Source organism: Pedococcus sp. P2_E4 (genome assembly GCF_056403935.1).
Window position 1 is genome coordinate 1 of the sequence record NZ_JBFUEO010000019.1, and the last position, 57,076, is coordinate 57,076.

A 57,076-nucleotide genomic window follows, 5' to 3' on the forward strand; every position below is an offset into this window, starting at 1 on the left:
GGCACCGGCCGAGCCCGAGCCCGCGCCGGCACCGACGGAGCCCGAGCCCGCCCCAGCGACCGAGCCTGAGCCTGCGCCGACCCCGGCCCCCAACCCGGCGCCGTCCACCAACGACCCCCAGGAGCCCGGTGGCGGTGACGGACCACTGACGCCGGGCGAACCGCAGCGGCCTGGATCGCCCGGTGGGCCGCTGGACCCCTCTCAGCGCCCCGAGGACACGGACACGACGCCCCAGGTGCCGTCCGACCCGACGGCGGAGGACGGCGGCTCCGACGGGCCGGCGGCTCCGCCGGAGGTCGACGTGCCGCCCGACTTCGACGATCCGACCGCTGGTGACCACCCCACGGAGGAGCAGGACACCGCCTCTGGAGCCGACACGGTGGCCACCGCCGAGGGCGACACGGCTGCCGGCGGTCCGACCGAGGAGCGTGAGTCTTCCGGAAACCAGGCTGACGGAGGGCTGAGCGAGGGAGGGCCGACCCAGCAGGGCGAGCCGCAGTCGGACACTCCCACCCCGGGCGGGGACCAGCCGGATGACGGCGGCCCCGCGCAGGTCCCGACCGACGAGCCGGGGAGCACGAGCACGCCGGAGCCGGGCCCCGACGCCGAGACCGACCTCGGCGACACCGCGCCCAAGGAGCTGCCGCCCTTCGGGCGCAGCTGACCCCACCGCATACGCCTGGCTGGGTCGTCTCCACACGACGAAGGGCGCCTCCCGGCGGGAGGCGCCCTTCGTCGTCTGGTCAGTCCTTGATCTCGGCGATCACCGCGCCGTTGGTCACCGTCTGGCCGACCTCGGCAGCGAGACCGGTGATGGTGCCGGCCTTGTGGGCGTTGATCGGCTGCTCCATCTTCATCGCCTCGAGGACCACCACGAGCTCGCCCTCGGCGACCTGCTGGCCCTCCTCGACGGCGATCTTGACGATGGTGCCCTGCATGGGCGCGGTGAGCGAGTCGCCCGAGGCGGCCGCCCCCGACTTGGACCCACCAGAGCGTCTCGGCGCCTTCTTCTTCGCGGCGCCGCCGCCCCCGCCGAGCGCGAGCCCGCCGGGCAGGACGACCTCGAGCCGCTTGCCGCCGACCTCGACGACCACGGTCTGGCGTTCGCCGGACTGCTCCGGCGCGTCAGGGGTGGAGCCGTTGTAGGCCGGGATCTGGTTGTCGAACTCGGTCTCGATCCAGCGGGTGTGCACCGAGAACGGTTTGTCGCCCTCGGGTGCGAAGGCGGGGTCGGCCACGACCACGCGGTGGAACGGCAGCACGGTCGGCATGCCGTCGACCGTGAACTCGGCCAGCGCGCGCCGGGACCTCTCGAGGGCCTGGTGGCGGTCGCGGCCGGTCACGATGAGCTTGGCCAGCATCGAGTCGAAGGCTCCGCCGATCACGTCCCCGGCGACCACGCCCGAGTCGAGCCGGACGCCCGGGCCCGACGGCGGCTCGAAGACCGCGACGACACCCGGAGCCGGCAGGAACCCGCGCCCGGCATCCTCGCCGTTGATGCGGAACTCGAACGAGTGGCCGACGGGAGCGGGGTCGTCGTAGCCGAGGGGCTCGCCGTTCGCGATGCGGAACTGCTCGCGGACCAGGTCGATGCCGGTGACCTCCTCGGTCACGGGGTGCTCGACCTGCAGGCGGGTGTTGACCTCGAGGAACGAGATCGTGCCGTCCTGCCCGACGAGGAACTCGCACGTGCCGGCGCCGGTGTACTTCGCCTCGGTGAGGATCGCCTTCGAGGCGCGGACCAGCTCGGCATTCTGCTCGTCGCTGAGGAACGGCGCGGGCGCCTCCTCGACGAGCTTCTGGTGGCGGCGCTGGAGCGAGCAGTCACGGGTGGAGACGACGACGACGTTGCCGTGCTGGTCGGCCAGGCACTGGGTCTCGACGTGCCGCGGCTTGTCGAGGTAGCGCTCGACGAAGCACTCGCCGCGGCCGAAGGCAGCCACGGCCTCGCGGGTGGCCGAGTCGAACAGCTCGGGGATCTCCTCCAGGGTGCGCGCGACCTTGAGGCCGCGACCGCCGCCACCGTAGGCGGCCTTGATGGCCACCGGGAGACCGTGCTCCTTGGCGAAGGCGATGATCTCGTCGGCGTCGTCGACCGGGTCGGGGGTCCCGGGGACGAGGGGCGCGTTGGCGCGGGCGGCGATGTGGCGGGCCTTGACCTTGTCGCCGAGCGAGTCGATCGCCTCGGGCGACGGGCCGATCCAGGTCAACCCGGCGTCGATGACGGCCTGGGCGAAGGAGGCGTTCTCGGCGAGGAAACCGTAGCCGGGGTGGACGGCGTCGGCGCCGGACTTCCTCGCGACGTCCAGCAGCTTCTCCTGGACGAGGTAGGAGTCGCCCGGGGTCGCGCCGCCCAGGGCGTAGGCCTCGTCTGCCACCTTGACGTGCAGGCCGTCCCGGTCCGGGTCGGCATAGACCGCGACCGAGCCGATGCCGCTGTCCGCACAGGCACGGGCGATGCGTACGGCGATCTCGCCGCGGTTGGCAATGAGGACCTTGGTGATCGGACCGGAAGATGGCGCCATGCGCCGGAGCCTAGCCCGTTTCCGTGACGTCACAGGCACCCGTCGGGTGTGGCCTCGCCAACACTGCGGCGCCTGTCCGAGTGCCCCGCCGACCTGGTCCAGCGGTCCCTGGTGTCGCGCCCGTCGTACGCGTGGAGCACCCGTCCGTCCCGGGGCGGGCGGGACGGCCCGGGCTGGCGAATAGGGTGTGCGGCATGAGCGGTGCGGATGGTGCGCAGTCGATGCGCGAGATCGAGGACGGCGTCAAGCGGGACTTCTCGGCGGCGATGTCCTACGGCGACTACCTGGGGCTCGACACGCTGCTGTCGGCCCAGTTCCCGCGCAGTGAGCCACCCCAGCACGACGAGCTGCTGTTCATCATCCAGCACCAGACGTCCGAGCTCTGGCTCAAGCTGTTGCTGCACGAGCTGCGGTCGGCCCGCGGGCTGCTGGCCGCCGACGAGCTCGCCCCCGCCCTCAAGCGGCTGGCTCGGGTCAAGCGGATCCAGGAGGTGCTGACCCACCAGTGGTCGGTCCTGGCGACCCTCACCCCGAGCGAGTACGCCGAGATCCGGCCCTTCCTGGCCACCAGCTCGGGGTTCCAGTCGTGGCAGTACCGCGCCGTGGAGTTCCTGCTGGGCAACAAGAACGCCGACATGGTCGCCGTCTTCGACCACGACGAGACCGCCCGGGGCATGCTGGCCCAGCTGCTCGTCGAGCCGAGCCTGTACGACGAGTTCCTGCGCTACCTGTCCCGGCACGGCTACGCCGTCCCGGCCGAGCTGCTCGACCGCGACTTCTCCCAGCCGTACCAGCTCCACGAGTCACTCGTGGACACGTTCGCCGGGGTCTACGCCGCGCCGGCCCAGCACTGGGGCGTCTACGAGACCTGCGAGGAGCTCGTCGACGTGGAGGACAACTTCCAGCACTGGAGGTTCCGGCACCTCCAGGTGGTGACGCGGACCATCGGCCACAAGCGGGGCACCGGCGGCTCGTCCGGCGTCGACTTCCTGCGCCGCGCCCTCGACCTCACCTTCTTTCCCGAGCTGTACGCCGTCCGCACGCGCGTCTGACGGCATACTCGCGCCATGGCTCGGGTGATCCACACGGCGCAGGCGCTGGTCGACGAGGTGGTTGAGGTCGCCGCCCTGCCCGTGCGCGGCGGCAACGCCGTGGCCCAGACCTACGAGCGGTATGCCGGGGGCGCGGTGAACATCCTCGTGGCCGCCGCGCGGTCCGGGGCCGAGGCCGTGCTGGCCGGGTCCGTGGGGACGGGGTCCAACGGCGACCTCGTGCGCGCGGCGCTCGCGGCCGAGGGGGTGCTCGTGAGCAGCCCCGCCGTGGAGGGGCTCGACACCGGCATCTGCTTCGTCATGATCGAGCCGACCGCGGAGCGGACCTTCGTCACGACGCAGGGCGCCGAGCGGCGGATCAGCGTCGAGAGCCTGTCGACCGCCGCCCCCGCACCGGGCGACCTGGTGTGCCTGAGCGGCTTCTCGCTCGTCGGCCTGACCCGTGACCCGTTGCTGGCGTGGCTCGACGGTCTCGACCCCGAGGTGGTCGTCGTCCTCGACCCCGGCGCCGCGTTCGCCGAGCTCGAGCCGGGTCTGAAGCAGCGCGTGCTTCGCCGCACCAGCGTCTGGTCGAGCAACGCCGAGGAGGCCACGGCGCTCACCGGGGTCGACGACCCTGCGCAGTCGGTGGCCGAGGCCGCGACCAGGCTGCCGCCCGGATCCGTGTGCATCGTGCGAGACGGGCCGCAGGGCTGCTGGGTGCTCGACACCGCCGGTGGGTCCGCCCCGACGCACCTGCCCGGCTACCCGCAGGAGCCGGTCGACACCAACGGCGCCGGTGACACGCACACCGGCGTCCTCGTGGCCTGCCGGGCCGCCGGAGCGTCCTGGACCACCGCGGCGACGCGGGCCAACGCGGCAGGTGCGATCAAGGTGACCCGCAGGGGCCCGGCGACCGCCCCGACCGCCGAGGAGATCGACGCGTTCCTCGCCAGGGTGGGTGACGGCACCTGACCGGGAAAGGTTCGCGAGCCCTCGTGATCTCAGCCCCGGCTCAGGCCCAGGCGGCAGCCACCTCGGACGCAGCCAGGGCGCTCGCGGCGGCGCAGACGACCACGTAGGAGCCGATCCACAGGACCCTCGGGACCCGCGTCAGGGCGGCGAGCACGGCAGGGTCACTCGCCCGGTCGCGGGACCGCGCCGCGGCGCCGAGGTGCCGCCACGCCCCGACCAGCAGCACGATGCCGCAGCCGACGAGCACCTGGGCCTGCAGCGCGTCGTCGCGCCACCACCACAGGGCTCCCGTGGTGGCGAGGGCCACCAGCATGACCACGGCGGTGAGCAGCGAGCGCACTCGGACGAGGGCGAGGAGCAGGACGACGAGCGTCAGGCCGATGACCGGCGCGGCCCACCCGGAACCCGCGGTCCACACCATCGCCGCCCCGACGACGGCCGGCGCCGGGTAGCCCGCCCACGTCGACAGCACCCTGCCGACGCCTCGGGTCGGTCCCACCGTGACCGCGTGGCCGGACATGTCCCCCCGCAGCACGAACCCCGTGAACCGCCGCCCGACGGCCATGCCCACGAGGGCGTGCCCGAGCTCGTGGACCAGCGTCACCGCGAGTCGCAGCACCTGCCAGACGGGCGGCACGGCCACCACGAGCAGGGCGGCGACCAGCGCGACGGTCACCGCCGGGGCGCCCATCGCGACCTCGGCGGTCGCGGGCACCGTCCGTGATCGCAGGAGCTCCCAGTCCACGGCGGCGAACCTAGCCGACGTCGCTGGGCGCCCGCTGTGGTGGGCCCCTGACGCCGGCGTGCAGCCGTCCTAGCCGCCGCGGACGTCGTGGGTGGCGACCAGCTCGTCGTAGATCGCGTCGAGGCGCGCGTCGACGGTGCGCCGGCCGGGGTCGGCGTCGTGCCACTCGACGATCTCCTGGGCTCCCTGCCGGAACGGCACGCGCGCAGACCAGCCGGGGACGAGGGACCTCACCTTGCTGTTGTCGAACACCATCGAGTGCGCCTTGTCGCCCAGCAGGCTGGCGCCGAAGTCCTCGTCGAGGGCTGCGACCGCATCCGAGGGCACGTGCACCAGGTGGGGCTCGACGCCCGCCGCCTCGGCCATGTCCAGGTAGATCCGGTTCCAGGTGGGTGCTTCGTCGCCGGTGATGTGGAACGCCTCACCGAGGGCTTCGCGCCTGCCGAGCAAGCCCGTGAACGCCCGCGCGAAGTCCGTGTGGTGCGTGATCGTCCACAGCGAGGTGCCGTCCCCGTGCACCATGACCGGCTTGCCCTGCCGCATCCGCTCCACCACGGTCCAGCCACCGCTGAACGGGGGCAGCGTGTGGTCGTAGGTGTGCGACGGGCGCACGATGGTCATGGGCAGCCCGCGTTCGCGGTACACCGAGACGAGCAGGTCCTCGCAGGCGATCTTGTTGCGGGAGTAAGCCCAGAACGGGTTGCGCAGGGGAGTGGACTCGGTCACCGGCAGGCGCGCCGGAGGCGTCTGGTAGGCCGACGCCGAGCTGATGAAGACGTACTGGCCCGTGCGTTCGCCGAACTGGTCGAGCTGCTGCTGGACGTGGTCGGGGGTGAACGACAGGAAGTCCACGACGACGTCGAACGTGCGGTCACCCACGACCTCGCGTACGGCGGCGGAGTCCCTGACGTCTGCGGTCAGGGACTCGGCCCCGGGGTGCGCCGGGTGGGTCGTGGACGTGCCGCGGTTGAGGATGCTGACCTCCCAGCCGTCAGCGAGGGCCTCGGCGACGCACGCCGAGCTGATCACGCCGGTGCCACCGACGAACAGGACTGTGCGAGCGGCCATGTCCCGAGCCTAGGACCAGGAAGGCGGACGCGCCGCCCGCGTGAGGGCGACCGCGCGGTGCCCCGGCCCGGGTCAGCCCAGCCGGTCGAGGTCCGCCCGGCAGCGGCGCTCGAACTCGCCCAGCTCGGTGAGCGCGTCCTCGAGGTCGCGGCGCCTCTGCTCGAGGTCGGCCCGTCGCTCGTCGATCTGGCTCAGGACGTACTCCAGCTGGCTCGCCTTGCCGCGCGGCCGGTCGTAGAGGTCGATGATCGTGCGGATCTCCTCGAGGGGGAACCCCAGTCGCTTGCCCCGCAGGATCAGGCCGAGCCGGGTGCGGTCGCGCCGGTGGTAGACCCGGGTGGTGCCGCGTCGTTCGGGGGTGACCAGCCCGAGGTCCTCGTAGTGCCGCACGGTGCGGTGGGTGACCCCGAACTCGTCCGCGATCTGCCGGATCGTCCAGGACTGCTGGAGGTCGGTGGGGGCGTGGGCTGGCATACCCGTGAGTATTGCTTTACGTTTACGTCAACGTCAAGCAACACACCACACCCACGGTATGCCGCGTGGCCGGGAGCACGTCTGTGATCGACGTGGTCTCGGTGCGCACCACGAAGGAGAACCGATGTTCGAGCTGAGCAAGGAGCACGAGGACTTCCGCAAGGTCGTCCGGGAGTTCGCCGAGGCCGAGGTCGAGCCGCACATCGCCAAGTGGGACAAGGACCACCACTTCCCGAGCGACCTCGTGCCCAAGATGGGCGAGCTGGGGCTCTTCGGCCTCGTCGTCCCCGAGGAGTTCGGCGGCATGGGCGACGACGGCGACTTCACGTCGCTCTGCGTGGCGATCGAGGAGCTCGGCCGGATCGACCAGTCGATCGGGATCACGCTGTCGGCCGGTGTCGGCCTGGGCATCAACCCGATCCTCACCTACGGCACGCAGGAGCAGAAGGAGCAGTTTCTCCCCGACCTCGTCGCGGGTCGCGCGCTCGCCGGGTTCGGGCTGACCGAGCCCGACGCGGGCTCCGATGCCGGCGCCACCCGCACCAAGGCCGTCCGCGACGGCGACCACTGGGTCGTCAACGGGTCCAAGGCCTTCATCACCAACTCCGGCACCGACATCACGTCGGTGGTCACCGTCACCGCCCGCACGGGCACGAACGACGACGGCTCCGCCCAGCTGAGCGCGATCATGATCCCTTCCGGCACACCGGGGTTCACGGTCGAGCCGGCCTACGACAAGCTCGGCTGGCACGCCTCCGACACCCACGGCCTGACCTTCGAGGACTGCCGGGTGCCTGCGGGCAACCTGCTCGGCAACGAGGGCGAGGGCTTCAAGCAGTTCCTCAAGACCCTCGACGACGGCCGCATCGCCATCTCCGCGCTCGCCGTCGGCATGAGCCAGCGCATGCTCGAGGAGACCACCGAGTACGCCAAGACCCGCAAGGCGTTCGGCAAGCCGATCGGCGTCAACCAGGGTGTGTCGTTCCAGATCGCCGACCTCGCCGTGATGGTCGAGGCCTCCCGCCAGCTGACCTATAAGGCTGCCTGGCTCAAGGACGAGCTGGAGCACGGCCGCCGCTCGGTCAAGGAGGTCAAGCAGGCCGCCGCGATCTGCAAGCTCTACTCGACCGAGGCCGCCGTCACGGCGACCCGCATCGCCACCCAGGTCTTCGGCGGCAACGGCTTCATGGAGGAGTACCCCGTCGCGCGCTTCTACCGCGATGCCAAGATCCTCGAGATCGGCGAGGGCACCTCCGAGGTGCAGCGCATGGTCATCGCCCGCCACCTCGGCCTGCCGACCGCCTGATCCCGTGGCAGCCGTCCCAGACGCAGCAACCCGACAGACAGTGCGAGAGGGTATGCCGGTGACCTCCACCTCCTCGTCAGGCACCCCGGTATCAGGCACCCCGGTGTCAGGCACCCCGGTGTCAGGCACCTCAGCGTCCACGCCCGCCCCGCCGTTCGCCGTCGGAGCGGACTCGGGCACTGACCCGAAGGTGACCGACGTCCGCGAGCGGCTCGCCGCGGCATACGAGGCGTCGGCGACGGCGCCGCACAAGGCGCAGGCCAAGCTCGACTCGCAGGGCAAGCTCTATGTCCGCGACCGGATCGCGATGCTCTTCGACGAGGGCAGCTTCGTCGAGGACGCACGCTATGCGAACGCGACGGCCACCGGGCTGCCCGCCGACGGCGTGGTGACCGGACGCGGCACCGTCGACGGCCGGCCGGCGATCGTCATCGCCAACGACCCGACCGTCAAGGCCGGGTCGTGGGGTGCGCGCACCGTCGAGAAGATCGTGCGCGCCACCGAGATGGCGCTGCGCGAGGAGCTGCCGGTCTTCTGGTTCGTCGACTCCGCCGGGGCGCGCATCACCGACCAGGTCGAGATGTTCCCCGGCCGGCGCGGCGCGGGGCGCATCTTCCACAATCAGGTCGCGCTGTCCGGCAAGGTGCCCCAGATCTGCTGCCTGTTCGGGCCGAGTGCTGCGGGGGGCGCCTACATCCCGTCGTTCACCGACCTCATCATCATGGTCGAGGGCAACGCCTCGATGTACCTCGGCAGTCCGCGCATGGCGGAGATGGTTGTGGGAGAGAAGGTTTCGCTCGAGGACATGGGCGGGGCCCGCATGCACTGCACCGTCTCGGGGGTCGGTGACCTGCTGGTGTCCGACGACGCCGAGGCGATCGAGATGGCGCGGCTCTACTTCTCCTACCTGCCGGCCAACTGGCGCTCGGACCTGCCGTCCTACGCGCCCGAGGAGCCCTCGGCGCCCCTGACCCGGCACACGGTGCCCGAGCGTGAGAGCCAGCCATTCGACATCCACGAGGTGATCGACGGCCTGGTCGACGACGAGTCCTTCTTCGAGGTCAAGCCGCTGTTCGCACCCGAGCTGGTCGTCGGGTTCGGGCGGATGGCCGGCGAGACCGTGGGCATCGTCGCGAACAACTCGATGGTCAAGGGTGGCGTGCTGTTCACCGACAGCGCCGACAAGGCAGCGCGGTTCATCTGGCTCTGCGACGCGTACTCCATCCCGCTCGTCTACCTCGCCGACGTCCCCGGCTTCATGATCGGCTCCGAGGTGGAGCGCGGCGGCATCATCCGGCACGGCGCCAAGATGGTGCACGCCGTGTCCTCGGCCACCGTCCCGCAGTTCTGCGTCATCGTCCGCAAGGCGTATGGCGCCGGCCTCTACGCGATGGGCGGTCCCGGTTTCGGACCCGACGCGACCATCGCGCTGCCGACGGCGCGGATCGCGGTCATGGGTCCCGAGGCGGCCGTCAACGCCGTCTACGCCAACAAGATCGCGGCGATCGAGGACCCGGCCGAGCGCGAGCAGTTCGTCCAGGACATGCGTCGCGAGTACGAGGAGGACGTCGACCTCGAACGACTCGCGGCCGACCTGGTGCTCGACCAGATCATCGAGGCCGACGCACTGCGCGGCGAGCTGCTGCTGCGGCTGCGCTACGCCAAGGCCAGGGACCGCCACTTCGCGACCAAGCGCCGCGACATCCCCCCGGTCTGAGCTGCCCGGTCCTTCCGGTCGGTATGGCGTGGTCAGGCTTCGCGGCGGCCCTGGGCGCCCTGGTGGGCCGGGTTGCGCAGCTCGCGCCACGGCAGGCCCACGTCGCCGAGCAGCTCACGCAGCAGCGGTAGCGACAGGCCGACGACGTTGCTCGGGTCTCCCTCGATGCCGGCCACGTAGGGAGCGCCCAGCCCGTCGAGCGTGAAGGCACCGGCGACCCGCAGCGGCTCGCCCGTGCCGACGTAGGCCGCGATCTCGTCCGCGTCCAGCCGTGCGAAGTGGACCGTGGTGGACGCCGTCGCGCCGAGGGTGGCGCCCGTGCCTCCCTCGGACTCCTCGCGGGTGTCGACGACCCAGTGCCCGGTGTGGAGCACGCCGGAGCGTCCGCTCATCAGACCCCAGCGGGCGATGGCCTCCTCGGGGGACGACGGCTTGCCGTGGACCTCGCCGTCGAGCTCGAGCACCGAGTCGCAGCCGACGACGACCGCGCCGTCGATCTGGCTGGCGACGTCCTCCGCCTTGGCCCGGGCCAGGACGAGCGCCAAGTCCTCGGCGGCGAGCTCGCCGTACCGCTCGCGGGCCTCGGCCGTGACCGCGGGCTCGTCGACCGCGCTGACGACCACGCTCACGTCGACACCTGCCGCGGTGAGCAGCTTCTTGCGGGCGGGGGAGGCGGAGGCGAGGACGAGGTGCGTGGTCACGCGCCCCAAACTACTGGCTCAACCGAGGCGGTCGTCCACGAAGCACCAGCGCCACGACTCACCCGGCTCGAAGCTGCGCATCACCGGGTGGTCGCTCTCGCGGAAGTGGGCCGAGGCGTGCTTCTGCGGGGACGAGTCGCAGCAGCCGACGTGGCCGCAGTCGAGGCACAGCCGCAGGTGCACCCAGGTCGTGCCGTCGCGCAGGCACTCCTCGCACCCGTGTGGGCTGGTGGGCGCCACGAACCGGTCGTGGTGGGCAGCCAGGTGCTCGCACTCGTCCTCGGAGCGCTCGGGCGGCAGCAACGGGTCCTCGCGCAGCTCGTCGGAGCGCTCCTCGATCCGGTCCAGCATCGACTCCTCGATGTCGAGCTGGGCGAAGACGTGGCCCAGGACCTCCTGGTCGACGGTGCCGGCGTCGCGGATCCGCAGGAGCTCCTCGCGCTCGGCCCCCAGCATGACGAGCCGCACCCGGCGGTAGGTCGCGCTCGGCGTCTCGACCGCGTCGGCCCGGCCCTGGCCGAGCCGCTCCCAGACGATGTTGGTGCGGTTCTCGGCCCGTTGGCGCAGCGTCTCGATGATGTCGTCGTCGGCGTCGTCGCAGTCCTCGAGCGCCTTGAGCCCGGCCGCGACGGACGCCTGGAGGATGGTCGCCTCCTGGAGGGCGTCCTCGCGCGGGTCCGGCCCGCGCACCCCGAGGCTGCGGGCCAGCCACGGCAGGGACAGGCCCTGCAGCAGCAGGGTCCCGACCGTCACCGTCATGGCCGCCAGCACCAGGGTGGAGCGCTCGGGGGTGTCCTCGGGCAGGGTGAAGGCCGCCGCGAGCGTGACCACGCCGCGCATCCCCGCCCACGAGATCACTGCGGCGGCCCTCGGGTGGAACTTGCCCTCACGGCTGACCTTGGCGCCGAGCCACTTGAACGGGAAGACGTACACGGGCCGGAGGACGATCACGGTGACGAGCACGGCGGCACAGAAGCCGACCAGCCGACCCCAGCCCAGGCCCGAGGCGTTGGCGTCCTCGACCAGCCGGCGCATCTGCATGCCGAGCATGAGGAACACGACGTTCTCGAGGATGAACTGGATCGTCGTCCAGTTGATCCGCTCGCTGAGGCGCGACGACGCGTTCTGCACGATCGGTGACTTGTGGCCGAGGATGAGCCCGGCGACCACGACCGCCAGCACCCCGGACCCGTGCAGCTGCTCCGCCGGCAGGTAGGCCAGGTAGGGGACGATGAACGAGATCGAGGTGTCCAGGGCCGAGTCGGTGACCTTGCGCCGGACGAACGCGACGCCGACCCCCACCAGGACGCCGAAGCCCACGCCGAGGACCACCGCCCGGGCGAAGTCGAACGCCACGCTGCCCGTGGTCACCTTGTCGGCGTGGTCCCCGGCGGCGACTGCGGCAGCGGCAACCGGAAAGGCCGCCACCGCAGTGCGCAGCGACACCAGGGCCGTCGCGTCGTTGACCAGCGACTCACCCTCGAGGATCGTCACGATCCGCCGAGGCAGCCCTATCCGGCGGGCGACCGACGTCGCGGCGACGGCATCCGGCGGTGCGACCACCGCACCGAGCGCGAACGCGACCGCGAAGGGCACCCCGAGCATCCACCACGCCACCAGCCCGACCCCGCCGGCCGTGAACAGCACGAGCCCGACGGACAGCCCCAGGATCGGGTTCCAGTTGGCACGGAAGTCCACGAGCGACGTGCGGATCGCGGCGGCATACAGCAGCGGCGGCAGCAGCCCGACGAGGACCACCTCGGAGCTCAGCTCCGGCTCGGGGATGAACGGGACGTAGCTGACCACCACGCCGACGACGAGCAGCACCAGGGGCGCCGCGATCCTCACCCTCTGGGCGAGTCCCGACACGAGGATGACGGTGCCGATGATGGCGACGATGGAGCCTGCGGTTTCCACCGGCACATCCTCGCAGGCGCGTGGCCGGACAGGCGCACGGGCTGGCGCCGTCAGGCAGCGTCAGTCGAGCTCGCCCAGCACCGCCTCTCGGAGGGTGTCGAGGCCGACGCCGCCGATGTCGAGGGCGCGCCGGTGGAAGTCCTTGAGGGAGAACGCATCTCCCTCGCGCTCCGCGACCTGGTCGCGCAGCTGCATCCAGAGGCGCTCGCCGATCTTGTAGGACGGGGCCTGACCCGGCCAGCCGAGGTAGCGGTCGAGCTCGAAGCGCAGCCACGCCTCGCCCTGGTTGGCGTGGGCGTTGAGGTAGTCCCAGGCCTTGTCGTACGTCCACTCGCCGCCCCCGACCTCGGCCGGCGCCTCGAACCCGCAGTGGACGCCGATGTCGATGACGACGCGGGCGGCGCGCAGGGACTGGCTGTCGAGCAGGCCCATCTTGTTGCCGGGGTCGTCCATGTAGCCGAGCTCGTCCATGAGCCGCTCGGCGTACAGCGCCCAGCCCTCGCCGTGGCCCGAGGTCCACGCGGCGATGCGACGCCACTTGTTGAGCAGCTCGGACCGGAAGACCGTCTGGGCGACCTGCAGGTGGTGCCCCGGGACGCCCTCGTGGTAGACGGTCGTGAGCTCTTTCCACGTGCCGAACTCGGTCACGCCCTTGGGCACCGACCACCACATCCGGCCGGGCCGGGTGAAGTCCTCCGACGGTCCCGTGTAGTAGATCCCGCCGGTCTGCGTCGGGGCGATGAGGCACTCGATGGTGCGCACGGGGTCGGGGATGTCGAAGTGCGTGCCGGCCAGGTTGGCGATGACCTCGTCGGCCCGCTCCTGCATCCACGCCTTGAGGGCGTCCGTGCCGTGCAGCTGGTATGCCGGGTCGGCGTCGAGGGCGGCGATGGCCTCCTTGACGGTGCTGCCGGGCTTGACCTGCTCGGCGACCTGCTCCATCTCGGCCGTGATCCGGGCGACCTCCTGCTGACCCCAGGCATACGTCTCGGCCAGGTCGACCCTGGCACCCAGGAACGCCCTCGACAGCAGGGCGTACCGCTCCTGCCCGCAGGCGTCAGCCTCGGGGGCCTGGTCGAGCAGGGTGTCGCGCAGCCACGTGCCCAGCTCGGCATACGACTGGGCTGCTCGGCCTGCCGAGGCCGTGAGGGCCTCGACGGTGGCGTCCGCGAGAGCGCCGCCCCCGTCGGCGAGGGCCGCGCCCCTGACGAGGGTCGCGAAGTAGCCGTCCTCGGCGACGAGGTCCTCGCACTGCTTGATGCACGCCGCGACCTGGCGGCGGGGCGAGACGTTCCCCTTGGCCGCGGCCGCCAGCAGGCTCTCCTGCCATCCCTCGAGGGCCGCCGGGACCTTGTCGAGCCGTCGGCTGATGACGCCCCAGTCCTCGTCCGTCGCGGTCGGCATGAGGTCGAGGCAGCCGCGCACCTCCTGCAGCGGCGAGGCGATGACGTTGAGCGCCATCTCGTCGAGGCCGGCGCGGTAGGTCTCGTCGGCCAGACCGAGGCGCTCGCGCAGGGCAGCCGCCGTCACCCTGTCGATGTCGTCGACGGGGGTGGCCCGGTCGAGCTCGGCGAGGGTCGCCGCCCGCAGGTCCGCGTGCGCTCGGTGACCCGCGGGTGAGAAGTCGTCGAGCTCCTCGTCGTGGCCGGGGATGCCGAAGTACGTGGCGGCGATCGGGCTCAGGGCGACGAGCTTCGCGAGGTGGTCGTCCGCGATCTGGTCGATCTGCGTGACGGGACGGGCGGCAGGGGTGGTGTCGGTGCTCACGGCAGCGAAGGTACCCCAGCGCGGCCGGAGGGGCCGCGAACCACCGGTCTCCTAGGCTGGCTCCGTGAGCGCACACCTGCTGTCCCTCAACATCGGCACGTCGGAGCCGAGCACCGCCAAGAACGTGGGGGTCACCGGCATCGGCAAGCGCCCGGTCGAGTCCGCCCAGCTGCGCGCCCCGGGGCCCAAGCACGGCGGGCTCGGCAGCGGCGTGGTGGGCGACTTCCTCGGCGACACCCGGCACCACGGTGGCGACAGGCAGGCGGTCTACGCGTTCGCGCGCGAGGAGCTGGACTGGTGGGCGGGCGAGCTGGGCCGCGACCTCCCGAACGGCATGTTCGGCGAGAACCTCACGACCCAGGGCCTCGACGTCGACGGCGCGGTCGTCGGGGAGCACTGGGCCGTGGGCGACGAGGTGGTGCTCGAGGTGACCGCGCCCCGCATCCCGTGTGCGACGTTCGCCGCGCGGATGGGCGAGCGCGGTTGGGTCAGGCGGTTCAGCGAGGTGGGCCGCACCGGCGCCTACCTCGCGGTCGTCACGCCCGGGGAGATCCGGGCCGGCGACCCGGTGAGGGTGGTCGGCAGGCCCGACCACGGCATCACGGTCCCCGTGGTGTTCCGGGCGTTCATGGGCGATCTCGACGCCGCCGAGCGGGTGCTGGCCGCCGGGTGCCTGGTCGAGCAGGAGGCCGCCGAGCTGCGCGAGACCGTGGAGAAGCGTCGGGCGGCCGGCACCGAGCTCGAGGACTAGCGGGGCCAGGCGGACGCTTGCCAGGCGCCCGCGCGCGGGGTGATGGGGCGGCGCACCGCCCGGGCAGGGGAGGACCACTGCGAGGTGTGCCGGGGGGCGGGCTCGGGCTCGCCCGCGGACGCCGCCGACAGCACCGCGAGGAGAGCCGCGACCTCCTCCGGCGAGGCGTCGCCGCGCACCAGCCGCAGCGGGGCGCCTTCGGTGGGGGGCTCGCTGCTCTCGGGCGTCACGGGACCGGCCATCAGAGGGGGATGTTCCCGTGCTTCTTCGGCGGCAGGGTCTCGCGCTTGGTGCGCAGCGCCCGCAGGGCCTTGGTGACGTTCATCCTGGTGTTGCTGGGGGTGATGACCGTGTCGATGTAGCCGCGCTCCGCGGCGATGTACGGGTTGGCGAGGGTGTCCTCGTACTCGGCGATGAACCGGGCCCGCGCCTCGTCGACGTTCTCGCCGGCCTCGGCCGCCGCGGCGAGCTGGCGCCGGTAGAGGATGTTGACAGCGCCTTGGGCGCCCATGACCGCGATCTGCGCCGTCGGCCAGGCGAGGTTGATGTCGGCCCCGAGGTGCTTGGAGCCCATCACGTCGTACGCGCCGCCGTAGGCCTTTCGAGTGATCACCGTGACGAGGGGGACGGTCGCCTCGGCATACGCGTAGATGAGCTTGGCGCCGCGGCGGATGATGCCGTCCCACTCCTGGTCCGTGCCGGGCAGGAAGCCGGGCACGTCCACGAAGGTGAGGACCGGCACGTTGAACGCGTCGCAGGTCCGCACGAAGCGGGCGGCCTTCTCGGAGGCGTCGATGTCGAGCGTGCCGGCGAACTGCATCGGCTGGTTGGCCACCACGCCCACCGACCGGCCCTCGACCCGGCCGAAGCCGACGATGAGGTTGGGCGCGAACAGCGGCTGCACCTCGAGGAAGTCCCCGTCGTCGAGGACGTGCTCGATCACGGTCTTCATGTCGTACGGCTGGTTGGCGCTGTCGGGGATGAGGGTGTCGAGCTCACGGTCGTGGTCGGTGACCTCCAACGAATCGGGCTCGCCGGCCTCCTCGTAGCTGGGGGGCTCCTCGAGGTTGTTCGAGGGCAGGTAGGACAGCAGCGCCTTGACGTACTCGATGGCGTCGTCCTCGTCGGAGCCCATGTAGTGCGCGACACCGGACTTGGTGTTGTGGGCCCGGGCCCCGCCGAGGTCCTCGAACGACACGTCCTCGCCCGTGACGGTCTTGATGACCTCGGGACCGGTGATGAACATGTGCGAGGTCTGGTCGACCATCACGGTGAAGTCGGTGACGGCGGGGGAGTACACCGCGCCACCAGCGCACGGGCCCATGATCAGCGAGATCTGCGGGATGACTCCGGACGCGTGCACGTTGCGGCGGAAGATCTCGCCGTACAGCCCGAGCGAGACCACACCCTCCTGGATGCGGGCACCGCCGGAGTCGTTGAGCCCCACGACGGGGCAGCCGACCTTCATGGCGAAGTCCATGACCTTGCAGATCTTCTCGCCGAAGACCTCGCCCAGCGAGCCGCCGAAGACCGTGAAGTCCTGCGCGAAGACGGCCACCGTGCGCCCGTCGACCGTGCCGTAGCCCGTCACGACGCCGTCGCCGTAGGGCCGGTTCTGCTCCTGGCCGAAGGCGGTCGACCGGTGTCGGGCGTACTTGTCCATCTCGACGAACGATCCCTCGTCGAGCAGCAGCTCGAGGCGCTCGCGAGCGGTCTTCTTGCCCCGGGCGTGCTGCTTCTCGACAGCGCGCTCGGACCCGGCGTGGGCGACCTCGGCGACGCGGCGCTTGAGGTCCTTCAGCTTGCCCGCGGTCGAGTGGATGTCGATGCCGGAGTCGGCGCTGGGTACGTCGGTGCCACCCATGGCAAGCGGATCAGCGACGGGATCGGTGGTCTGAGCCATGTCGGCGAGCCTAGCCTTGGGACCATGCGCGAATCGCTGGACCGTGAGGCATTGCACGAGGCGTTGGTCACGTCAGGGTCGCCGTGGACGGCGGTGGACGTCCACCCCACCCTCGGTTCGACCAATGCCGAGGCCGCGCGGCTCGCCGAGCCGTGGCGCGTCGTCCTGACCGACCACCAGCAGGCCGGCCGCGGCAGGCTGGGGCGCACGTGGGAGACCCCGGCGCAGACGTCGGTGACGATGTCGGTCCTCGTACCCGCTCCGGACGACGGGCGTGGGTGGATGCCCCTGCTGACCGGTCTGGCCGTCATGCGGGGCATCGGTGACGTCACCGGGCTCGACGCCGGGCTCAAGTGGCCCAACGACGTCCTGCTGCCCGCCGACGACGAGCGCAAGGTGTGCGGCGTCCTGTGCGAGCTCCAGCCGGGCGGCATCGTGGTCGGCCTCGGCATCAACGTCGACCAGGACCGCGACGAGCTCCCCGTCGACACCGCGACCTCCCTGCGGCTGGCCGGGGCCACGGACGTGGTCCGCGAGGACCTCGTCGTCGCCGTGCTTGGCCACCTGGCCGGCCTGCACGGCGACCTCGTGCAGGGGGGACCAGCCCGCGGGGCCGCCCAGGCGGCATACCGCGACGCCTGCCTCACCCTCGGCCGCGAGGTCGACCTGCACGAGTCCTCCGGCGCGGTGCGCCGCGTGCGCGCCGTGGGCATCGACGCCGAAGGTCGGCTCGTGGTCACCGCCGGCGGCCCGGAGTATGCCGTGGCCGCGGGCGACATCGTGCACGCGCGGGCCACCGGTGGCTGAGCACTCTGGCTAGGGTTGCGGCGTGACCGAGCCCGAAGGCCCCCCTGCGCCCGGGCGGCACCGTCCCGTGCGGCCGGAGGACCTCGAGGCCCTGCGTCCGGACAACCTCGAGGCCCGGCTGCTGGGAAAGCCCGCCACCATGGGCCGGCGCGACGTCAGCCGCGGTGCCGACGTGTCGCTGCTCTCGGCGCGCAAGTTCTGGCACGCGCTCGGCTTCCCCATCGTCGAGGACGACGAGGCGATGTTCACCGAGGCCGATCTCATGGCCCTCAAGACCGTCGCCCGGCTGGTGCGCGACGAGGAGGTCGACGAGGACACGGCCCTCGCCCTCACCCGCGCCTTCGCCCGCACCACGGACCGGCTCGCGGTCTGGCAGACCCAGCTGATGGCTGAGGCGCTCGCGGCCCCCGAGCACGAGGCGGCGCTCGACGAGGCCGACGCCCGGGCCGCACCCGACCTCGAGGCTGCTGAGGCGTCCGCGCTCAGGCTCGCCGAGCTCGTCGACTCGCTGGAGCCGCTGCTCGTCTACGCCTGGCGCCGCCACCTCACCGCCGCCATCTCGCGCATGCTCGCCGACGCCGACCCCCAGCAGTCGAGCCAGGGCGTGCGACGGGTCGTCGGCTTCGCGGACCTGGTCAACTTCACGTCCCTCGTGCGGCGCATGACCGAGCGCCAGCTCGCCGTGATGGTGCAGCGCTTCGAGGCCCTCGCCACCGACATCGTCACCGCCCACGGCGGCCGCGTCATCAAGACCGTCGGTGACGAGATCCTGTTCGTGACCATCGACGCCGCACCGGCCGCGGCGGTGGCCCTCGACCTCGTCGACACCATGGCCGAGGACGAGCTGCTGCCGGACGTCCGCGTCGGCATGGCGGTGGGGCCGGTGCTCTCACGCCTCGGCGACGTGTTCGGGACCACCGTCAACCGCGCCAGCCGGCTGACCAGCGTCGCGCCGGCGGGCGGTGTCCTGGTCGATGACGCCCTGTCCGCGGCGCTGGCCAGCCTCAGCGGGTTCGAGACGACCGCCCTGCGCAGGCGGACCCTGCGCGGCATCGGGCAGGTCACCCCCAGCGAGCTGCGACGCGCCCACGGCGGTCGCGGCACGACCACACGAGAGGTGCCGCAGTGAGTGAAACCCAGCTGGTCCGCATCGAGCGCCACGGCGACGGCAGCCACGTCGCCGAGGTGGTGCTCGACCGCCCCGAGGCGATGAACGCCGTCTCGACGGCCATGGCACGGGCGCTCGCGTCGGCGACGGCCGAGCTCGCGGCTGACGAGTCCGTCCGTGCCGTGGTGCTGACCTCGAGCCACCCGAAGGCCTTCTGCGTGGGGGCGGACCTCAAGGAGCGCAACACCTTCACCGACGAGCAGCTGCGCGAGCAGCGGCCGGTCGCGCAGGCGGCATACCGGGGGGTCCTCGACCTGCCGGTGCCGGCGGTCGCGGCCGTCGACGGGTTCGCCTTGGGCGGTGGCTTCGAGATCGCGCTGTCCTGCGACCTGGTCGTCTGCGGGCGGGACGCCGTGGTGGGCCTGCCGGAGGTGAGCGTGGGCGTCATCCCCGGAGGGGGCGGCACCCAGCTGCTCACCCGGCGGGTGGGCTGGTCACGAGCGGCCCGGATGATCTTCACGGCCGAGCGGTTCAGTGCCGAGGACGCCTGTCGGCTGGGGGCCGTCGACGAGGTGGTCGAGGCGGGCGCGGCGCGGACCCGTGCCCTCGAGATCGCCACGATCGTCGCGGCGAACTCGCCGGTGGGGGTGCGCAACGCGAAGCGGGCGATGCGGCTCGGTTTCGACACCGACCTGGCGGCCGGACTGCGCATCGAGGACGAGAACTGGGCCGCGACGGCCTTCTCCGGGGACCGCGCCGAGGGGGTCGCCGCGTTCAACGAGAAACGCCGTCCCGTGTGGCCTGGTCGCTGAGATGGTCCCGCGTTGCCTACGATCAGCCCCATGACCCGTGTGCTCCTCGCTGAGGACGACCCTGCCATCTCCGAGCCGCTGGCCCGCGCACTGCGCCGTGAGGGGTATGACGTCGACGTCCGAGCTGACGGACGGGCGGCTCTCGAGGCGTCTGCCGAGAACCCCGACCTCGTGGTCCTCGACCTCGGCCTGCCGTATGTCGACGGGCTGGAGGTGTGCCGGCGCATCCGTGCCGAGGGCCGCACCGTGCCCGTGCTGATCCTGACCGCGCGGGCCGACGAGGTCGACACGGTCGTCGGCCTCGACGCCGGTGCCGACGACTACGTCACCAAGCCGTTCCGGCTCGCCGAGCTGCTCGCCCGGGTGCGGGCGCTGCTGCGGCGCCAGCCCACCGACGCCGCCCCGGCCCAGGACCTGGTCCGGATCGACCCCGAGGGCCGGCGGGCGTGGTTCCGCGACGAGGAGCTGCAGCTCACCGCCAAGGAGTTCGACCTGCTGCGAGTGCTGGTCCGCGAGCAGGGCAAGGTCGTCTCGCGCGAGCAGCTCATGCGCGAGATCTGGGAGACCGCGTGGTTCGGGTCCACCAAGACGCTGGACATGCACATCTCCGTGCTGCGCCGAAAGCTCGGTGACGACGCCGCCCAGCCCCGCTACATCGCCACGGTGAGGGGAGTCGGCTTCCGCTTCGAACGCGGCGAGGGAGCCTGAGCCATGCGCCAGCAGCTCATCCGCTCGACCGTCGTCGCCGTCGGCCTGGCCATCGCGATCACGCTCGTCCCCGTCATCGTCGCCGTCTGGCGTGCGACGTCGACCGAGGGCGGCCTGCTGCGCCGCTGGGCCGCCGAGGGGTCGCCCGCCGTCACGTCCTGGCAGATCGTCGCCGTCCTGGCCGGACTCGGCGTCGTGGCCCTCGGGGTCGGGGTCGTCGTGGCCATCCAGGAGGCCCGCCAGCTGGCCCGGCCGATGTCCGAGCTCGCCATCCGCGCGGAGCGCCTCGGTGCCGGCGAGTCCCGCATCCAGCCGCTCGACTCGGGCATCGCCGAGCTCGACCGGGTCTCGCAGGTGCTCTCCCGCAGCGCCCAGACCCTCACCAAGTCCCTGGCCTCCGAACGCGACTTCGCCGCCGACGCCTCCCACCAGCTGCGCACCCCGCTCACCGCGCTGCTGATGCGCCTCGAGGAGATCTCGGTGACCGACGACCTCGAGGTCGTCCAGGAGGAAGCCAACATCGCGATCGCCCAGGTCGAGCGCCTGACCCGGGTCGTGGACGACCTCATGTCACGCACCCGTCGTGGGGGCGACGAGCCCAAGGCGACCGTGTCGCTGGACTCCGTGATCGCCGCCCTCCAGCGCGAGTGGCAGCCGGCCTTCGAGCAGGCGCGGCGCAGCGTGCGCGTCCACGGCGAGCGCGGGCTGGTCGTGCAGGCGAAGCCGGTCGACCTGTCCCAGGTCCTCTCGACCCTGCTGGAGAACTCCCTGGCCCACGGCCGCGGCACGGTCGACGTGCACGCCCGCCGGTCCGGGCCGTCGGTCGTCGTCGAGGTCAGCGACCAGGGCGAGGGAGTGCCCGCCACGATCGCGCCGCACATCTTCGAGCGGTCGGTCACGACGACGGGCACCGGCCTCGGCCTGGCGCTCGCGCGCGACCTCGCCGAGTCCAACGGCGGACGCCTCGAGCTGATCCAGGCGCAGCCCGCGATCTTCGCCCTCTTCCTCAGCGAGTCCGACGCCTGACCCTGGCGCGCGTCGGGGGAATTCGACGTGTCCCTGACGCGCATTCGTGGCGGAAGTGGCACGAATGTGTCCCCCGGCCGTCGGGGAGCGCGCATTCGTGGCAGAAGTGGCGAGATTTCGTGTGGTTCCAGTGGCGCGGCATACGCAACGGCGCCTCTCTGCCGGGGGCAGCGCCGCCCCCGCGTGGGGCGCCCGTGAGGGGTCGGCCGTCAGGGCTGGTGTTCGACGTGGTCGGCCAGCGGGGAGGTGTCCACCAGCGGCTCGTGGCTGAACACCCAGCGACGGTAGGCCCAGAACCGGAAGAGCGTCCCGAACGCAATGCCGACGATGTTGGCGATGTTGTCGGCGGCCAGGGTCGTTAGCCCGAGGCCGTAGTGCGAGAGCGCGATGGTGCCGGCGCCGATGAGCAGCGCGACCCCGTTGGTGAGGAAGAACAGCCCCGCCTCGTGGTGCGCCGGACGGTTGCGGCGGTGCCGGAACGTCCACGCCCGGTTGCCGATCCAGGCGACCGCGGTCGCGACCGACGCCGACACGACCTTGGCACTGGTGGGCCTGTCCTCCATGACGGTGTGGCGCAGGACGTTCATCAGCCCGACGTCCACGACGAACGACACGGCGCCCACCACGCCGAACTTGATCATCTCGCGGTAGAGGACGCCGATGGCGCCGCGCAGGCGGTCCGGCAGCGAGAGGGACGTGGACACCAGAAGAGCCTATCCGCGCAGGTGGCACCCCGTGTACGGACGCCCGTCCGGAACCCGCCGTCCGGCCGATATCCTCGCGGGCGTGACCTCACCCCAGCGCGCGCCCGGTGGCTTCCCGGTCGTCGGCATCATCGGCGGCGGTCAGCTCGCGCGGATGTGCGCCGGTCCCGCGGCAGAGCTGGCGATCACGCTGAGCGTGCTGGCCGAGTCGCCCGACGCCTCCGCCGCACTGGTGGTGCCCTCCTCGCCCGTCGGCGACCACACGGACGTCGAGGCCGTCCTGGCCTTCGCCGCCGAGTGTGACGTCGTCACCTTCGACCACGAGCACGTCCCGCCGGATGTGCTGGAGGCCCTGACTGCGGCCGGTGTGCCCCTGCACCCCACGCCGCAGGCCCTGCTCTTCGCGCAGGACAAGCTGGCGATGCGCGAGCGGCTCACGCAGATCGGCGTCGCCTGCCCTGCCTGGACCCGGGCCTGCACTGCTGCCGACGTCGAGGACTTCGGCGACCGGGTCGGCTGGCCCGTCGTGGCCAAGACGCCCCGCGGCGGCTACGACGGCAAGGGCGTGCGGGTCGTCGACGACGCCGCCGAGGTGGGCGACTGGATCGAGCTCGTGGGGCAGGATGGCGCCCTCGCGGACGGCATCCTGCTCGAGGAGAAGGTCGCCTTCACCCGCGAGCTCGCCGTGCTCATCGCGCGCAGCCCCTCCAACCAGGCGGCCGCCTGGCCGGTCGTCGAGACCGTGCAGACCGACGGCATCTGCACCGAGGTGCTCGCCCCGGCCCCGGGGCTCGACCCGACGCTGGCCGCGGTCGCCACCGAGGCCGGCCTGCGGATCGCCGAGGAGCTCGGGGTCACGGGCGTCTTCGCCGTCGAGATGTTCGAGGTGACCGACCCACGGACGGGCGACCCGGCATACGTCGTCAACGAGCTGGCCATGCGCCCGCACAACAGCGGGCACTGGTCCATGGACGGAGCGGTGACGGGGCAGTTCGAGCAGCACCTGCGTGCGGTCCTCGACCTGCCGCTCGGGGCGCCGACGCCACGGGAGCCGCACACGGTCATGGCCAACGTCCTCGGCGGCGACTACCCGGAGCTCTACCCGGCCTACCGCCACCTCATGGCCCGCGACCCCGGGCTCAAGGTGCACCTGTACGGCAAGGGAGTCCGCCCGGGGCGCAAGATCGGGCACGTCACCGTCTGTGGCACCGACCTGGCCGACCTGCGCGAGCGCGCGCAGCACGCCGCCGACTACCTCGCGGGAGTGATCACCGAATGAGCGACCCCAGCCCCCTCGTCGGCCTCGTCATGGGCAGCGACAGCGACTGGCCCGTCATGGAGCTGGCCGCACAGGCCCTCGACGAGTTCGGCGTTCCCTATGAGGCCGACGTCGTCTCGGCCCACCGGATGCCCGACGAGATGATCGCCTACGGCCAGGGCGCGGCCGCCCGGGGGCTGCGGGTCGTGATCGCTGGCGCCGGGGGAGCGGCCCACCTGCCCGGAATGCTCGCGGCGGTCACGCCCCTGCCGGTCATCGGCGTGCCCGTGCCCCTCAAGCACCTCGACGGCATGGACTCGCTGCTGTCGATCGTGCAGATGCCCGCTGGTGTCCCGGTCGCCACGGTCTCGATCGGCGGCGCCCGCAACGCGGGCCTGCTGGCCGTGCGGGTCCTCGCCGCCGGCGACGGGGAGTATGCCGCGCAGCTGCGGGCGCGGATGACCGCCTTCCAGGCGGACCTGCGGGACCAGGCGCACGCGAAGGGGGCCGCGCTCCGGGAGCGCCGCTCGAGCTAGCCGAAGCCTTCCGGGAAGGTCCTGGTAGCCGCTCTTTTGCCCGGATGCGTCCGTTTGGCGCTCCCTTCACCCAATACCGCCCCAGAGGCGTTGAGGTGGGTTACCCTCCCGTGGTCCGCGCATTCGGCGACCCGCACCGAGAAAGTCCGCTCCCATGACTCGATTCCGCATCGCGCTGCCGGCCCTGGCCGCGCTGGCCCTGGTGGCCGGCAGCTCGGCTGCCGTGGCCGCCCCGACGCAGGCGCCCGGCGCCACCCCAGCAGCTGCCGCCGCGATCACCAAGGCCCGCCTCGCAGGTGCCGACCGCTACAAGACGGCGGTCGCGATCTCGAAGGCCAACTTCACGCCCGTCGACCAGGAGTGGGTGGTCGTGGCCTCCGGGCAGAGCTTCCCCGACGCCCTGGGCGCGGGTCCGATGGCGGCCTTCCTGGGGGCGCCCCTGCTGCTCGTGCCCAAGAGCGGCACGCTGCCTTCGTCGGTGGCCGCCGAGATCGACCGCCTGCAGCCGCAGAACATCATGGTCGTGGGTGGTCCCGGTGCGGTCAGCAACTCGATGGTGGGCCAGCTGGCGCAGCACGCTCCGCTCAACCAGACCTACACGATCGACGGCGCGAACCGCTACGACACGGCGGCCCAGACCTCCGAAGGGTTCACGCCAGAGGTCGTCAACGTGCCCGTCTTCGTCGGCAGCGGCGTGGACTTCCCCGACGCGCTCGGCGGCGGAGCCGCCGCGAGCATCCTCGGCGGCACCCTGGTGCTCACCACCCCGACCAAGCTCCCGAGCGAGACGACTGCGGCCCTCAAGCGGCTCAAGCCCACCAAGGTCTTCGTGCTCGGTGGCACCGGCGCCGTCAGCAGCACGGTGTTCAACCAGGTGAAGACCGCGGTCGGCAGCGCCGTCCCGGTGGGCCGGCTCGGCGGCACGAACCGCTTCGACACGGCTGCCAAGGTCTCCAAGGCCACCCTGTCGACCGCGACCGAGGCATTCCTTGCCAACGGCCTGACCTTCCCCGACGCGCTGGCCGGCGCCGCGGCGGCGCCATACTGGAACGGGCGCCCGCTCCTGCTCACCCAGAAGGACTGCGTCCCGGCTCAGACACTCGCAGAGATCAACCGGCTCGGCATCACCAAGCTGACCGCCCTCGGTGGCACCGGCGTCGTGTCCGACGCCGCGCTCAACCTGAAGCCCTGCTGACTCCTGCAGTGCAGCCGCCGGACTGACTTCCGGCAGAGTGTCCGGCGATCGGCCGGGGTGGCCTCAGCGGGCCATCCCGGCCGATCGCACGTGACGCCACTCGATGCGGGGGCAGGTGTCCATGACCACGTCGAGCCCGACGGCCCGGGCCCGGTCAGCGGCGTCCTCGTCGACCACTCCGAGCTGCATCCAGATCGCGTCAATCTGCAGCCGGTCCTTGTGCTCGATGGCCTGGTCGACCACTGCTCCGACGTGGCTGGAGTTGACGAAGCAGTCGACCACCTTGATGTCGGTGCCGTCGGGGATGTCGGCCAGGCTCGCGTAGCCCTGCACGCCGTGCACCGTCTCGGCCTTGGGGTGCACCGGGATGATGCCCTTGCCGATCTCGATCTTGAGCCACCGCGAGACGCCGAAGGCCTCGCGCTCGGCGTTCGTCGACAACCCGACGACCACCCAGATGCCCGGGTCGACCAGCAGCTCACGGATCAGTTCGGGGTCGTTCTGGTGCTTCAGGGTCATGGCCTCAGCATCACACGTTCCGACGCACGCGCAAGGCCCCCGGTGGCTCCGGCGGCGCCGGCGCCGACGGCGTGCGTTCCGCACCACTCCCGCGAGGCCATAGGATCTACGCCGGACTCCCAACCCGAAGGATTGCTGTGAAGATCACCGTTGTCGGCCTGGGCAAGATCGGGCTACCGCTCGCCGTGCAGTTCGCGAAGTCCGGCCACGAGGTGCTCGGCGCCGACGTGAGCCAGAAGGTCGTCGACCTCGTCAACGCCGGCACCGAGCCGTTCCCCGGGGAGGCCCACCTGGCCGACTACCTGGCCGAGACCGTCCGCGACGGCACACTCACCGCGACCACCGACACCGCCGACGCCGTCAGCAGGTCCGAGGCCGTCGTCGTCGTGGTGCCGCTGTTCGTCGACGCCGAGGCGCGCCCCGACTTCGGTTGGATGGACTCGGCCACCGAGGACATCGGCCGCGGCCTCAAGCCCGGCACCCTGGTGAGCTACGAGACGACCCTGCCGGTCGGAACCACCCGCACCCGCTGGAAGCCCCGCCTGGAGGAGGTCAGCGGCCTCACGGAGGGCGCCGACTTCCACCTGGTCTTCTCTCCCGAGCGCGTCCTCACCGGCCGCGTCTTCGCCGACCTGCGCAAGTACCCCAAGCTCGTCGGCGGCCTGTCCGACGAGGGTGCCAAGCGCGCTGTGGACTTCTACGAGCAGGTGCTCCAGTTCGACGAGCGCCCGGACCTCGAGCGCGGCAACGGCGTCTGGGACCTCGGCAGCGCCGAGGCCGCCGAGATGGCCAAGCTCGCGGAGACCACCTACCGGGACGTCAACATCGGGCTGGCCAACCAGTTCGGGGCGTTCGCCGCCAAAAACGGCATCGACGTCTACCAGGTCATCGAGGCCAGCAACTCCCAGCCCTACAGCCACATCCACCGTCCCGGCATCGCCGTGGGCGGACACTGCATCCCCGTCTACCCGCGGCTCTACCTCTGGAACGACCCCGACGCCACGGTCGTGCGAGCCGCTCGTGAGGCCAACGCCGCGATGCCCGCCTACACCGTCGGCCTCGCCGTCGGCGCAGCCGGTGGGTCGCTCGCCGGCAAACGGGTCGCGGTGCTCGGGGCGTCCTACCGCGGCGGCGTCAAGGAGACCGCGTTCTCCGGGGTCTTCGCGACGGTCGACGCCCTGCGCGAGGCGGGTGCCGAGGTCGTGGTCCAGGACCCGATGTACACCGCCGACGAGCTCGCCGGCTTCGGGTGGGAGTCGTATGCCGTGGGCGAGCCGGTCGACGTGGTCGTCGTCCAGGCGGACCACGCCGACTACCGCGAGCTCTCGGCGGCCGACTTCCCCGGGGTCGCGGTCGTGGTCGACGGTCGGCGGATCCTCGACCCCGCCCGGTTCGACGGGGTGCGCTACCTCGTCGTCGGTGCCCCGGAGCACCAGGGCGCCCCGGCCACCCCGGGCCTGGGGGCCTGAGCCGTGGCCGCCCGCATCGTCGACTCCGCCGACGTGGCCGACTCCGCCCGGATCGGTGACGGGAGCTCCGTCTGGCACCTCGCCCAGGTTCGCGAGGGAGCGGTGCTCGGTGAGAACTGCATCGTCGGGCGCGGCGCCTACGTCGGTGCCGGCGTGCAGATGGGTGACAACTGCAAGCTGCAGAACTACGCACTGGTCTACGAGCCGGCCGTCCTCGAGGACGGCGTCTTCGTGGGCCCGGCAGTCGTCTTCACCAACGACCACTACCCCCGGGCCGTCAGCCCGGACGGCACGCTGAAGTCCGGCGCCGACTGGGAGGCCGTGGGTGTCACCTGCCGCACCGGTGCCTCGATCGGCGCCCGGGCGGTCTGCGTCGCCCCCGTCACCATCGGGCGGTGGGCCCTGGTCGCCGCGGGCTCCGTGGTCAACAAGGACGTCCCCGACTTCGCGCTCGTGGCGGGTGTCCCGGCCCGGCGGCTGCGCTGGGTCGGCAAGGCCGGCGTGCCCCTGGAGCCGGGCGACGCGCCCGGCACCTGGGTGTGCCCCCAGACTGGCGAGAAGTACACCGAGACCAACGAGACCCTCACGGAGGCCGTCGCACCATGAACGACTTCATCCCCCCGGCAAAGCCGCTCATCGGAGACGAGGAGCGCGAGGCAGTCGACCGGGTGCTGCGCTCCGGCATGCTCGCGCAGGGCCCGGAGGTCAAGGCCTTCGAGGAGGAGTTCGACGCCCACTTCGGGCTCGGCCGCGCCTGCGTCGCCGTCAATTCCGGCACCTCGGGTCTGCACCTCGGCCTGCTCTCGAGCGGTGTGGGCGCAGGCGACGAGGTCATCGTCCCGTCGTTCACCTTCGCGGCGACCTGCAACTCCGTGGCGCTGACCGGCGCGACCCCCGTCTTCGCCGACATCAGCGCCGACGACTTCTGCCTCGACCCGGCTGCGGTCGAGGCCGCCATCACCGACCGGACCGTCGGCATCATGCCGGTCCACCTCTACGGCCACCCGGCCAAGATGGCCCAGCTGCAGGCCATCGCCGACAAGCACGGGCTCAAGATCTTCGAGGACGCAGCGCAGGCGCACGGTGCCTCGCTCGGCGGCACCCCCGTCGGGGCGTTCGGCCAGTTCGCGATGTTCTCGCTCTACCCGACCAAGAACATGACGTCCGGTGAGGGCGGCATGGTGTCGGTGGCCGATGCCGAGACCGAGCGGCTCATGCGGCTCTACCGCAACCAGGGCATGGAGCAGCAGTACCGCAACGAGGTCGTCGGCTTCAACACCCGCATGACCGACATCCACGCGGCCATCGGCCGCGTGCAGCTGACCAAGGTCGGCGCCTGGACCAAGGCACGTCAGGACAACGCGGCATACCTCACCGCCCACCTCGAGGGCGTCACGCCGCCGCCGGTCGCCGACGGGGCCGTGCACGTCTACCACCAGTACACCGTCCGCGTCCCCGAGGACCGTGACGGCCTGGCCGCGGCGCTGCGCGAGGAGTACAACGTCGGGTCGGGCATGTTCTACCCGGTGCCCAACCACCAGCTGAAGCCGTTCCAGGTCGACGTCGACCTGCCCGAGACGGCTCGGGCGGCGGCCGAGTGCCTGTCGCTGCCGGTCCACCCGAGCCTGAGCCAGGACGACCTGGAGCGCATCGTCACCGCGGTCAACGCCCTCGCCAAGGCCGGTGCCTGACCATGGCCAACCTGCGAGCCGGCCTGATCGGCCTCGGCATGATGGGTCGCCACCACGCCCGCGTCCTCGCGTCCCTCGACGGGGTGGACCTCGTCGCGGTGGCCGACCCCGGCGGTGACGTCCACGGCGTGGCGGCCGGTCGTCCCGTCCACGAGGACATCGAGCAGCTCATCGCCGCCGGCATCGACTACTGCATGGTGGCGGTGCCCACGATCTACCACGAGGAGATCGGGCTCGCGCTCGCCGAGGCCGGCGTCCACGCGATCATCGAGAAGCCGCTGGCCCAGGACACGCCCTCCGCGGTCCGCCTCGCCGAGGCGTTCAAGGCCAAGGGCCTGGTCGGTGCTGTCGGCCACATCGAGCGCTACAACCCGGCGCTGCAGCAGGCGCGGGCCCGGCTCGAGGCCGGTGAGCTCGGTGACGTCTACCAAGTGACCACCCGTCGCCAGGGGCCCTTCCCGGCCCGCATCGCCGACGTGGGGGTGGTCAAGGACCTCGGCACCCACGACATCGACCTCACCGCGTGGGTCACGCAGCAGGCCTACACCTCGGTTGCGGCGCGCACGGCCTACAAGTCGGGCCGCGAGCACGAGGACCTCGTGGCAGTCGTCGGGCAGCTCTCGAAGGGGACCGTCACCAACCACCTCGTGAACTGGCTGTCGCCGCTCAAGGAGCGGGTCACGGTGATCACCGGCGAGCGTGGCACCTTCGTCGCCGACACCCTGACCGCCGACCTGACCTTCCACGCCAACGGCGAGGTGCCGACGACCTGGGAGCGCATGGCCAACTTCCGAGGCGTGTCCGAGGGTGACGTGGTGCGTTACGCCATCGCCAAACCCGAGCCGCTGCGGGTCGAGCACGAAAACTTCAGGGACGCGGTCCTCGGCAAGGAGGCCGACATCGTGACCATGGAGCAGGGCCTCACCACGGTCCGCGTGGCCGAGGCGTGCATCGAGTCCGCCAAGACCTCGCGCACCATCGACCTGACCGCCGCGACCGACAGCGCTCCTGCAGGGTCGTGACCATGAGGCTGCGCCCCGCGGTCGGCCGATTCGTCCGCAGTCCCCTGGTCGAGCCGGCTGTCCTGTGGGTGCGGCGCCAGACCTTCCCGGGTACCAGTGCCTACTGGGAGCGGCGCTACGCCTCATCGACCCGTCGCGCACCGCGGGGCGCCACCGCTCCTTCTCCGAATGGGTCGCCGTCCATGAGCCGGGCTGGCGGCTGCGCGAACGTCGCGACCCGCCAGAGGGCGTGGACCTGGCGTCCTCGCCCGACTGCTACGAGAAGGTTTCATGACCACAGCGCAGGATCCACGTGCGTGAGGCGAAGGCGGCCATGACCCGTCCCGTCCGCATCGCGACGAGGTTGTTCTCCCCAGAGGTGGCTGCGGCGGCGTTCCGGCTTCGGGTGCTGGCCGACGCCTTCGACTTCCTCGGCCACCCCGTGGAGGTGCTCACCACCAGGCCTCCCGAGGGTTTGGTCCCTGACGACGGCCCGCTACGGGTCAGTCGCTGGCCCGCCCTGCGCGACGAGCAGGGGAACATCCGCGGGTACGTCCACTACCTTTCGTTCGACCTCCCCCTGGCCGTGCGGCTGCTGGCGCGCCGGCGCCCGGCGCTCCTGGTGTGCGAGCCGCCGCCGACGACCGGGCTGGTGGTGCGGCTCGCCGCTGCTCTGCAACGGACGCCATACGTCTACTACGCCGGGGACGTGTGGTCGGACGGTGCGGCGTCGATGGGCGCCCCCTCCCCGATCGTGCGGATGCTGAGGGCGGTCGAGTCGTGGGTCATGCGTGGGGCTGCGACCGTGCTGTGCATCAGTGACGGTGTAGCCGAGCGGGTCGCGCACCTCGGAGTCGACCCACGCCGCGTCGTCGTCGTCGGCAACGGAGTCGACACCGATGTCTTCACCCCGGACGGCCCCCCTCCAGAGGGGACCGACTCGGCCGCAGCAGGGAGCGCCGGGCCTCTTTTCGTCTACACCGGCACGATGTCGGAGTGGCAGGGTGCAGAGGTTCTCGTACGCGGCTTGGCCGCATTCCGGGCGACGGAGCCGACCGCCCGCCTCGTCTTCCTGGGACAGGGCAGCGACCTGCCCCACCTACGGCGCCTGGCGGACGAGCTCGCCCCCGGCGCGGTGGAGTTCCACGGTGTCGTTCCGCCTTCGCAGGCTGCCGCCTGGCTGCGATCCGCGACCGCGGCGCTGGTGTCGATCAAGCCCGGTCAGGGCTACGACTTCGCAAAACCCACCAAGGTCTATGCGGCCACGGCCTGTGGCACTCCGGTGATCTTCTCCGGCGCTGGGGCGGGTCACGATCTGGTCGAGGCGCAACGACTCGGCTGGGCGCCCGGCTACACGGTCGAGGGCGTCGCCCACGCGATGGCGAGCGCTTGGGCTCTCGGTGAGGACGAGCGCGCGGCGACCCGCGAGCACGTCGTCGCCTGGACCGCCGAACACGCCTCACTGCGCACGATGGGTCATCGCGCCGCCGAGGCGGCCCTGCGCGGCGCCGGATTGTCCTGACCGGTCACGTGCGGCGAGGCGGCCGAATGTCGTCTCCGCTCAAGGGGGCTCGCTGAGCGGTGCTCGCTGAGGGGGTGCTGGCTCAGCGGCGCTTGGCGGCGTGGATCGCCTCGACCACACGGGTCGCGGCGTCGCCGTCGCCGTACGGGGCCGCGTCGGTGGCTGCCGGGGCTGGGCGCTGGACGAGGTCGGCGAGGTCGTTCGGGTCCTGCACGAGCACGTTCCATCCCAAGTCGACCGTCTCTGTCCACTCCGTCTCGGTCCGCACCGTCGTGCAGGGGACTCGGAGGATGAACGCCTCCTTCTGCAGCCCCCCGGAGTCGGTGATGACGCCGGCGCTGGTCATCACGTTACGGACGAGCGTGGGGTAGGGGATCGGGTCGGCCACCGTGACCGAGCCTCGGTTCAGGTCGATTCCGAAGTCGGCCGCCCGCTGACGGAGACGGGGGTGGGCGAAGAGCAGCACTGGCGCCTTCACCTCTGCGAGGCCTTCCACGATCGTGCGCAGCCGGACCGGGTCGTCGGTGTTCTCTGCGCGGTGCAGGGTCGTGACGTAGTAGGGCTGCTCGGGGTCGACATCCTCGGGCAGCTCGACCGGTCGATCGGCCACAGCGTCGCGGACCTGGAGCAGAACATCGGTCATGACATCGCCGACCAGGACGCTGGAGCCCGTGAGCCCCTCGTTGCCCAGGTGCCCCATGGCGACCTCCGTCGGAGCGAGGCACAGATCCGCCGCGTGGTCGGTCAGCACCCGGTTGTGCTCCTCGGGCATCCGGCGGTTGAACGACCGCAGCCCTGCCTCGAGGTGGGCCAGGGGGATGCCCATCTTCACCGCGCTCAAGGTGCCGGCGAGGGTGGAGTTCGTGTCACCGTAGACCAGCACCCAGTCGGGGCTGGTCTGCTCGAGCACCTCGTCCATCGCGGCGAGCATCGCGCCCGTCTGGCGGCCGTGGGACGCCGATCCCACCGCGAGATGGCGGTCGGGCGCGGGGATGCCGAGGTCCCGGAAGAACACGTCGGACATGTTGATGTCGTAGTGCTGACCGGTGTGGACGATCACGTGCTGGTCACCATGGACCGCCATCGCGGCGGCCACCGGGGCGAGCTTGACGAACTGGGGCCGGGCACCGACGACGCTGAGGATCTTCACGGCCGGTCACTCTAGCGGGCGGCGACCCTCCCACCACAACCACAGTCCGCACTCAGTGCGAGCGGGGAAGGTTGCTCTTGAACCGCGCGGGCAGCGGAAGCAGCCGGAGGTCCTTGCGGGACAACGCCCACCAGCAGAGGCAGAACGCGGCGGCGACGAGTGGCTCGAGGTAGATCGGCAGCTCGAGGGTGCGTTCGGCGACGAGCAGGCCGACGATTGCCGCGGCACCGGTGAGCCCCCGTGTGGCCAGCCCGAGCCAGGAGTGGCGGCCCTTGCGCCACTCAGCGAGCAGCGGGACGCTGGCAGAAACCGCCGAGCCGAGGAGGAACCCCACCGCGACTCCCTCGACGCCCATGTGCGGAGTGAGGAGCCACCAGGACAAGGCGCCCACCGACAACCCGGCGAACGCCGCTCCACTCGTGAGCTGCATCGCTCGCCGTGACCGCGTGGCGAGGGCGTTGATGCTGGCGACGGCCACGTTGGTCAGCATCAACGCGAACACCAGGACGGGCAGGATGAGCGAATCGGGGTTGAACTCGCTGCCCCACAGCACCGACATGACCAGGCGGGAGCAGAGGATGAGCGACCCGAACATCGACACCATGACGAGTACGAGGACCCGGGTGGCTTGGTTGGTCTGTGCCTTGAAGTTCACCAGGTCGCCGCGACCCCACGCCTCGGCGAGCGAGGGGAACAGCACGAGGCTGAGCGAAGCCGCGAGCATCGACGCGGGCGTCGCCGTCGCCATGGCGGCGGCGAACTGCCCGGCGCCTGCCTCGTCGAGTCCCTTGGCCACCACCATGGCGAGCTGGAGGAAACCAGCACTGGCCAGGGTCCCGGCCACCCCAACGAGGACAACCTGGTCCATCTCACGCTTGAGGGCCGGCTCGAGTCGGGCCGTCCGGTCCACGCCGCGCGGCCACCCCGACAGCGTGTACACCAGGTACGAGAGGGACAGGGCGAACAGGAGCGCAGGGCCGCGTACTCCCGCCAGCAGGAAAGCCGCGAGTGTGACCAGGCCTGCGCCGGCGCTGAGCAGGTCCCACACCGTGGCGCGGGCTACCTGTCCGGTTCCGAACTGCACCCCCCGGATGAAGCTGTAGCCGGAATACGACGCTGTGAAGAGCGCGACCCACAGGCCGTCGATCCACCGGCCGTCGTCGTAGTACACCCAGAACGGCGCGGCGACGCCGGCGAGCAGCACGCTGGACTGGAGCGCCCGACGGCGGAAGTGCGTGGCGACGGCGTGCAGCTCCTCGAGGTTGCCGGCACCGCGAGCGCGGGCGAGGTACTTCGACGCGACGCTGCCTGTCGTCGTGGGCCACATGAGGGTCAGCAGGGATGCGGTGGAGATCGCGGCCTGCACGGTGCCGAGAACGAGCTTGCCTGCGATGCGACCGATCAGCCAGCTGGTGGCGAAGCGCAGCACCCCCTGGGCAAGCAGTCCGACTGTGCTCATCGCCCCGCGCTGGGCGAGGCTGTGCGCGGTCCGGGTGTCGAGGCGCAAAGGGCGAAGGTTGTCCATGATGGCGGCGCCAAGGGCCCTTGCTCTCACGCCACGACCCTACCCGTGCCTCCCGGCCGCCCGAGCCTGCACGCCTCCGTCAGCCGTCGACCTAGACTCTCATGCCGTGAGCCGCCCCCAGATCCTGTGCCTGTCGTTGTCGCCCATCCACCGTGACGCCCGGGTGCTCCGGCAGATCGACGTGCTGGCGGCGCACGGCGACGTCACCACCCTGGGCTACGGTCCAGCTCCTGCCGCTGCGACCGCGCACCTCGAGGTCGGCTCCGCGCTGACGTCGCTGCCGCAGACCCCCCGTGGCGTGGCCTTGCTCGCCGCGCGCAGGCTGAAGGCCGCCGAGGCCATTGCGCCGGCCATGGTCCAGGCCCGTCGGTTGCTCGACGGGCGCCGTTTCGACCTCGTCGTCGCCAATGAGGCGCGGATCCTTCCGGTGGCAATGGAAGTCGCAGGCCACGGTTCGACGCCGACGCCGGTGTGGGCCGACATGCACGAATGGGCGCCTGAGGAGCGCTCGCACGTCACGTCGTGGCGACTGTTGGTCGCTCCTCTCATGGCGCACATCTGCCGCGAGTACCTTCCTCGGGCCGCTGCGGTCACCACGGTGGGGGAAAGCATCGCGGAGATGTACCGCCGCTCCTTCGGCGTCGACTGCACCGTGGTGCGCAACGCCCGCCCCTTCGTTGACCTGAAGCCCTCCGCCATGGTGCCGGGCGTCACGCGTTTGGTGCACAGTGGCGGCGCGGTGCCCGGGCGGAACATCGAGGCCCTCATCGAGGCGACGATGCAGCTACCCGACACGACGCTCGACCTCATCTTGGTGCCCGGCAACGACGGCGGCAGGTACCTGCGCCAGCTGCGGGACAAGGCGGCCGGCAGCGATCGCGTCCGCTTCCACGACGCCGTCACCCCGGACGAGCTCCCTGCTGCGTTGAACCCGTTCGACGTCGGGGTGTACTGCCTGCCCCCGGCCAACGTGAACATGGAGTACGCCCTCCCGAACAAGCTCTTCGACTTCGTCCAGGGGCGACTCGCGATGGTGGTGGGGCCCTCGCCCGAGATGGGGCGGTTCGTGCGCGAGCACCGGGTGGGAGCGGTGTCGCCGAGCTTCGGCGTGAGTGACTTCACCGCGACCATCGCGAACCTGACCCCCGAGATGGTGGCGGCCGCGAAGCAGTCCGCCCACGACCAGGCGCGCGAGCTCAGCAGTGACACCGACGTCGAGCGGTCGCACGCCCTCGTGGCGCGCCTGCTGGGCGGCGCCTGACCTCAGTTCCGGGCCGCCAGCACGCGCTCGTAGGTCTGCTGGACCGAGGCCCACGCGTGGTCGACTCCGTGGACGCGGGCGACATACTCCTGACCGGCCGACGGGTCGTGGGCGCTGGTGCCTGAGACGAGGGCGACCACAGCATCCGCTGCCGTGGGCACGCTGTCCCCGAGGACGGGGGGCGGGGCGGCGGCGTACAGGGGCAAGGGCACGGGCATCACGAGAGGCGCTCCGGTGCCGAGCGCCTCGAGCTCGCTCGCGGCGAGGATTCCCGCGCTCTGGCCCACGACAGCGTGGGCGGAGGCGAGGAGGCCGAGGTATGCCGCACGGTCCAGTCGGGCGACCAGGTCCACCCCGGCGGCACCCGCCTCGACGGCTCGCGGGCCCCAGTCGAGGCCGATGACGTCGGCCCGCTCGCCGACGGCGGCGACCACCGCCGCGGCGAGGTCGACCTGCGCCTGTCCACCCTTGTCGTCGCCCCACCGCGATGCGAAGACCACCCGCGGTCGCGGCGCCGGGGACCAGTGCGGCAGCAGACCCGTGTCGATGGGCACCGGAAGGTAGACCGCGTCGGTGCGCTGGGGCACGACGTGCTCCGCAAGGTCGGGCGTGGAGAAGAAGACCGCCTCGGCCCGCCGCAGCCCGTCGCGGATGGGCGCTCGCCAAGCTGGGAGGTACTGCTGGGTGCGGACGTCCGTACCGTGGCAGTGGAGGACGTAGCGTCGCAGTCCGAACCGGGCGTGCTTGAGAATGCCTGCGCTGTGGACGTGCGCGATGTCGTGGCGACGGCTCTGCACGGCCAGTCGCGCGACCCATCCGGCCCCGACGACGGCCTTCTGGGCCAGGCCCAGCGATCCGGGTGCGGTCACCGCGCCGGTCGCGGCCGGCAGGTAGTCCCAGCGCATCCCGTGCCGAGCCGCCTCGCCGATGAGCTGGACAGCCGTCGAGGCGCAGTCGTTGACGTGGAGGACCGTGGTTCGGCCAGTGGTGGGCACCCCGTGAGTGTAGGCAGCGGACCGTAGGGTGGTGTCGGACCCGGCCGCTCCCGGCGGCCGCTCGCCCGGTTGCCCGCTCGAAGGAGACCCCATGAAGTTCGGACTGTTCGTCCCGCAGGGCTGGAAGATGGACCTCGTCGGCATCGACCCGGCCCAGCACTGGGGCGTCATGGCTGGTCTGGCGCGTCGTGCTGACGAGAACGACGCCTGGTCCTCGGTCTGGGTCTACGACCACTTCCACACCGTCCCGGTCCCGTCGCAGGAAGCCACCCACGAGGCCTGGACGCTGATGGCCGCGCTGGCCGCGGTGACACACCGGGTGCGACTCGGACAGATGTGCACCTGCATGGCCTACCGCAACCCGGCCTACCTCGCGAAGGTCGCCGCCACCGTCGACATCGTGTCCGAGGGGCGGGTCGAGATGGGCATCGGTGCCGGGTGGTACGAGCACGAGTGGCGGGCCTACGGGTACGGCTTCCCCCGGGCGGGCGATCGCCTCCGGGCGCTCCAGGAGGGCGTCGAGATCCTGCGCCAGATGTGGACGACCGGCACCGGGACGTATGCCGGGGAGCACTTCACGGTCGACGGCGCTCGTTGCCATCCGCAGCCTCTCCAGGGCACGGCCCTGCCGGGGTCCACGCACAACGGCATCCCGATGTGGATCGCGGGCGGCGGAGAGAAGAAGACGCTGCGGATCGCGGCGAAGTACGCCGACTACACGAACTTCGGCTCCGGGATCCCGGAGCAGTTCAAGCACAAGAGCGCGGTCCTGCGCCAGCACTGCGACGACCTCGGCCGCGACTTCGCCGAGATCACTCGCACCACCAACCTCGACATCGTCATCGGGTCGACCGAGCGGGATGTCGCCGACCGGATCGCCTGGCTCGACGACCACCTCCGTCGCGCCGGGGTGCCCGACTCGCGTCGCGAGAGCAGGATCGCCGAGCTACGCACCTCAGCCGGGGTCGGCACCCCCGAGCAGCTCGTGGAGCGACTCCAGGGCCTGGGCGGGCTCGGTCTCGGATACCTCATCGGCTACTTCTTCGAGGCGGCCTACGACACCAGCGGGATCGCGTTGTTCGAGGCAGAGGTGATCCCCGAGCTCGTCGACCGCCGAGAGCACGGTCACCTGTGGCACCTGCCTCGCCGGCACTGAGCCGAGGGTGGTGGGCGCCACACCCGGCAGCGGTGCCCACGCGGCATACCAACGGGTAACCTGACCCACTGTGAGCGGCAACAAGGACTTCGACCTGTTCAGGATCTCCGAGGACCACGAGGCCCTCCGCGACGCGGTCCGCGCGGTCGCCGAGGACAAGATCGCGCCCTACGCCGCCGCGGTCGACGAGGAGGCCCGCTACCCGCAGGAGGCGCACGACGCGCTCGTGGCCAGCGACTTCTTCGCCCCGCACATCGCCGAGGAGTACGGCGGGGTCGGTGCCGACGCGCTCGCCACGTGCATCGTCATCGAGGAGGTGGCCCGCGTCGACGCCTCGGCGTCCCTCATCCCCGCGGTCAACAAGCTCGGCACGATGCCGCTGATCCTGGCCGCGAGCGACGACGTGCTGCGCCGCTACCTGCCGCCGGTGGCCGAGGGCCGCTCGACCTTCTCCTACGGCCTGTCCGAGCGTGAGGCGGGGTCCGACACCGCGGCGATGAAGACCCGCGCCCGCCGCGACGGCGACGACTGGGTGGTCAACGGCCAGAAGTCGTGGATCACGAACGCCGGCGTCTCCGACTACTACACGGTGCTGGCCGTCACCGACCCCGACGGCAAGCGCGGCAGCAACGTCACCGCCTTCGTGCTCGAGAAGTCCGACGAGGGCTTCACCTTCGGCGAGAAGGAGCGCAAGCTCGGCATCAAGGGCAGCCCCACCCGCGAGCTGCACTTCGACAACGTCCGCATCCCCGGCGACCGCGTCGTGGGTGAGGTCGGCGACGGCCTCAAGATCGCGCTCACGACCCTCGACCACACCCGCGTCACCATCGGCGCGCAGGCCGTCGGCATCGCCCAGGGCGCGCTGGATTTCGCGGTCTCCTACGTCAAGGAGCGCAAGCAGTTCGGCAAGGCCGTGGCCGAGTTCCAGGGGGTGCAGTTCATGCTCGCGGACATGGCGATGGCCGTGGAGGCCGCCCGCCAGCTGGTGTATGCAGCCGGGGCCAGGTCCGAGCGTGGCGACAAGGATCTGCCCTTCTTCGGGGCGGCCGCCAAGTGCTATGCATCCGACGTCGCGATGCAGGTGACGACCGATGCGGTGCAGCTGCTCGGCGGTGCCGGCTACGTCCGCGACTTCCCCGTGGAGCGGATGATGCGTGACGCCAAGATCACCCAGATCTACGAAGGCACCAACCAGATCCAGCGCATGGTGATGGCCCGCCAGCTGCTCAGGTAGCACCCGACCCTCGGAGCACCAGGTCGATTCCGCGCGACATGGCGGCCCGCGGGGTAGGGTGCCGGGGTGCAGAGGGGGCTCCTGGGCGCCTGGACGCGGCGGCTCCCGGTGGCCGGCGCCGTCCTCGCGACGGCGGCAACCACCCTCGGTGCAGCTCCGGTCGCCCAGGCCCAGGCCCAGACCCAGGCGCCGTGGGCCGAGCGGACTGGTCCGGGTCTCCTGGGGCGCTCGACCGCGCCGATCCTGCGCACGACGCTACTCGGCACGGCTGACGCGGTCACCGCCGACCAGGCTGCCCGTCTCGCACGCGTCTCCGGTGCCCCCGTGACGCGGCTCGCCGGGCCGGATCGATACTCCACGGCCGTCGCCGTGGCCAGGTCGCTCGCGCCGTCCGGGTCGCCCGAGGTCGTCCTGGCCACCGGCGCAGCGTTTCCCGACGCGCTGGCTGCCGGACCCCTCGCGACGAGGCTCTCCGGAGTGCTGCTGCTCACCGAGCAGGGCCGGCTGCCTGCGGTGGTCGCCGATGAGCTGACCCGTCTCCGGCCGCGCAGGATCACCGTCGTGGGCGGTGCCGGAGCGGTGTCGGCAGCAGTCCTGGCGGCTGCACGGTCCGCTGCCGGTGGCGCGGCTGTCACTGTTCGCCGGCTCGAGGGACCGGATCGGTACACGACAGCGAGCGTCGTCTCGCGACAGTTCCCCCGCGGAGTCGGAGCCGTCCTGGCGTCGGGGGGCGACTTCCCTGACGGCGTGTCCTCGGGGCCGGTGGCCGCCGCTCTCGGCGGGCCGGTCCTGCTCACGACGCCCGACCAGCTGAGTGCAGCCGCCCGCAGCGAGCTCACTCGCCTGTCACCCACCCGTCTGGTCATCGCAGGTGGCTTCGCCGTCGTGTCGCCGGCCGCCGAGTCCGCCGCCGAGTCGGCCGCTGGTCGCAGCGCCGAACGAGCAGCCGGCGTCGACCGCTACGCGACGTCCGCTGCGCTCGCCGCGCTGCTGGCGCGCACCAGGGCAGCCGGAGGGGCGTTCGTCGCCACGGGCCTTGCGTTCCCCGACGCCCTCGTGGGCGGGGTTGCCGCCGCCGCCCAGCAGGCTCCGATGCTGCTGACCTCAGCGCGCAAGGGCGGGCGGTCGGTCGTGGCGGCGGAGGTGGCACGGCTGCGCGTGGTGGGCGCGTGGGTGCAGCTCAGCCTCGACGCGCTGGCCCGGCAGCAAGGCCTGGGCGGAGTGCACACGGCATTCGACGCTGCGTACCAGATGAGCTCGTTGGCGACGCTTTACGGCTGGGCGGATCCCGAGGTTGCCACCCAGCTCCAACGCGTGCGGGCTGCCCGCAAGCCGGACGGTGGCTATGGGCTCGACGTCGCGTGGGACGCGTTCGCCGACGGCAGTGTCAACCCGGCGTCGACCAGCTACCTCGTCACCGTGACCGACCACGTCGGTCGTGCCCTGTTGCACGCGCGCGCAGCGGGCGTGGTCGGGGACGCCGAGGTCGCGGCCCTCGTCGACCTCGTCCTGGGGTGGCCGAGCGTGGTGGGCGACCCGGACTGCCTGGGCTACTCGCCACGCTCGAGCGACCGCCGCATCTGCGTCTACAACGTCAACATGGCTGCGGCCTGGTTCCTCAAGGCAGCCTACGATGCAGGTGTCCGCCGTCCGGGGCAGCTCGAGATGTCGGCTCGGCTGTACGCCCACGACGCACGGCTGCAGACCGCAGGCTGGTGGCCTTACGCGTCGTCGAGCCGGAGTCGTCGCCAGGACTGGAACCACAACGCCGCGATGATCGACGCACAGCTGGTGCTCGACCCCGCCGCAGGCCAGGCAGCAATCGGCGCCGTGATGCCCGGTGGGTGGCAGCACCCCGATGTGGCAGCGCGTCGTTTCGACGACGCCATGGGTTACACCAGGCTCCTGCCCTTTGCCTGCGGGTACCGCAGCTCGGCCTTGATCACTGCGGATCGGCAGGTGCTGGCGGCCCAACGGGAGGCGTCGGACGTCGGCCAGCTGACCTTGTGGGCTGTGTCCACCGCGGAGTCCTGCGGCCCCTGACGCTAGCCGCCGGTGGGCTTGCCGTCCGTGCCCGCGGGCGGGGCCTCGAGCGGCTTGTCGTTGCGCAGCAAGGTGAACAGCGCCTTGGCGCGCTGGGTGTCCCACTTGACCGAGCTGCCGGCGGATGTCTGGTAGTTGAGGCTCTGGATCGGCACGACCAGGCTGAGGCCCTGGTCGTTGGACACCGCGCGCATCGCGAGCAGCACCCGGCTGGCGTCCCGCATCGAGGTGTCCTCGCCGACGATCAGGCCGTGCGCCGAGGCGTGGGTGAAGCGCCAGTACCTCGTCGGCACCAGCACGGTGGACGGGGTCGCGGCCTTCTTCATGATCGCGGCGAGGAACTGCCGCTGCCGCTCCGCGCGACCGATGTCGCCGCGGGGGTCTGAGTAGCGAGCCCGGACGAAGCCGAGCGCGTTCCTGCCGTCGAGGACCTGGCACCCCTTCTTGAGGTTGATGCCGGCCTTCTTGTCGTTCATGGTGAACGGCACGCAGAGGTTGACGCCGTCCACGCTGTCGACGACCGAGGCGAACCCGGCGAAGCCGATCTCGACGTAGCCGTCGATGTGGAGGTCCGTGACCTGCTCGATCGTCTGGACCAGCAGGTTGGGGCCGCCGAACGCGAAGGCGGCGTTGATCTTGTTGCTGCCGTGGCCCGGGATGGGGACGTAGGAGTCGCGGGGGATCGAGACGAGGGCAGGCTTGCCGCCGCCCTCGGAGACGTGCACGAGGATGATGGAGTCGGTGCGACGACCCTCGGCGTTGCCGGTCGCATACTCCTTCTTCTGCGCAGCGGTCAGGCCCTCGCGGCTGTCGGACCCCACCAGCAGGTACGTGAAGCCCTTGGTCTCGGCGGGGCGCTTGCCGGCGGGCGTCGTGTCGACCTTCGTCACGGAGTTCCATGCGTGCAGCGGCGTGAACACCATGAACGCGACCCATGCGGCGACCAGCAGCAGGATGAGGCGCACCACCGGGAAACGGCGTCGGCGCCGCGGCTCACCGGAGCCTGAGCCGGAGCGGCCACTGGTGCGGCCGGGTGCCCGGGGCGGCGCGGTCGCGGTCCGGTCGCGCCCTCGTCCGCGCACGTCGACGGTGTAGACGTCGTCGCCCGCCCCAGCCTCGTCTCCGCCCTGGCCACCTGTGCCCCGCTGGGGGATGGGGCGCGCGTCGTCGGGGCCTGCGGGACGTCCGGTCATGGCGCAAGTCTGAGGCGACGAGGTGGGCGGTGGCAAAACGCAGCACGGGTGCGAGTCGCCCGGCGGAGGACGACGACCGCGGTGGGCCGCCTCCGCGACGCGCCCCACGGCACGGCCCACGGCACGCCACCCGACGTGCCCGTGAGACACCCCGCGACACACCCGCGACTCGCCCCGCGACACGCCCCACGCGTCACAGGAATCACACCTCGTGCGTCTCATACTGGTCCACCATGAGCCGCCCGACCGTCGAAGCCCGGGGATCAGCGACCCCGCGGGGCGCGACCCGGGCCCGTCCGGCCACCGCAGGCTGGCCCTCGGACGCCGACGCGGTCTACGTCTCGGGCGGCAGCGGTCGCCGACTCGGCGACACCACCCCGGCCAGCTCGCGGATGCGGCGTCGGCGGGCCTTCACCCTGGTGGCCCTGACGCTAGTGCTCCCGGGCGCGGCCCAGCTCGTGGCCGGCAACCGGCGGCTCGGCCGGCTGGGGCTGCGGGTGTGGCTCTCGATGCTCGCCCTCGTGCTCGCCGTCGGGCTCCTGTTCCTGGTGAGCCGATCCACGGCCCTCGGGCTGGTCGGCCGCCCTTGGCTGTTGCAGGGGCTGCAGTGGGCCCTCACCGGGTTCGCGGTGCTGTGGGCCGTGCTGTTCGTCGACGCGTGGCGGCTCGGCCGGCCCGGCGGCCTCGTGGCCGCGTCGCGCCGCTGGCTCACGGGGATCACGGCCGCGCTGCTCGTGGTCACCTCGGGAGGCCTGGTGTATGCCGCGCAGACCGTGGGTGCCGGACGGCAGGCGCTCGGGGCAATGTTCCAGGGTGGCGATGCCATCGCGTCGACCAACGGGCGGTACAACATCCTGCTGCTCGGCGCAGACTCCGGGCGCGACCGCGTCGGCACGCGCCCCGACAGCATCCAGCTCGTCAGCCTCGACGAGGAGACGGGACGCGCGGTGACCTTCGGCTTCTCGCGCGACACCGAGAACATCAACTTCCGCCCGGGGTCGACGATGGCCCGGCTGATGCCCGAAGGGTGGAACTGCGGCGACGAGTGCCTGCTCAACGGGCTCTACACGTGGGGCCAGGAGCACGCGGCGATGTTCCCCGCGGGCACCCGCAACCCCGGGGTCGTGGCGACGCGCGAGGCGGTCGAGGCCCTCAGTGGGCTCGACGTGCACTACTACGTGATGGTCGACCTCAAGGGCTTCCGCAAGATGGTCGACGCCGTGGGCGGCCTCGACCTCACGGTCAAGCACCGCACCCCGATCGGTGGCGGCACCTCCCGGATCGTCGGGTGGATCGAGCCGGGGCGCCAGCACCTCGACGGCTACCACGCGCTCTGGTACGCCCGCTCGCGCCAGGGTTCGACCAACTACGAGCGGATGGCCCGGCAGCGCTGCGTCATCACGGCGATGGCCGGGCAGCTCGACCCGCAGACGGTGTTGCTGCGGTTCCAGAAGATCGCCTCGGCCAGCTCCGGCCTCGTCGAGACCGACCTGCCGCAGTCCGAGCTGGGACGGTTCGCCGACCTCGCCATCAAGACCCGCTCCCAGAAGATCCGCGGGGTCAACTTCGTCCCGCCGCTGATCAAGCCGTGGGACTACGACGCCTCGGTCGTGACCTCGACCGTGCGCTCGACCATCGCGGCGTCCGAGAAGTCGGGGGAGAAGGCCACGAAGGCCTCTGCCACGAGGGCCCCACGACCGAAGGTCACCAAGCCCAGGCCCCAGCCCGGCACGGCGGTGCAGGACCCGGCCAAGGCGGCCGGCAACGCGGCGGAGAGCGACCTCTCCTCCGTATGCTCGTCATCCTCATGACCAGCGCCCCCGTGAACGAACCCGTCGAACCCGGCGAACCCGCCGATCGCGCCGGACCAGGCGAAGACGCCCGAGGCGTCGCCGAGCCGGAACCCGCTCTGCTGCCTGCCTTGCCTGCCCTGCCCAGCGTGGGGGTCGTCATGCCCATCCTCGACGAGGAACGGCACCTCCAGGAGGCCGTCGACGCCGTGCTGGGCCAGGACTACGCCGGTCCTGTGCAGCTCGTGCTCGCGCTCGGGCCGAGCCACGACCGCACCGATGAGATCGCCCGCAGCATCACCGAGCGCGAGCCGCGCGTGCGCAGTGTCGCCAACCCGTCCGGCCGGACCCCTGAGGCGCTCAACGCCGCCCTGGGTGCCCTGGGCGAGGTCGACGTCGTGGTGCGGGTCGACGGGCACGGGGTCCTCGACCGCGACTACGTGCGTACCGCAGTCACCCTCCTGGCCGAGACCGGCGCCGCCAACGTCGGGGGCCTGATGGATGCCGAGGGGGTCACCTCGTTCGAGCGCGGTGTGGCCGCGGCCATGACCTCACGGCTCGGGGTGGGGGCTGCCCGGTTCCACACCGGCGGCGACGCCGGACCCGCCGACACGGTCTACCTCGGGGTGTTCCGCCGGGCCTGGCTGACCCGGATGGGCGGGTACGACCGCCGTTTCGTCCGCGCACAGGACTGGGAGCTCAACCACCGGATCCGTGAGGCCGGCGGCCTCATCTGGTTCTCGCCCCGGCTCCGGGTGGCCTACCGCCCGCGTCCCACGCTGGCCGCCCTCGCCCGGCAGTACCGCGACTACGGTCGGTGGCGCCGGGTGGTCGCACGAACCCACTCCGGGACGATCAACGCCCGGTACCTCGCACCACCGGCAGCGCTGGTGGGCGTGGCGGCTGGGCTCGTCGGCGGGTTCGTGTGGTGGCCGCTGTGGCTGGCGCCGGCGGGCTACCTCGTCCTGACCACCATCGGGGGCCTCACCGTGCACGACGCCCGGCTGCGGCCCGCCGACCGGCTCTGGCTGCCGGTGGTGCTGCCCACCATGCACCTGTGCTGGGGCTGGGGTTTCCTGACGAGCACGGTCCGGATCGACGACTGAGCTGCGTCGCGCAGGCCGCTCCCGCGCCTTACCGGACCCGGTAGAACTCGAGGTTCTTCGACGGTGAGGTGTAGTCGAGCACCCAGTTGGCGGGGGGACCCTCCGGGTGATCGCGCACCCACGGTGCCAATGCCGTCTGGCAGAACTGGCACGTTTGGGACTTCCTGCTGAACAGCACGACGAAGTCGCCGGGCTCGGGCTGCTTCGTGGTCCCGGTGAGACTCGTGGGATCGCCTGACCAAACCTTGTCGCCACCGAAGAAGTCACGCTGGTAGGCGGGAAGGATGCGCTTGGTCTCCCAGTCGGTCCAGACGCGAGGTGCCTTGGCGTCCTTGCCGCGAAGGTGGTCACGCAGCTCCTCGAGGGCTGCCGCGCCGTTCGGGGCAAAGGCAGGGCTGGTGGTCGCGTAGTCGGTCACGAAGGCCACGGGACCCCAGCACACCAGTGCACCGAGGGCTACGGACGGAATCGCGCGCCACGCAGCCCCGGACCGCTGCAAGGGGGTCTTGGCCACCAGCCACCCGGCCAGGACGGCCACGAGCCCACCCACGGCGAGCGCGGCCGGAGGGAAGAAGGGGATCCAGTACCGCTCCACGTCGATCCGTGCGCGAGGCTGCCACGGGTCGATCAGGCCCGTCGGAGCCACCGTCAACAGGTAGACACCGACGAACCAGGCCGACATCAACCGCAGCGGCCCGTTCCGGGCGACCAGGCCGAGTAGGGCGAGGCCGCCGACCGCCACCATCCAGATACCGCCGGCGGTCTTCAGCGCCGCCTTGATGACGAACATGAGGTAGACCATGCGGGGCTGTCCCACGAGCCATCGGTGTTCGGCGATCGAGGGTGTTGCGACCGCTTCGGTGGCTGGCTTGTCGCCCATCCCGGTGAGGATGTGCATCTTCAGGAGCGGGTCACCGTAGAAGGCCCAGCTGATGCCCACGTCGAGCAGGGCCCAGAGCATCACCGGCGCGGCGACCCACGCCGCGCTGCGCAGGACGCTCCCACGCCGCCACAGGATCACGGCCACGAGAGGCCACACGACGATGGCGGACTCCCTCACCTCGAAGCTCCACCCCAGCAGGAAGCCCACGGCGAGCAGCCAGGGGTACGCACGACGTCGGGCCACCAGCCGGTCGCGGGCGATGAGCGCGAGCAGCACGGCGGCCGTGAGGATCGCCATGGACATGATGTCGGGGTAGCCGCGCGACAGGTTGTAGAAGAAGACCCGGTTGGAGACGAGCAGGACGATCGCCACGACTGCGGCGGTCCAGCCCCAGAAGCGTCGGGCGATCAGGGCGACCGTCGTGGTGAGGACGCCGGCGGACAGCAACGGCCAGAAGTAGTAGCTGATGGGTGCGTTGCCGAACAGCCGCGCCGTGGGCAGGTTGGCCAGGACGATGCCGTACCGGGTGTACCCGAGGGGTACCCAGCCCTTCGCCGGGAAGTGCATCCCGGCCATGACGTAGTGCCATGGGTCCGTGGGCACGACGATGGAGCGAAACAGGTACCCGACCAGGATGACGACGAGGCCGAGGGCCGTCGCGATGCCGAAGTCGCCCTTCGTGGGAGCCCGTCCGCTGAGCCAGTCCCTGCGCCTCGGGGTGTCACGGCTCGCGGCGCCGTGTCCTTGGGCCGAGTCCCGGCCCACGTCGAGAGTGGTCATGAGGCCCTTTCGTGCGGACCAGCGCACGGCGCGCTGGGGAACTGCCCGCCCCATCGTACGGTGTGCCGACCGCCGCGACGAAACCCGCGAGCGTTCCCGTGGGCGCCGATCCGGGGGCGCCGAGCGGAATTCGTGAGCCCGCTCGGTGAGCCCATAGCATGACGTTCGGCCCCTCGAAAGGATCTCTCCATGCCCTCCCTGAGTGTCGTCGTGCCCATCTACAACGTGAGCGACTACCTCGGAGCCTGCCTGGAGTCCCTGGCCAGCCAGACCCTCGAGGAGATGGAGGTCGTCCTCGTCGACGACGGATCCACCGACAACTCCGGCGAGATCGCAGCGAGCTTCGCCTCGGCGCGCGAGAACTGGCACCTGATCACGGTCGAGAACGGCGGACTGGGTCGCGCGCGCAACATCGGGTTCGACCATTCCACCGCCGAATACGTGACGTTCGTCGACTCCGACGACCTGATCCCGCGGGACGCCCACGAGCTCATGCTGCACGCGGTGTCGGAGAGCGGTTCCGACCTGGTCTGCGGTGCCGTCCTCAGATTCGACGGTGCCACGACGTTCCCGTCGCCGCTGCACCGCCGAGCGATCCTGCGCACCCAGATGCGGACGCACATCAGCCAGAGTCCTGAGCTGATCTACGACACGACCGCCTGGAACAAGGTCTATCGCCGGTCCTTCCTCCTCGAGCACGGTCTCCGGTTCCCCGAGGGCGTGTACTACGAGGACATCCCGCTCACGCTCCCCGCCCACTTCCTCGCGCGCTCGGTCGACGTCCTGACCGACACGGTCTACCTGTGGCGCGAACGCCAGACGGCCGTCCAGTCGATCACGCAGCGGCGCACCGAGGTGAAGAACCTCGCTGACCGAATGGCTGCCGTCTCGTCCGTGAACGACTTCCTCCTGGGGCGACGTGACGATGCGGGCAAGAAGCTCCACGACCTCAAGGTGCTCACCGTCGACATTCCCCTGTTCCTCGAGGTGTTCCACGAGGGCAGCGACGAGTTCCGGGGCGCGGTCATCTCGCTGGTGGGAAAGTTCCTCGACACCGTCGCACCTTCGACCTTGGCGAAGGTCCCGCCGCTGCGGCGCCTGCAGTACCACCTGATCGGGCGGGGGATGTCGGCCGAACTGCTGGAGCTGCAGGACTACTACCGCGTGCCCGCCAACCGCGGGCACTTCGTCCGCCAGGGAGTGCGGCTCTACGCCGACCTGCCGTTCCGGACGGACAAGTCGAAGGCAGTCCCGGCGTCGGTCTACGAGGTGACCCGATCACAACCACTGCGGACCGGGGTGCGGGACGTCGGCTGGCGGGGCGACGCCCTGGTGGTGGACGGGCACGCCTTCATCCACCGGGTTCCCGAGGCCACGCCGACATCCTCGATCCGCCGCTTCCAGCTGCGTCGCCTCGATGCGCCCGGCCGGCCCCAACGGGTCCGAGCCCGTCGGGTCCGGCGCCGGGACCTCACGGCGCGTACCGTCGGCATGCCGGTTTCCTACGACGCTGCCGGCTTCAGGGCGACGATCCCGGCATCCCAATTGCTCCTGCCCCCGGGCACGGACTCAGCCCGTTTCGAGCTCGTGGCCCAGGTGGCTGCGCCGTCCGCCCGGCGAGGCTCCAGCGTGGGTAATCCCGAGCTCGGGGCTGGTCGGCACCCTCGTCGCTGCTTGGTGGCGCCCGACCAGCTCGCCTTGCCGAAGTTCGAAGATCGGCGGTTCGTCGTGGCCGTCGAACGCGTCGACGCCTTGTTGGAGTCGGTGGTCGTGGAGGGAGACGGGGTGCGCTTCACCCTGCGCTCCACGACGGGCGGGTGGGACCAGCACGCCGCGCTCTTCCTTCGGAGGACCGACGCGTTGCGGGGGCGCGTCGTCCCGTTGCGCCTTGAGGGGGAACACGCCACCGCGGTTGTCAGCGCGCACGACCTCGAGGTGCACAGCACCTCGTTCTCGCAGCGTGAGTGGATCATCGGCCTGACCCGGTCGGAGGCACCGGCGGACTCCGAACCCCAGCGACTGGTGCACCTTGCACCCGACAGCGAGGACATGTTCCTCGTGCTCCGCGGGCGATCGCTGGAGGTCCGGGAGTCGGCGGCGGGGGGAGCTACGATCCTCGACACGCGCCCGGGACCCGTGCTCACGTCGTTCGCCTGGGCTGGCGACGGGCTTCACGTCGAGGGCGACCTTGGGGGCGCTGTCATCGACTCGTTGACACTGACCGCCCCGAGTGGCGACCGGCACGTGCTCCCGGTCTCGGTGGACGGCGACTCATGGTCCGCCACCCTCCCCGGACACGCCGAGCCGGGCCTGCCGAGCCTCCGCGCCCTGGAGGACGGCCTGTGGACATGGACCGTCACCACGGACGAGCTGGGCGAGCGCGAACGCGTGGTGCGGACGTCCAGCACGGCGCAGGCGCTGTTCGGCGACGCCGGTGCGGTGGACGGCCTGACGTACCTGCTCCGGGCGGGCGACGCCCATGAGCTCCTCCTCTCGGTCGACGCCCTCGGCGACTACCGCGACAGGGGAGCCCTGCACCGACAGCGCAACCGTCGCTACTGGTACCGACTCCAGCAGCGAATGCCGTTGGAGGACACCATCTTCTTCGAGTCGTGGCGCGGCCGTCAGTGCTCCGACAACCCTCGTGCCATCTATGAGGAGCTGCAGCGCCAGGGCGACCCACGCCGGTGCGTCTGGGCGGTCCAGGACCTCTCCGTGGAGGTACCGGAGGGAGCCACACGGGTGGTGACCGGGAGCCGGGACTACTACCGGCACCTGGCTCGGTCGCGGTGGGTCATCAGCAATGACTCGATGCCCGTCCACTACGTCAAGCGACCGGGGACCCGGTACGCCCAGACCTGGCATGGGACACCGCTGAAAAGGATCGGTTTCGACATCGAGAACCTGCAGATGGCGAACAAGAACTACCTGAAACAGTTCGCCCACGAAGTCACCAAGTGGGACGCACTCGTCTCGCCCAACGCCTTCTCGACCGAGATCCTGCGCCGGGCTTTCCGGTACGACGGCGAGGTCCTCGAGATCGGGTACCCGCGCAACGACATCTTCCACCGCCCCGAGCTCGCGCAGGGCAAGGCCAAGCTGGTCCGGGCGCGCCTGGGCATCCCCGAGGACAAGCGCGTGATCCTGTACGCGCCCACCTGGCGGGACAACGACTATGACGCCACCGGGCAGTACCAGTTCACGATGAAGCTGGACCTCGAGCGGCTCCACCAGGAGTTCCGCGACGACAGCGTCCTGTTGATCCGCGGTCACCAGCTGGTGGCTTCCGCCATCGATGCCTCGATGTTCGGTGGCTTCGCCCTCAACGTGTCGAGGTACCCCGACATCCGCGACCTGTACCTCGTTGCCGATGTGCTCGTCACGGACTACTCCTCGGTCATGTTCGACTTCGTCAACACGGGGCGCCCGATCCTGTTCTTCACCTGGGACCTCGAGGACTACCGCGACAACCTCCGCGGGTTCTACTTCGACTTCGAGCAGGATGCCCCCGGGCCGCTCATCGCCGAGTCGGCTGGGATCATCGACGCCCTGCACCACCTCGATGAGGTCCGCGACCGCTACGCCGACAGGTACGCGGTCTTTCGGGAGAAGTACGCGGGGCTCGAGGACGGCCACGCCTCGGCACGCATGATCCGGCAGTTCCTGTGACCGTCGACGCTCCCGGGAGCAGGCCCGCGCCGGCCCTTTCAGTGGTCGTAGCCGTCTACGACGTGGAGCCCTGGATCGCCGAATGCCTCGAGTCGGTCGCCGCGGTGGTCCCGCCCGACGCCGAGGTCATCATCGTCGACGACGGGTCCACCGACGCGAGCTCGCAGATCTGCGACCGGGCTGCGGCGCACCGGTCGGGTTGGCGGGTCGTGCACCAGCCCAACGCGGGCCTCGGGGCGGCGCGGAACGCTGGGCTCGACCTCGCCCGGGGCGAGTATGTCGGCTTCGTCGACGGTGACGACCTGTTGCTGCCGGCCTATGCGGAGCTCGTCCCTCGTGCGGTTGCGTCGGGTGCCAGCGTCGCCACTGGCGCGGTGAACCGCACCGACGGGGTCCACGACTGGCCATCCGGCCTGCACTCGCAGGCACTCGACGGGCTGGGTGCCAGTGCGGCGCTCGCCACGGACCTCTCGCTGGTCTACGACACCACCGCCTGGAACAAGGTCTACCGCCGCTCCTTCCTGGAGGAGCACGGCCTCCGGTTTCCTGAGGGCGTCCTCTACGAGGACCTGCCCTTCACCATCCCGGCGTTGCACCACGCCGGCACGGTGGCAGTCGTGCACGACCCCGTCTACCGCTGGCGCAGCCGACAGGGCGGGCTCTCGATCACCCAGCGGCGCAACGAGCTGGCCAACCTCACGGACCGGTTCGCTGCCGTGAGCGCCGTCGACCGCTTTCTGGCCGAGCACGACCTGGCTGACGCCCGGGCCCACCACGACCTCAAGGTGCTGCGGCTCGACCTGCCGCTCTACACCGCAGCTCTGCCCGAGGCCGACGACGCGTTCCGGGACGCGTACCTGCGGTTCGTGGCACAGGTGGCCTCGCACGTGTCGCGCGAGCAGCGGGTCTCGCTCCCTCCGACCCTTCGGCTGTACCTCGAGCTCGCTGAGGCCGGCCGGATGCACGACCTCGAGGTCGTGGTCCGCGCCCGTCGTGGGGAGCGCGCCTGGGCCCGGGACGACCGGGGCAGGGTGGACCGTGTGCGTGACATCGTCAGGTCCTTCGGCATCGAGCGAGAGCTGGCGTTGTCTCCCGCCCCGAAGCTCGCCCGGCGACTCGTCAGCAGCCTCGTGAAGACCCTCCTCCCGTCCTGGCTGCGTAGCGCCCTTGGCGGCTGGCGGCGCCGTCGGGCAGGTGCGCGGCGAGCAGGTGTTGCCTGATGCTGGGAGACGGTGGGCGTGGCGTACTCTCGGTGCGCGGGTCCGAGACGCGACGATGTCTCGAGTTGGCAGGCATGTCGCGCGGCGGCACTGGACAGACGAGGACGCCTTGACTCTTATCACCAGAACGCGAGCCCTTGTGCTCAAGCGCAGCGTCCTGTGGACCTTGATCGTGCGCGACCTCCGGGTGCGGTACGCGCGCAGCGCCCTCGGCTACGTCTGGACCGTTCTCGACCCGCTGCTGATGTCGTTGATCTACTTCGTCGTCTTCGTCTACATCTTCAAGCGCGACGACCTGGGGCACGAGCCGTACTTCATGTTCCTCATCGTGGGGCTGCTTGCGTGGCAGTGGTTCTCGGGGTCGCTGACTGACACGTCCCGTGCGCTGATCCAGGAGGCGAAGCTCGTGCGGTCGACGAACCTTCCGCGTGAGATCTGGGTGGTCCGCATCGTGCTGGCCAAGGGCATCGAGTACCTCCTGTCGCTGCCGGTCCTGCTGTTGTTCGTGGTCGTCTACCTCGTGAGAGGGGACGCCCACCTCAACGGCTGGATCGTGCTGTTCCCCCTCGGTGCACTGGTGGAGGCGACCGCGTTGATCGGGCTGGGCCTGATCCTCGCGCCCGCCACCGCCCTGGTGACCGACATGCAGCGAGTGGTTCGCATCGCGCTGCGGATGCTCTTCTACGCCACGCCGGTCATCTATGCCACCCACCTGGTCCCCAAGCCCTACGACATGATGACGTGGCTCAACCCCCTGACCGGAGTGCTCGAGATGATGCGCGCGGGGATGTTCCCGCACGACCGCCTGCCCATCGTGTGGGGCTCGATCGCGACCGCAGTGGTGGTCAGCGTCCTGCTGCTGGTGGTCGGGTGCGTGGTCTTCCAGCGCCTTGAACGCGCAGTCCTCAAGGAGATCTGATGGCAGAGCCGGTCATCTCGGTCGACGGGCTCGGCATCGAGTTCTACCGCAGTCGTCGCCGCAAGCTCCAGCTGCGAGAGCTGCTCTTCACCGGGCGCAACAGCGCGCCCAAGGAAACCTTCTGGGCGCTGCGCGACGTCTCGTTCGACATCAAGCCCGGCGAGGCCGTCGGCCTCGTGGGTGGGAACGGCAGCGGCAAGAGCACTTTGCTGAAGATGATCGCCGGGGTGCTCCTCCCCGATGAGGGCGACGTGGCCGTCAGGGGTGGTGTGGCGCCACTGATCGAGCTGACCGGAGGGTTCGTGGGCGAGCTGACGGCCCGCGACAACGTCTACCTCACGGCGGGTCTGCACGGCCTGTCCAAGGACGAGATCGACGAACGGTTCGACGAGATCATCGACTTCGCCGGTCCGGAGGTCCGAGCAGGGCTGAACACCCCGTACCGGCACTTCTCCTCGGGCATGCAGGTGCGTCTCGGCTTCGCCGTGGTGACGACCCTCAACGAGCCCATCGTCCTCGTCGACGAGGTGCTTGCGGTGGGAGACAGGGCATTCCGCGAGAAGTGCTACCAGCGCATGGAGTCGCTGCTGGCCGACGGGCGAACCCTCTTCCTGGTGTCGCACTCCGAGAACGACCTCAAGCGCTTCAGCACGCGGGGGCTCTTTCTCAAGCACGGCCGCCTGGTGATGGACGGCCCCATGCTGGAGGTCCTCGAGCGCTACAACTCGGACCTGGATGCAGGGACGTGAGCTTGGGCGAGGGCCCCGTCGTCGGCAACGCGGCGGCGCGTGCTGTTCATGGACACACGGCAGGGGCCGACATCGTCCTGATGGGCGCCGGAAGCGGCGGCGAGTCCCTGGCCGGGGGAGTGGTCGACTCCCCGCGCAGCATCACCCATGAGACCGCGGACGCACGGTCGCAGTTCGACGCACTGGCGAGTGTCCTCGAGTCGACCGATGACGCGCCCCTCGTCGCGGTCGCGGCCCGTCTCGACATCTCCGACGTCGCCCTCCTCGATCTCCTGGACCGCCCCGGGCGAGGCACGGCCACGCTCGTCGCCAACCCGCTGGCCCTGACGGCAGGCCGCGACGCTGCCTCCATCGCCCGGGTCGGTCTCGACGGTCGCGCGGTCGAGTCGGTCGGGACCCCGGCGCACGTCGTGACCCGACCGACCCATGTCCTGCCCGGCGTGCTCCGGGTGGATGCCGGGGACCGCGCGCAGGCGGCAAACCTGCTGCGCGCGGCCAGTGCCTCCGTCACGCCGGCGTGGGGCGATGATGCCCTGGCCGCGGCCGTCCTGGTCCTGGTCCGGGGCGGGCTGGTCGTGGGCGCTTCGCCCCTGGGCCCCCACGACTGGCGCCGTGACGGCATCCAGGCCGTCGGCGCGCCGGGCGGGCCCTGGCGCCAGCGACTTCGCGGCGCGTCGCGCGGTGACGACGGCTTCTTCTCGACGTATGCCGTGCGGCCGCTGTCCCGGCGGCTCACGGCCCTGGGTCTGGCCCGGGGGTGGCGGCCGAACCCGGTGACCATCGTGTCGGTGCTCCTCGGTCTCGGCGCCGCGGCCCTGGTCGCCACGGGCTGGCGCTGGGCCTGGGCGGTGGCCGCAGTGGTGCTGCTCCTTGCGCTGGTCGTCGACTGCGTCGACGGCGAGATCGCCCGGTTCACGCGCAGCTTCAGCCCGCTGGGCGCGTTCCTGGACGCCGTCGGCGACCGGGTCAAGGAGTATGCCGTCGTGGCCGCAGTGGCGGCGGTGGCCGTGCGGCAGGGCCAGCCGGGGTGGCCGGTGGCCATCGCGGCGCTGGCCGTCGTCACGCTCCGCCACCTCGAGGACTCGGCCTACGCACACCGACTGTCGTTCAGCCTGCGCAGCCAGGCGGACGTGCTGCCGGTCGAGGTGGAGCGCGACCTGGGGCCGACTGGGGCCAGGGTCACCCTGCCGGAGCCGGCGGGCCGGCGTGCCCGTGCCGTGTTCTGGCTCAAGAAGGTCATCCACATGCCCATCGCTGAGCGATACCTCCTGATCTCCCTGACGCTGCTCCTGGGTCGCCCCATGCTGGTGCTGTGGACCCTGACGGTGGCCGTGGCCGCGGCGGTGGCCTGGACCCAGGGCGGCCGCTCCGCGAAGGCGCTGCTGCGTCGAGACCGCTCGTGGGCAGAGGTTCCCGCCAGTCCGGTGGCCGGGCCCTTGGACGTCCAGCTCGACCTCGGCCCCCTGGCCAGGGCCATGGGTCGTCTCGGTCGTGGTCCCTTCCCCGTGGGGGCGCTCGGTGCGGTCATCCTCGTCGTGGCCGTGCCCTGGACGCAGTGGCAGCGCGAGAACGCGGTCGCCCTCGCGGTGGCCGTGACAGCGGTCGTGCTCATCGGCCTGGGGTGGCAGCCGCCCCTCCACTCGCCGCTGGGCTGGCAGGGGCCGGCTGCTCTCTGGGTGGCCGAGGTGCTGGTGGTCGGCATCGCCGTGCACCACACCGTCGACGTGAGGTCTGCCGCCGGCTTCTGCTTCCTGGCAGTGGTCGCCTACCACCGGTACGACGTCATCTACCGTGAGCGCGACACCGGGCAACCGCCGGCCGGCTGGGTGCTCGTGGCCGGGCTCGGTGGAGACGGACGGATTCTCGTGGTCCTCCTCGTTGCCCTCGTCGCGCAGCAGGCTGTGGTGCCGGTGCTCTGGTGTGGCACCGTGCTCCTCGGCGCGCTCTATGTCGGCGAGTCCGTGGTGGGCTGGCGGTCGTGGATCTCCGCCGGTCGAGGCCAGGTGGCGCTGTCATGACCGCGGACCACAACCCGCAGGACAGCCGCCCGTCGATGGAGCAGCTCAGGGCCGTGGCCCAGCCGCCGGAGCACATCGCGCGCTACAACGCCGAACACTGGGTCGGGGCGCTCTACATGCGCCACGTGTCCCTGTATGCCACCCGCGCGTTGCTGCCGACCGGCATCAGCCCCAACGGGGTCACCTGGCTGATGATCCTCGTCGGGCTGGCCGGGGCGGCGGCCGTTCCGTTCCTTGGCGTGTGGGGTCCGTTGCTGTGCGCCCTGGCGATGCAGGTCCAGATCCTGCTCGACTGCAGCGACGGCGAGGTCGCCCGCTGGCGACAGCGCTTCTCGCCTGCCGGCATCTACCTCGACCGGATCGGCCACTACGTCACGGAGGCGGCCATCCCGGTGGCCCTCGGCCTGCGGGCCGACTCGTGGTCCTGGGACGACCCTGGCCGCGTCGGTGGCTGGACCGTGCTCGGGCTCCTGGTCTCGGTCGTCGTCCTGCTCAACAAGGCGTTCACCGACCTGGTCGTCGTGGCCCGGGCCAAGACGGGTCGGCCCATGCTGGACGACGTGGCCGCCACCGCGCGGTCCAGGGTGTCGGGGCTGGCAGCCCTGCGCAGGGCCTTCGGCTACCTGCCGATCTTCCGGGCCTTCGTGGCCGTCGAGGCCTCGCTGCTCGTGCTGGCCGCCGCCGTCGTCGACGCGGTGCACGGCGACCTGCTGGGCAGCCAGGTGCTGGTCGTGGTCATGGTCCCGCTGGCGCTCGTCACTGCGGCGGGCCACCTCGTCGGCGTGCTGACCAGCTCGCGGCTCGACTGAGTGTTCGGTGCCGGCCATGAGATCCCCTGGGACACAACGCACTCCGCAGGCGCAGGGTGCGCCTGTCCTGCAGTGGGCCCAGGAGCACGGTGAGGTCGGTGGCGTGCTGACCAGCCACCTCCAGCTCACCCGGCAGCTGCGGGCCGAGGGTCATCCGGTCCGCTACGTCGACACCGGGTCTGCCGCTCGCGCGGTGGCCGCCCTGCCGCACCTCTGGAGACGCCGCTCCCTGCACCTGTTCCACATCACGAGGCTGTGGCGCGCGATCGTCCTCGGGCCGCTGTTCGCGGTGCTCCCGGGGCGCACGGTCCTCGTGCTCCACTCGGGCTCGGTCGGCCGCCAGCTCGACACCATGCGGCCCCTGCAGGCACGGCTGCTGCGGCGGGCGCTGCCGGCGTATGACGAGATCTGGGCCGTCAACGACGAGATCGGCCGGCGCCTGCCGGCGACCCTCGCCCGCCGCGTGCGGGTCGTGGCCCCCTTCGCGGCCGAACAGCAGCCCGACAGGGAGACCTCGCAGTCACCCGGGCGTGACCCCCACCTGCTCACCGTCACGACCAACGCGGGGCTGGCGCACTACCGCGCCGACCTGGCCGTCGACGCCGTGGCGCTGGTCCGCCGGGCCTGGCCGGACGCCCGGCTCCGGGTGCTGGCCTACGGACACGACGGCGCCGACCTGGCTGGCCTGCGGGCCCGGGTCGAGGAGCTGCCGTGGGTCGAGCTCACCTTCGACTCGAGTCCCGACGAGGTTCACCAGGTGCTGCGCCGCACGGGGGTGTTCCTGCGGCCCACCGACTGGGACGGCGACTCCGTCGTCGTGCGCGAGGCGCTCGCGGCGGGCGCGCGGGTCGTGGCCACCGACACCTCGCCGCGACCGGTCGGCGTCGAGCTGAGCGCGTCCAGCGCGCGCGAGGTCGCCGATGCCGTGCTCCACGGTGGCCGGGCCAGCGACGGCGAGGGGCTCGCAGCCACGACGCTGCTCGATGCGGCCCGCGCCGCGATGACATCCCTGCGGTGAACGGGCGGTAGCCTCTCGGCAACGCCTGCGAGGACTCGCGGGCGCGGTCGGCACCCGGCACGGGAGCCGGCCACCCGACATACGAGGAGCACCTGGGTGAGCAGTCGCACGGTCATCACGTTCGGCACGTTCGACGTGCTGCACGTCGGGCACGTCCGGGTCCTGAAGCGGGCGGCCGAGTTCGGCGACCGCCTCGTGGTGGGTGTTTCGGCCGACGAGCTCAACATCGCCAAGAAGGGCCGCGCCCCGGTGTTCGACCAGGACGAGCGCGTCGAGATCGTCAGCAGCCTGTCGGTCGTGGACGAGGTGTTCGTCGAGGAGT

The 57,076-nt window shown here is 71.3% G+C and carries 48 protein-coding genes and 1 pseudogene (1 of these 49 cut by a window edge); 33 read left to right on the plus strand and 16 right to left on the minus strand.

Translation table 11 applies throughout. The features are described 5' to 3' along the window. Positions 1 to 664 (plus strand): annotated as a pseudogene (locus tag AC1DV7_RS10575) (hypothetical protein); the annotation flags it as partial. A gap of 79 nt (positions 665 to 743) precedes the next feature. On the opposite strand, the gene AC1DV7_RS10580 reads toward AC1DV7_RS10575, so the two are convergent. After that, complete coding sequence (locus AC1DV7_RS10580; RefSeq protein ID WP_477597081.1) at positions 744 to 2,525, minus strand: acetyl/propionyl/methylcrotonyl-CoA carboxylase subunit alpha; 1,782 nt, start codon at positions 2,523 to 2,525, stop codon at positions 744 to 746. A 194-nt stretch (positions 2,526 to 2,719) separates the two neighbouring features. Between AC1DV7_RS10580 and AC1DV7_RS10585 the strand changes: the two genes are divergently transcribed. Further along, positions 2,720 to 3,577, plus strand: a complete 858-nt coding sequence (locus AC1DV7_RS10585) for a tryptophan 2,3-dioxygenase (RefSeq protein WP_477597082.1) — start codon at positions 2,720 to 2,722, stop codon at positions 3,575 to 3,577. A gap of 15 nt (positions 3,578 to 3,592) precedes the next feature. Further along, positions 3,593 to 4,531, plus strand: coding sequence for a PfkB family carbohydrate kinase (locus tag AC1DV7_RS10590; protein WP_477597083.1), 939 nt, complete (start codon positions 3,593 to 3,595; stop codon positions 4,529 to 4,531). A 40-nt stretch (positions 4,532 to 4,571) separates the two neighbouring features. On the opposite strand, the gene AC1DV7_RS10595 is transcribed toward AC1DV7_RS10590, so the two are convergent. From AC1DV7_RS10595 to AC1DV7_RS10605, 3 genes are all read right to left on the minus strand, one after another. Then, positions 4,572 to 5,276 (minus strand): M50 family metallopeptidase, encoded by a 705-nt coding sequence (locus tag AC1DV7_RS10595; protein WP_477597084.1) that lies wholly within the window; start codon positions 5,274 to 5,276, stop codon positions 4,572 to 4,574. Positions 5,277 to 5,345: 69 nt separating this feature from the next. After that, positions 5,346 to 6,344 (minus strand): NAD-dependent epimerase/dehydratase family protein, encoded by a 999-nt coding sequence (locus tag AC1DV7_RS10600; protein WP_477597085.1) that lies wholly within the window; start codon positions 6,342 to 6,344, stop codon positions 5,346 to 5,348. Between the two features lie 72 nt (positions 6,345 to 6,416). Then, positions 6,417 to 6,818 carry a MerR family transcriptional regulator gene (locus AC1DV7_RS10605; protein ID WP_477597086.1) on the minus strand — a complete coding sequence of 134 codons (402 nt, stop codon included), beginning with the start codon at positions 6,816 to 6,818 and terminating at the stop codon, positions 6,417 to 6,419. 124 nt (positions 6,819 to 6,942) lie between these two features. On the opposite strand from AC1DV7_RS10605, the gene AC1DV7_RS10610 reads away from it, so the two are divergent. Together AC1DV7_RS10610 and AC1DV7_RS10615 are read left to right on the plus strand one after the other, a co-directional pair. Beyond that, on the plus strand, positions 6,943 to 8,124 hold the full coding sequence (locus tag AC1DV7_RS10610) for an acyl-CoA dehydrogenase family protein (protein WP_477597087.1): 1,182 nt from the start codon (positions 6,943 to 6,945) through the stop codon (positions 8,122 to 8,124). 52 nt (positions 8,125 to 8,176) lie between these two features. Further along, a complete protein-coding gene (locus AC1DV7_RS10615) occupies positions 8,177 to 9,841 on the plus strand; it encodes an acyl-CoA carboxylase subunit beta (protein ID WP_477597088.1) in 1,665 nt (554 codons plus the stop codon). Positions 9,842 to 9,873: 32 nt separating this feature from the next. On the opposite strand, the gene AC1DV7_RS10620 is transcribed toward AC1DV7_RS10615, so the two are convergent. Genes AC1DV7_RS10620 through AC1DV7_RS10630 form a run of 3 tightly spaced genes read right to left on the minus strand, consistent with a single transcriptional unit; the run spans position 9,874 to position 14,226 of the window. Further along, entirely contained in the window at positions 9,874 to 10,542 is a 669-nt protein-coding gene (locus AC1DV7_RS10620) for a Maf family protein (protein ID WP_477597089.1), read from the minus strand. Positions 10,543 to 10,560: 18 nt separating this feature from the next. Next, positions 10,561 to 12,459 (minus strand): Na+/H+ antiporter, encoded by a 1,899-nt coding sequence (locus tag AC1DV7_RS10625; RefSeq protein ID WP_477597090.1) that lies wholly within the window; start codon positions 12,457 to 12,459, stop codon positions 10,561 to 10,563. Between the two features lie 60 nt (positions 12,460 to 12,519). Continuing rightward, a complete protein-coding gene (locus tag AC1DV7_RS10630; RefSeq protein ID WP_477597091.1) occupies positions 12,520 to 14,226 on the minus strand; it encodes a DUF885 domain-containing protein in 1,707 nt (568 codons plus the stop codon). A gap of 64 nt (positions 14,227 to 14,290) precedes the next feature. Between AC1DV7_RS10630 and AC1DV7_RS10635 the strand changes: the two genes are divergently transcribed. Next, positions 14,291 to 14,977, plus strand: a complete 687-nt coding sequence (locus tag AC1DV7_RS10635; protein ID WP_477597092.1) for an MOSC domain-containing protein — start codon at positions 14,291 to 14,293, stop codon at positions 14,975 to 14,977. Here AC1DV7_RS10635 and AC1DV7_RS10640 read toward each other — a convergent pair. Further along, positions 14,974 to 15,219 carry an acyl-CoA carboxylase epsilon subunit gene (locus AC1DV7_RS10640; RefSeq protein ID WP_477597093.1) on the minus strand — a complete coding sequence of 82 codons (246 nt, stop codon included), beginning with the start codon at positions 15,217 to 15,219 and terminating at the stop codon, positions 14,974 to 14,976. The genes AC1DV7_RS10635 and AC1DV7_RS10640 overlap by 4 nt on opposite strands. After that, a complete protein-coding gene (locus AC1DV7_RS10645; protein ID WP_477597139.1) occupies positions 15,219 to 16,841 on the minus strand; it encodes an acyl-CoA carboxylase subunit beta in 1,623 nt (540 codons plus the stop codon). The genes AC1DV7_RS10640 and AC1DV7_RS10645 overlap by 1 nt, the downstream gene beginning before the upstream one ends. 63 nt (positions 16,842 to 16,904) lie before the next feature. Between AC1DV7_RS10645 and AC1DV7_RS10650 the strand changes: the two genes are divergently transcribed. From AC1DV7_RS10650 to AC1DV7_RS10670, 5 genes are read left to right on the plus strand one after another with little or no spacing between them, the layout of a single operon-like run. After that, entirely contained in the window at positions 16,905 to 17,687 is a 783-nt protein-coding gene (locus tag AC1DV7_RS10650) for a biotin--[acetyl-CoA-carboxylase] ligase (RefSeq protein ID WP_477597094.1), read from the plus strand. Positions 17,688 to 17,709: 22 nt separating this feature from the next. After that, the gene (locus AC1DV7_RS10655) at positions 17,710 to 18,816 is read left to right on the plus strand and encodes an adenylate/guanylate cyclase domain-containing protein (RefSeq protein WP_477597095.1); all 1,107 of its coding nucleotides are present in this window, start codon (positions 17,710 to 17,712) and stop codon (positions 18,814 to 18,816) included. Then, entirely contained in the window at positions 18,813 to 19,607 is a 795-nt protein-coding gene (locus AC1DV7_RS10660) for an enoyl-CoA hydratase/isomerase family protein (RefSeq protein WP_477597096.1), read from the plus strand. Before AC1DV7_RS10655 ends, AC1DV7_RS10660 begins: the two co-directional genes overlap by 4 nt. 30 nt (positions 19,608 to 19,637) lie before the next feature. After that, entirely contained in the window at positions 19,638 to 20,315 is a 678-nt protein-coding gene (locus AC1DV7_RS10665; RefSeq protein ID WP_477597097.1) for a response regulator transcription factor, read from the plus strand. Positions 20,316 to 20,318: 3 nt separating this feature from the next. Beyond that, positions 20,319 to 21,341 (plus strand): sensor histidine kinase, encoded by a 1,023-nt coding sequence (locus AC1DV7_RS10670; protein ID WP_477597098.1) that lies wholly within the window; start codon positions 20,319 to 20,321, stop codon positions 21,339 to 21,341. 209 nt (positions 21,342 to 21,550) lie between these two features. Here AC1DV7_RS10670 and AC1DV7_RS10675 read toward each other — a convergent pair whose 3' ends face one another. Beyond that, the gene (locus tag AC1DV7_RS10675) at positions 21,551 to 22,045 is read right to left on the minus strand and encodes a GtrA family protein (protein ID WP_477597099.1); all 495 of its coding nucleotides are present in this window, start codon (positions 22,043 to 22,045) and stop codon (positions 21,551 to 21,553) included. 82 nt (positions 22,046 to 22,127) lie between these two features. On the opposite strand from AC1DV7_RS10675, the gene AC1DV7_RS10680 reads away from it, so the two are divergent. From AC1DV7_RS10680 to AC1DV7_RS10690, 3 genes are all read left to right on the plus strand, one after another. Then, positions 22,128 to 23,324, plus strand: a complete 1,197-nt coding sequence (locus tag AC1DV7_RS10680; protein WP_477597100.1) for a 5-(carboxyamino)imidazole ribonucleotide synthase — start codon at positions 22,128 to 22,130, stop codon at positions 23,322 to 23,324. After that, positions 23,321 to 23,839: a 5-(carboxyamino)imidazole ribonucleotide mutase gene (purE, locus tag AC1DV7_RS10685; RefSeq protein WP_477597101.1), complete on the plus strand. Its 519-nt coding sequence runs from the start codon at positions 23,321 to 23,323 to the stop codon at positions 23,837 to 23,839. Before AC1DV7_RS10680 ends, purE begins: the two co-directional genes overlap by 4 nt. A gap of 154 nt (positions 23,840 to 23,993) precedes the next feature. Beyond that, positions 23,994 to 25,034 (plus strand): cell wall-binding repeat-containing protein, encoded by a 1,041-nt coding sequence (locus AC1DV7_RS10690; protein WP_477597102.1) that lies wholly within the window; start codon positions 23,994 to 23,996, stop codon positions 25,032 to 25,034. A 63-nt stretch (positions 25,035 to 25,097) separates the two neighbouring features. On the opposite strand, the gene AC1DV7_RS10695 is transcribed toward AC1DV7_RS10690, so the two are convergent. After that, positions 25,098 to 25,553, minus strand: coding sequence for a CoA-binding protein (locus tag AC1DV7_RS10695; protein ID WP_477597103.1), 456 nt, complete (start codon positions 25,551 to 25,553; stop codon positions 25,098 to 25,100). A gap of 137 nt (positions 25,554 to 25,690) precedes the next feature. Here AC1DV7_RS10695 and AC1DV7_RS10700 point away from each other — a divergent pair, with 137 nt between their 5' ends. From AC1DV7_RS10700 to AC1DV7_RS10720, 5 genes are all read left to right on the plus strand, one after another. Further along, positions 25,691 to 27,022 (plus strand): nucleotide sugar dehydrogenase, encoded by a 1,332-nt coding sequence (locus AC1DV7_RS10700; RefSeq protein ID WP_477597104.1) that lies wholly within the window; start codon positions 25,691 to 25,693, stop codon positions 27,020 to 27,022. 3 nt (positions 27,023 to 27,025) lie between these two features. Continuing rightward, positions 27,026 to 27,628, plus strand: coding sequence for an acyltransferase (locus AC1DV7_RS10705; RefSeq protein WP_477597105.1), 603 nt, complete (start codon positions 27,026 to 27,028; stop codon positions 27,626 to 27,628). Beyond that, positions 27,625 to 28,713: a DegT/DnrJ/EryC1/StrS family aminotransferase gene (locus tag AC1DV7_RS10710; RefSeq protein ID WP_477597106.1), complete on the plus strand. Its 1,089-nt coding sequence runs from the start codon at positions 27,625 to 27,627 to the stop codon at positions 28,711 to 28,713. Before AC1DV7_RS10705 ends, AC1DV7_RS10710 begins: the two co-directional genes overlap by 4 nt. Positions 28,714 to 28,715: 2 nt before the next feature. Then, positions 28,716 to 29,735, plus strand: a complete 1,020-nt coding sequence (locus tag AC1DV7_RS10715; protein WP_477597107.1) for a Gfo/Idh/MocA family protein — start codon at positions 28,716 to 28,718, stop codon at positions 29,733 to 29,735. A 292-nt stretch (positions 29,736 to 30,027) separates the two neighbouring features. Further along, the gene (locus tag AC1DV7_RS10720; protein ID WP_477597108.1) at positions 30,028 to 31,236 is read left to right on the plus strand and encodes a glycosyltransferase family 4 protein; all 1,209 of its coding nucleotides are present in this window, start codon (positions 30,028 to 30,030) and stop codon (positions 31,234 to 31,236) included. Between the two features lie 82 nt (positions 31,237 to 31,318). Here the strand turns inward: AC1DV7_RS10720 and wecB are convergent, their stop codons facing one another. Continuing rightward, positions 31,319 to 32,386 (minus strand): non-hydrolyzing UDP-N-acetylglucosamine 2-epimerase, encoded by a 1,068-nt coding sequence (gene wecB / locus AC1DV7_RS10725; protein WP_477597109.1) that lies wholly within the window; start codon positions 32,384 to 32,386, stop codon positions 31,319 to 31,321. Positions 32,387 to 32,438: 52 nt separating this feature from the next. Then, positions 32,439 to 33,845, minus strand: a complete 1,407-nt coding sequence (locus tag AC1DV7_RS10730) for a lipopolysaccharide biosynthesis protein (protein ID WP_477597110.1) — start codon at positions 33,843 to 33,845, stop codon at positions 32,439 to 32,441. A gap of 172 nt (positions 33,846 to 34,017) precedes the next feature. Here AC1DV7_RS10730 and AC1DV7_RS10735 point away from each other — a divergent pair, with 172 nt between their 5' ends. Beyond that, entirely contained in the window at positions 34,018 to 35,172 is a 1,155-nt protein-coding gene (locus AC1DV7_RS10735; protein WP_477597111.1) for a glycosyltransferase, read from the plus strand. Positions 35,173 to 35,174: 2 nt separating this feature from the next. On the opposite strand, the gene AC1DV7_RS10740 is transcribed toward AC1DV7_RS10735, so the two are convergent. Beyond that, on the minus strand, positions 35,175 to 36,167 hold the full coding sequence (locus AC1DV7_RS10740; RefSeq protein WP_477597112.1) for a hypothetical protein: 993 nt from the start codon (positions 36,165 to 36,167) through the stop codon (positions 35,175 to 35,177). Positions 36,168 to 36,258: 91 nt separating this feature from the next. Between AC1DV7_RS10740 and AC1DV7_RS10745 the strand changes: the two genes are divergently transcribed. The 3 genes from AC1DV7_RS10745 (at position 36,259) to AC1DV7_RS10755 (ending at position 40,600) form a co-directional block, all read left to right on the plus strand. Next, positions 36,259 to 37,323, plus strand: a complete 1,065-nt coding sequence (locus AC1DV7_RS10745; protein WP_477597113.1) for an LLM class F420-dependent oxidoreductase — start codon at positions 36,259 to 36,261, stop codon at positions 37,321 to 37,323. A 70-nt stretch (positions 37,324 to 37,393) separates the two neighbouring features. Then, a complete protein-coding gene (locus tag AC1DV7_RS10750; RefSeq protein ID WP_477597114.1) occupies positions 37,394 to 38,557 on the plus strand; it encodes an acyl-CoA dehydrogenase family protein in 1,164 nt (387 codons plus the stop codon). 66 nt (positions 38,558 to 38,623) lie between these two features. Continuing rightward, a complete protein-coding gene (locus AC1DV7_RS10755; protein ID WP_477597115.1) occupies positions 38,624 to 40,600 on the plus strand; it encodes a cell wall-binding repeat-containing protein in 1,977 nt (658 codons plus the stop codon). A 2-nt stretch (positions 40,601 to 40,602) separates the two neighbouring features. Here the strand turns inward: AC1DV7_RS10755 and AC1DV7_RS10760 are convergent, their stop codons facing one another. Continuing rightward, complete coding sequence (locus tag AC1DV7_RS10760; protein ID WP_477597116.1) at positions 40,603 to 41,793, minus strand: LCP family protein; 1,191 nt, start codon at positions 41,791 to 41,793, stop codon at positions 40,603 to 40,605. Positions 41,794 to 42,026: 233 nt separating this feature from the next. On the opposite strand from AC1DV7_RS10760, the gene AC1DV7_RS10765 reads away from it, so the two are divergent. Both AC1DV7_RS10765 and AC1DV7_RS10770 read left to right on the plus strand, forming a co-directional pair. Next, positions 42,027 to 43,604 (plus strand): LCP family protein, encoded by a 1,578-nt coding sequence (locus AC1DV7_RS10765; protein WP_477597117.1) that lies wholly within the window; start codon positions 42,027 to 42,029, stop codon positions 43,602 to 43,604. A gap of 110 nt (positions 43,605 to 43,714) precedes the next feature. Continuing rightward, positions 43,715 to 44,689 (plus strand): glycosyltransferase family 2 protein, encoded by a 975-nt coding sequence (locus AC1DV7_RS10770; RefSeq protein WP_477597118.1) that lies wholly within the window; start codon positions 43,715 to 43,717, stop codon positions 44,687 to 44,689. Positions 44,690 to 44,717: 28 nt separating this feature from the next. Here the strand turns inward: AC1DV7_RS10770 and AC1DV7_RS10775 are convergent, their stop codons facing one another. Next, a complete protein-coding gene (locus AC1DV7_RS10775; protein ID WP_477597119.1) occupies positions 44,718 to 46,352 on the minus strand; it encodes an ArnT family glycosyltransferase in 1,635 nt (544 codons plus the stop codon). A gap of 189 nt (positions 46,353 to 46,541) precedes the next feature. On the opposite strand from AC1DV7_RS10775, the gene AC1DV7_RS10780 reads away from it, so the two are divergent. The 8 genes from AC1DV7_RS10780 to AC1DV7_RS10815 form a co-directional block, all read left to right on the plus strand. Then, the gene (locus AC1DV7_RS10780; protein ID WP_477597120.1) at positions 46,542 to 50,021 is read left to right on the plus strand and encodes a bifunctional glycosyltransferase/CDP-glycerol:glycerophosphate glycerophosphotransferase; all 3,480 of its coding nucleotides are present in this window, start codon (positions 46,542 to 46,544) and stop codon (positions 50,019 to 50,021) included. 41 nt (positions 50,022 to 50,062) lie between these two features. Further along, a complete protein-coding gene (locus AC1DV7_RS10785) occupies positions 50,063 to 51,241 on the plus strand; it encodes a glycosyltransferase family 2 protein (protein ID WP_477597121.1) in 1,179 nt (392 codons plus the stop codon). Between the two features lie 139 nt (positions 51,242 to 51,380). After that, the gene (locus tag AC1DV7_RS10790; RefSeq protein ID WP_477597122.1) at positions 51,381 to 52,160 is read left to right on the plus strand and encodes an ABC transporter permease; all 780 of its coding nucleotides are present in this window, start codon (positions 51,381 to 51,383) and stop codon (positions 52,158 to 52,160) included. Beyond that, entirely contained in the window at positions 52,160 to 52,909 is a 750-nt protein-coding gene (locus tag AC1DV7_RS10795; protein WP_477597123.1) for an ABC transporter ATP-binding protein, read from the plus strand. Before AC1DV7_RS10790 ends, AC1DV7_RS10795 begins: the two co-directional genes overlap by 1 nt. Then, positions 52,906 to 54,927, plus strand: coding sequence for a DUF5941 domain-containing protein (locus AC1DV7_RS10800; RefSeq protein ID WP_477597124.1), 2,022 nt, complete (start codon positions 52,906 to 52,908; stop codon positions 54,925 to 54,927). The genes AC1DV7_RS10795 and AC1DV7_RS10800 overlap by 4 nt, the downstream gene beginning before the upstream one ends. Continuing rightward, the gene (locus tag AC1DV7_RS10805) at positions 54,924 to 55,736 is read left to right on the plus strand and encodes a CDP-alcohol phosphatidyltransferase family protein (protein WP_477597125.1); all 813 of its coding nucleotides are present in this window, start codon (positions 54,924 to 54,926) and stop codon (positions 55,734 to 55,736) included. Before AC1DV7_RS10800 ends, AC1DV7_RS10805 begins: the two co-directional genes overlap by 4 nt. Before the next feature lie 16 nt (positions 55,737 to 55,752). Then, on the plus strand, positions 55,753 to 56,754 hold the full coding sequence (locus AC1DV7_RS10810; protein WP_477597126.1) for a glycosyltransferase: 1,002 nt from the start codon (positions 55,753 to 55,755) through the stop codon (positions 56,752 to 56,754). A 96-nt stretch (positions 56,755 to 56,850) separates the two neighbouring features. Beyond that, positions 56,851 to 57,076, plus strand: the 5' portion of a protein-coding gene (locus tag AC1DV7_RS10815) for an FAD synthase family protein (RefSeq protein WP_477597127.1). It continues 179 nt past the right edge of the window; the window shows 226 of its 405 coding nt (coding positions 1-226); its start codon is at positions 56,851 to 56,853; its stop codon lies off the right edge, out of view.

What these genes read in the sequence shown, in the direction of transcription:
- AC1DV7_RS10580 (WP_477597081.1), bottom strand. Translation starts at nt 2,525, where the DNA reads ATGGCGCCATCTTCCGGTCCGATCACCAAGGTCCTCATTGCCAACCGC.
- AC1DV7_RS10585 (WP_477597082.1), top strand. Translation starts at nt 2,720, where the DNA reads ATGAGCGGTGCGGATGGTGCGCAGTCGATGCGCGAGATCGAGGACGGC.
- AC1DV7_RS10590 (WP_477597083.1), top strand. Translation starts at nt 3,593, where the DNA reads ATGGCTCGGGTGATCCACACGGCGCAGGCGCTGGTCGACGAGGTGGTT.
- AC1DV7_RS10600 (WP_477597085.1), bottom strand. Translation starts at nt 6,344, where the DNA reads ATGGCCGCTCGCACAGTCCTGTTCGTCGGTGGCACCGGCGTGATCAGC.
- AC1DV7_RS10605 (WP_477597086.1), bottom strand. Translation starts at nt 6,818, where the DNA reads ATGCCAGCCCACGCCCCCACCGACCTCCAGCAGTCCTGGACGATCCGG.
- AC1DV7_RS10610 (WP_477597087.1), top strand. Translation starts at nt 6,943, where the DNA reads ATGTTCGAGCTGAGCAAGGAGCACGAGGACTTCCGCAAGGTCGTCCGG.
- AC1DV7_RS10615 (WP_477597088.1), top strand. Translation starts at nt 8,177, where the DNA reads ATGCCGGTGACCTCCACCTCCTCGTCAGGCACCCCGGTATCAGGCACC.
- AC1DV7_RS10640 (WP_477597093.1), bottom strand. Translation starts at nt 15,219, where the DNA reads ATGGCCGGTCCCGTGACGCCCGAGAGCAGCGAGCCCCCCACCGAAGGC.
- AC1DV7_RS10645 (WP_477597139.1), bottom strand. Translation starts at nt 16,841, where the DNA reads ATGGGTGGCACCGACGTACCCAGCGCCGACTCCGGCATCGACATCCAC.
- AC1DV7_RS10650 (WP_477597094.1), top strand. Translation starts at nt 16,905, where the DNA reads ATGCGCGAATCGCTGGACCGTGAGGCATTGCACGAGGCGTTGGTCACG.
- AC1DV7_RS10665 (WP_477597097.1), top strand. Translation starts at nt 19,638, where the DNA reads ATGACCCGTGTGCTCCTCGCTGAGGACGACCCTGCCATCTCCGAGCCG.
- AC1DV7_RS10670 (WP_477597098.1), top strand. Translation starts at nt 20,319, where the DNA reads ATGCGCCAGCAGCTCATCCGCTCGACCGTCGTCGCCGTCGGCCTGGCC.
- purE (WP_477597101.1), top strand. Translation starts at nt 23,321, where the DNA reads ATGAGCGACCCCAGCCCCCTCGTCGGCCTCGTCATGGGCAGCGACAGC.
- AC1DV7_RS10690 (WP_477597102.1), top strand. Translation starts at nt 23,994, where the DNA reads ATGACTCGATTCCGCATCGCGCTGCCGGCCCTGGCCGCGCTGGCCCTG.
- AC1DV7_RS10695 (WP_477597103.1), bottom strand. Translation starts at nt 25,553, where the DNA reads ATGACCCTGAAGCACCAGAACGACCCCGAACTGATCCGTGAGCTGCTG.
- AC1DV7_RS10710 (WP_477597106.1), top strand. Translation starts at nt 27,625, where the DNA reads ATGAACGACTTCATCCCCCCGGCAAAGCCGCTCATCGGAGACGAGGAG.
- AC1DV7_RS10715 (WP_477597107.1), top strand. Translation starts at nt 28,716, where the DNA reads ATGGCCAACCTGCGAGCCGGCCTGATCGGCCTCGGCATGATGGGTCGC.
- AC1DV7_RS10730 (WP_477597110.1), bottom strand. Translation starts at nt 33,845, where the DNA reads ATGAGCACAGTCGGACTGCTTGCCCAGGGGGTGCTGCGCTTCGCCACC.
- AC1DV7_RS10745 (WP_477597113.1), top strand. Translation starts at nt 36,259, where the DNA reads ATGAAGTTCGGACTGTTCGTCCCGCAGGGCTGGAAGATGGACCTCGTC.
- AC1DV7_RS10760 (WP_477597116.1), bottom strand. Translation starts at nt 41,793, where the DNA reads ATGACCGGACGTCCCGCAGGCCCCGACGACGCGCGCCCCATCCCCCAG.
- AC1DV7_RS10765 (WP_477597117.1), top strand. Translation starts at nt 42,027, where the DNA reads ATGAGCCGCCCGACCGTCGAAGCCCGGGGATCAGCGACCCCGCGGGGC.
- AC1DV7_RS10775 (WP_477597119.1), bottom strand. Translation starts at nt 46,352, where the DNA reads ATGACCACTCTCGACGTGGGCCGGGACTCGGCCCAAGGACACGGCGCC.
- AC1DV7_RS10780 (WP_477597120.1), top strand. Translation starts at nt 46,542, where the DNA reads ATGCCCTCCCTGAGTGTCGTCGTGCCCATCTACAACGTGAGCGACTAC.
- AC1DV7_RS10795 (WP_477597123.1), top strand. Translation starts at nt 52,160, where the DNA reads ATGGCAGAGCCGGTCATCTCGGTCGACGGGCTCGGCATCGAGTTCTAC.
- AC1DV7_RS10805 (WP_477597125.1), top strand. Translation starts at nt 54,924, where the DNA reads ATGACCGCGGACCACAACCCGCAGGACAGCCGCCCGTCGATGGAGCAG.
- AC1DV7_RS10810 (WP_477597126.1), top strand. Translation starts at nt 55,753, where the DNA reads ATGAGATCCCCTGGGACACAACGCACTCCGCAGGCGCAGGGTGCGCCT.